The sequence below is a fragment of the Microbacterium capsulatum genome (assembly GCF_030865425.1).
Lineage (GTDB): Bacteria > Actinomycetota > Actinomycetes > Actinomycetales > Microbacteriaceae > Microbacterium > Microbacterium capsulatum.
The window spans coordinates 1-55,458 of sequence record NZ_JAVFCB010000009.1; the positions used below are offsets into that span (position 1 = coordinate 1).

At 70.3% G+C, this 55,458-nt stretch carries 55 protein-coding genes, 5 tRNA genes and 1 pseudogene (1 of these 61 only partly in view); 10 read left to right on the plus strand and 51 right to left on the minus strand.

Features of this window, described 5'->3' with window-relative positions; translation table 11 throughout:
- The 11 genes from gndA to RBR11_RS14640 are packed head-to-tail and all read right to left on the minus strand — an operon-like array spanning position 1 to position 10,000.
- The gene (gene gndA / locus RBR11_RS14590) at positions 1–1,443 is read right to left on the minus strand and encodes an NADP-dependent phosphogluconate dehydrogenase (protein WP_308490103.1); all 1,443 of its coding nucleotides are present in this window, start codon (positions 1,441–1,443) and stop codon (positions 1–3) included.
- Positions 1,440–1,973, minus strand: a complete 534-nt coding sequence (locus RBR11_RS14595; protein WP_308490104.1) for a gluconokinase — start codon at positions 1,971–1,973, stop codon at positions 1,440–1,442. The genes gndA and RBR11_RS14595 overlap by 4 nt, the downstream gene beginning before the upstream one ends.
- Positions 1,970–3,010, minus strand: coding sequence for an L-idonate 5-dehydrogenase (locus RBR11_RS14600; protein ID WP_308490105.1), 1,041 nt, complete (start codon positions 3,008–3,010; stop codon positions 1,970–1,972). The genes RBR11_RS14595 and RBR11_RS14600 overlap by 4 nt, the downstream gene beginning before the upstream one ends.
- The gene (locus RBR11_RS14605; protein WP_308490106.1) at positions 3,011–3,778 is read right to left on the minus strand and encodes a glucose 1-dehydrogenase; all 768 of its coding nucleotides are present in this window, start codon (positions 3,776–3,778) and stop codon (positions 3,011–3,013) included. It abuts the gene before it with no gap.
- Positions 3,779–3,797: 19 nt separating this feature from the next.
- Positions 3,798–4,847, minus strand: coding sequence for a D-2-hydroxyacid dehydrogenase (locus RBR11_RS14610; protein WP_308490107.1), 1,050 nt, complete (start codon positions 4,845–4,847; stop codon positions 3,798–3,800).
- Positions 4,844–6,067 carry an aspartate transaminase gene (locus RBR11_RS14615; protein WP_308490108.1) on the minus strand — a complete coding sequence of 408 codons (1,224 nt, stop codon included), beginning with the start codon at positions 6,065–6,067 and terminating at the stop codon, positions 4,844–4,846. The genes RBR11_RS14610 and RBR11_RS14615 overlap by 4 nt, the downstream gene beginning before the upstream one ends.
- Positions 6,064–6,750 (minus strand): 4-carboxy-4-hydroxy-2-oxoadipate aldolase/oxaloacetate decarboxylase, encoded by a 687-nt coding sequence (locus tag RBR11_RS14620; protein WP_308490109.1) that lies wholly within the window; start codon positions 6,748–6,750, stop codon positions 6,064–6,066. The genes RBR11_RS14615 and RBR11_RS14620 overlap by 4 nt, the downstream gene beginning before the upstream one ends.
- Positions 6,751–6,760: 10 nt before the next feature.
- A complete protein-coding gene (locus RBR11_RS14625; RefSeq protein WP_308490110.1) occupies positions 6,761–7,522 on the minus strand; it encodes an SDR family oxidoreductase in 762 nt (253 codons plus the stop codon).
- Positions 7,519–8,517 (minus strand): 5-oxoprolinase subunit C family protein, encoded by a 999-nt coding sequence (locus tag RBR11_RS14630; RefSeq protein WP_308490111.1) that lies wholly within the window; start codon positions 8,515–8,517, stop codon positions 7,519–7,521. The genes RBR11_RS14625 and RBR11_RS14630 overlap by 4 nt, the downstream gene beginning before the upstream one ends.
- Positions 8,514–9,224: a 5-oxoprolinase subunit B family protein gene (locus tag RBR11_RS14635; protein WP_308490112.1), complete on the minus strand. Its 711-nt coding sequence runs from the start codon at positions 9,222–9,224 to the stop codon at positions 8,514–8,516. The genes RBR11_RS14630 and RBR11_RS14635 overlap by 4 nt, the downstream gene beginning before the upstream one ends.
- A 5-nt stretch (positions 9,225–9,229) precedes the next feature.
- Positions 9,230–10,000: a LamB/YcsF family protein gene (locus RBR11_RS14640; RefSeq protein WP_308490113.1), complete on the minus strand. Its 771-nt coding sequence runs from the start codon at positions 9,998–10,000 to the stop codon at positions 9,230–9,232.
- A 241-nt stretch (positions 10,001–10,241) separates the two neighbouring features.
- Between RBR11_RS14640 and RBR11_RS14645 the strand changes: the two genes are divergently transcribed.
- Entirely contained in the window at positions 10,242–11,255 is a 1,014-nt protein-coding gene (locus tag RBR11_RS14645; RefSeq protein WP_308490114.1) for a LacI family DNA-binding transcriptional regulator, read from the plus strand.
- A 44-nt stretch (positions 11,256–11,299) separates the two neighbouring features.
- On the opposite strand, the gene RBR11_RS14650 is transcribed toward RBR11_RS14645, so the two are convergent.
- Entirely contained in the window at positions 11,300–12,661 is a 1,362-nt protein-coding gene (locus RBR11_RS14650) for an MFS transporter (RefSeq protein ID WP_308490115.1), read from the minus strand.
- Between the two features lie 402 nt (positions 12,662–13,063).
- On the opposite strand from RBR11_RS14650, the pseudogene RBR11_RS18410 reads away from it, so the two are divergent.
- Both RBR11_RS18410 and RBR11_RS18415 read left to right on the plus strand, forming a co-directional pair.
- Positions 13,064–13,272, plus strand: a pseudogene (locus RBR11_RS18410) (hypothetical protein); the annotation flags it as partial.
- 30 nt (positions 13,273–13,302) lie between these two features.
- On the plus strand, positions 13,303–13,530 hold the full coding sequence (locus RBR11_RS18415) for an integrase core domain-containing protein (protein ID WP_373889804.1): 228 nt from the start codon (positions 13,303–13,305) through the stop codon (positions 13,528–13,530).
- A gap of 494 nt (positions 13,531–14,024) precedes the next feature.
- On the opposite strand, the gene RBR11_RS14660 is transcribed toward RBR11_RS18415, so the two are convergent.
- The 5 genes from RBR11_RS14660 to serS form a co-directional block, all read right to left on the minus strand.
- Positions 14,025–14,116: transfer RNA gene (locus RBR11_RS14660), tRNA-Ser, on the minus strand.
- 102 nt (positions 14,117–14,218) lie between these two features.
- Positions 14,219–15,463: an LCP family protein gene (locus RBR11_RS14665; protein WP_308490116.1), complete on the minus strand. Its 1,245-nt coding sequence runs from the start codon at positions 15,461–15,463 to the stop codon at positions 14,219–14,221.
- A gap of 27 nt (positions 15,464–15,490) precedes the next feature.
- Positions 15,491–15,575, minus strand: a tRNA-Ser gene (locus RBR11_RS14670).
- 134 nt (positions 15,576–15,709) lie between these two features.
- A complete protein-coding gene (locus RBR11_RS14675; RefSeq protein ID WP_308490117.1) occupies positions 15,710–16,528 on the minus strand; it encodes an HAD family hydrolase in 819 nt (272 codons plus the stop codon).
- The gene (gene serS / locus RBR11_RS14680) at positions 16,525–17,823 is read right to left on the minus strand and encodes a serine--tRNA ligase (RefSeq protein ID WP_308490118.1); all 1,299 of its coding nucleotides are present in this window, start codon (positions 17,821–17,823) and stop codon (positions 16,525–16,527) included. Before serS ends, RBR11_RS14675 begins: the two co-directional genes overlap by 4 nt.
- 146 nt (positions 17,824–17,969) lie before the next feature.
- Here serS and RBR11_RS14685 point away from each other — a divergent pair, with 146 nt between their 5' ends.
- The gene (locus RBR11_RS14685) at positions 17,970–18,962 is read left to right on the plus strand and encodes a diacylglycerol/lipid kinase family protein (RefSeq protein ID WP_308490119.1); all 993 of its coding nucleotides are present in this window, start codon (positions 17,970–17,972) and stop codon (positions 18,960–18,962) included.
- A 40-nt stretch (positions 18,963–19,002) separates the two neighbouring features.
- Here the strand turns inward: RBR11_RS14685 and RBR11_RS14690 are convergent, their stop codons facing one another.
- The 3 genes from RBR11_RS14690 to RBR11_RS14700 all read right to left on the minus strand — a co-directional run bounded on the left by RBR11_RS14690 (position 19,003) and on the right by RBR11_RS14700 (position 21,635).
- Complete coding sequence (locus RBR11_RS14690) at positions 19,003–19,707, minus strand: hypothetical protein (RefSeq protein WP_308490120.1); 705 nt, start codon at positions 19,705–19,707, stop codon at positions 19,003–19,005.
- 128 nt (positions 19,708–19,835) lie between these two features.
- Positions 19,836–21,296: a cardiolipin synthase gene (gene cls / locus RBR11_RS14695; protein ID WP_308490292.1), complete on the minus strand. Its 1,461-nt coding sequence runs from the start codon at positions 21,294–21,296 to the stop codon at positions 19,836–19,838.
- Between the two features lie 162 nt (positions 21,297–21,458).
- A complete protein-coding gene (locus tag RBR11_RS14700) occupies positions 21,459–21,635 on the minus strand; it encodes a hypothetical protein (protein WP_308490121.1) in 177 nt (58 codons plus the stop codon).
- Positions 21,636–21,784: 149 nt separating this feature from the next.
- Between RBR11_RS14700 and RBR11_RS14705 the strand changes: the two genes are divergently transcribed.
- Positions 21,785–22,990, plus strand: a complete 1,206-nt coding sequence (locus tag RBR11_RS14705) for a DUF4192 family protein (protein WP_308490122.1) — start codon at positions 21,785–21,787, stop codon at positions 22,988–22,990.
- Positions 22,991–23,004: 14 nt separating this feature from the next.
- Here RBR11_RS14705 and RBR11_RS14710 read toward each other — a convergent pair whose 3' ends face one another.
- From RBR11_RS14710 to RBR11_RS14815, 22 genes are all read right to left on the minus strand, one after another.
- A complete protein-coding gene (locus tag RBR11_RS14710; protein ID WP_308490123.1) occupies positions 23,005–23,985 on the minus strand; it encodes a nucleoside hydrolase in 981 nt (326 codons plus the stop codon).
- Complete coding sequence (locus RBR11_RS14715) at positions 23,982–24,656, minus strand: M24 family metallopeptidase (protein ID WP_308490124.1); 675 nt, start codon at positions 24,654–24,656, stop codon at positions 23,982–23,984. Before RBR11_RS14715 ends, RBR11_RS14710 begins: the two co-directional genes overlap by 4 nt.
- Positions 24,653–25,444 carry a glutamine amidotransferase gene (locus RBR11_RS14720; protein ID WP_308490125.1) on the minus strand — a complete coding sequence of 264 codons (792 nt, stop codon included), beginning with the start codon at positions 25,442–25,444 and terminating at the stop codon, positions 24,653–24,655. Before RBR11_RS14720 ends, RBR11_RS14715 begins: the two co-directional genes overlap by 4 nt.
- 3 nt (positions 25,445–25,447) lie before the next feature.
- Positions 25,448–26,191, minus strand: coding sequence for a BtpA/SgcQ family protein (locus RBR11_RS14725; RefSeq protein WP_308490126.1), 744 nt, complete (start codon positions 26,189–26,191; stop codon positions 25,448–25,450).
- A 33-nt stretch (positions 26,192–26,224) separates the two neighbouring features.
- Positions 26,225–27,019 carry an energy-coupling factor ABC transporter ATP-binding protein gene (locus RBR11_RS14730; protein WP_308490127.1) on the minus strand — a complete coding sequence of 265 codons (795 nt, stop codon included), beginning with the start codon at positions 27,017–27,019 and terminating at the stop codon, positions 26,225–26,227.
- The gene (locus RBR11_RS14735) at positions 27,009–27,872 is read right to left on the minus strand and encodes an energy-coupling factor ABC transporter ATP-binding protein (RefSeq protein ID WP_308490128.1); all 864 of its coding nucleotides are present in this window, start codon (positions 27,870–27,872) and stop codon (positions 27,009–27,011) included. The genes RBR11_RS14730 and RBR11_RS14735 overlap by 11 nt, the downstream gene beginning before the upstream one ends.
- Positions 27,863–28,666: an energy-coupling factor transporter transmembrane component T gene (locus tag RBR11_RS14740; protein ID WP_308490129.1), complete on the minus strand. Its 804-nt coding sequence runs from the start codon at positions 28,664–28,666 to the stop codon at positions 27,863–27,865. Before RBR11_RS14740 ends, RBR11_RS14735 begins: the two co-directional genes overlap by 10 nt.
- Before the next feature lies 1 nt (position 28,667).
- Positions 28,668–29,315, minus strand: coding sequence for a hypothetical protein (locus tag RBR11_RS14745; RefSeq protein ID WP_308490130.1), 648 nt, complete (start codon positions 29,313–29,315; stop codon positions 28,668–28,670).
- Positions 29,316–29,369: 54 nt separating this feature from the next.
- The gene (locus tag RBR11_RS14750; RefSeq protein WP_308490131.1) at positions 29,370–30,296 is read right to left on the minus strand and encodes a carbohydrate kinase family protein; all 927 of its coding nucleotides are present in this window, start codon (positions 30,294–30,296) and stop codon (positions 29,370–29,372) included.
- Entirely contained in the window at positions 30,293–31,297 is a 1,005-nt protein-coding gene (locus tag RBR11_RS14755; protein ID WP_308490132.1) for a LacI family DNA-binding transcriptional regulator, read from the minus strand. The genes RBR11_RS14750 and RBR11_RS14755 overlap by 4 nt, the downstream gene beginning before the upstream one ends.
- A 105-nt stretch (positions 31,298–31,402) precedes the next feature.
- Positions 31,403–32,233, minus strand: a complete 831-nt coding sequence (locus RBR11_RS14760) for an HAD family hydrolase (RefSeq protein ID WP_308490133.1) — start codon at positions 32,231–32,233, stop codon at positions 31,403–31,405.
- A 21-nt stretch (positions 32,234–32,254) separates the two neighbouring features.
- The gene (gene lysS, locus RBR11_RS14765) at positions 32,255–33,778 is read right to left on the minus strand and encodes a lysine--tRNA ligase (RefSeq protein ID WP_308490134.1); all 1,524 of its coding nucleotides are present in this window, start codon (positions 33,776–33,778) and stop codon (positions 32,255–32,257) included.
- 228 nt (positions 33,779–34,006) lie between these two features.
- Complete coding sequence (locus RBR11_RS14770) at positions 34,007–34,684, minus strand: DUF2520 domain-containing protein (protein WP_373889806.1); 678 nt, start codon at positions 34,682–34,684, stop codon at positions 34,007–34,009.
- Entirely contained in the window at positions 34,684–36,552 is a 1,869-nt protein-coding gene (locus RBR11_RS14775) for a PH domain-containing protein (protein WP_308490136.1), read from the minus strand. The genes RBR11_RS14770 and RBR11_RS14775 overlap by 1 nt, the downstream gene beginning before the upstream one ends.
- Positions 36,549–37,046, minus strand: a complete 498-nt coding sequence (locus RBR11_RS14780) for a PH domain-containing protein (protein WP_373889807.1) — start codon at positions 37,044–37,046, stop codon at positions 36,549–36,551. Before RBR11_RS14780 ends, RBR11_RS14775 begins: the two co-directional genes overlap by 4 nt.
- Positions 37,047–37,155: 109 nt before the next feature.
- Positions 37,156–37,710 carry a DUF3180 domain-containing protein gene (locus RBR11_RS14785; RefSeq protein ID WP_308490138.1) on the minus strand — a complete coding sequence of 185 codons (555 nt, stop codon included), beginning with the start codon at positions 37,708–37,710 and terminating at the stop codon, positions 37,156–37,158.
- Positions 37,707–38,261 carry a 2-amino-4-hydroxy-6-hydroxymethyldihydropteridine diphosphokinase gene (folK, locus tag RBR11_RS14790; RefSeq protein WP_308490139.1) on the minus strand — a complete coding sequence of 185 codons (555 nt, stop codon included), beginning with the start codon at positions 38,259–38,261 and terminating at the stop codon, positions 37,707–37,709. The genes RBR11_RS14785 and folK overlap by 4 nt, the downstream gene beginning before the upstream one ends.
- Complete coding sequence (gene folB, locus RBR11_RS14795) at positions 38,258–38,632, minus strand: dihydroneopterin aldolase (protein ID WP_308490140.1); 375 nt, start codon at positions 38,630–38,632, stop codon at positions 38,258–38,260. The genes folK and folB overlap by 4 nt, the downstream gene beginning before the upstream one ends.
- Before the next feature lie 73 nt (positions 38,633–38,705).
- A complete protein-coding gene (locus RBR11_RS14800) occupies positions 38,706–39,731 on the minus strand; it encodes a hydroxyacid dehydrogenase (RefSeq protein WP_308490141.1) in 1,026 nt (341 codons plus the stop codon).
- 40 nt (positions 39,732–39,771) lie between these two features.
- Positions 39,772–40,713, minus strand: coding sequence for a carbohydrate ABC transporter permease (locus tag RBR11_RS14805; RefSeq protein ID WP_308490142.1), 942 nt, complete (start codon positions 40,711–40,713; stop codon positions 39,772–39,774).
- On the minus strand, positions 40,710–41,657 hold the full coding sequence (locus tag RBR11_RS14810) for a carbohydrate ABC transporter permease (RefSeq protein WP_308490143.1): 948 nt from the start codon (positions 41,655–41,657) through the stop codon (positions 40,710–40,712). The genes RBR11_RS14805 and RBR11_RS14810 overlap by 4 nt, the downstream gene beginning before the upstream one ends.
- Positions 41,657–43,027 carry an ABC transporter substrate-binding protein gene (locus RBR11_RS14815; RefSeq protein WP_308490144.1) on the minus strand — a complete coding sequence of 457 codons (1,371 nt, stop codon included), beginning with the start codon at positions 43,025–43,027 and terminating at the stop codon, positions 41,657–41,659. Before RBR11_RS14815 ends, RBR11_RS14810 begins: the two co-directional genes overlap by 1 nt.
- Before the next feature lie 190 nt (positions 43,028–43,217).
- Here RBR11_RS14815 and RBR11_RS14820 point away from each other — a divergent pair, with 190 nt between their 5' ends.
- Positions 43,218–44,324 (plus strand): substrate-binding domain-containing protein, encoded by a 1,107-nt coding sequence (locus tag RBR11_RS14820; RefSeq protein ID WP_308490145.1) that lies wholly within the window; start codon positions 43,218–43,220, stop codon positions 44,322–44,324.
- A gap of 18 nt (positions 44,325–44,342) precedes the next feature.
- On the opposite strand, the gene folP is transcribed toward RBR11_RS14820, so the two are convergent.
- The 5 genes from folP to tilS all read right to left on the minus strand — a co-directional run bounded on the left by folP (position 44,343) and on the right by tilS (position 49,487).
- Positions 44,343–45,134 (minus strand): dihydropteroate synthase, encoded by a 792-nt coding sequence (gene folP, locus RBR11_RS14825; protein WP_308490146.1) that lies wholly within the window; start codon positions 45,132–45,134, stop codon positions 44,343–44,345.
- A complete protein-coding gene (gene folE / locus RBR11_RS14830) occupies positions 45,131–45,724 on the minus strand; it encodes a GTP cyclohydrolase I (RefSeq protein ID WP_308490147.1) in 594 nt (197 codons plus the stop codon). Before folE ends, folP begins: the two co-directional genes overlap by 4 nt.
- Positions 45,725–45,726: 2 nt before the next feature.
- Positions 45,727–47,730, minus strand: coding sequence for an ATP-dependent zinc metalloprotease FtsH (gene ftsH / locus RBR11_RS14835; protein ID WP_308490148.1), 2,004 nt, complete (start codon positions 47,728–47,730; stop codon positions 45,727–45,729).
- 158 nt (positions 47,731–47,888) lie between these two features.
- A complete protein-coding gene (hpt, locus tag RBR11_RS14840) occupies positions 47,889–48,440 on the minus strand; it encodes a hypoxanthine phosphoribosyltransferase (protein WP_308490149.1) in 552 nt (183 codons plus the stop codon).
- 51 nt (positions 48,441–48,491) lie between these two features.
- A complete protein-coding gene (gene tilS, locus RBR11_RS14845; protein ID WP_308490150.1) occupies positions 48,492–49,487 on the minus strand; it encodes a tRNA lysidine(34) synthetase TilS in 996 nt (331 codons plus the stop codon).
- 78 nt (positions 49,488–49,565) lie between these two features.
- Between tilS and ppa the strand changes: the two genes are divergently transcribed.
- Positions 49,566–50,057 carry an inorganic diphosphatase gene (gene ppa / locus RBR11_RS14850; RefSeq protein WP_308490151.1) on the plus strand — a complete coding sequence of 164 codons (492 nt, stop codon included), beginning with the start codon at positions 49,566–49,568 and terminating at the stop codon, positions 50,055–50,057.
- 140 nt (positions 50,058–50,197) lie between these two features.
- Here ppa and RBR11_RS14855 read toward each other — a convergent pair whose 3' ends face one another.
- Positions 50,198–51,580, minus strand: coding sequence for a M23 family metallopeptidase (locus RBR11_RS14855; RefSeq protein WP_308490152.1), 1,383 nt, complete (start codon positions 51,578–51,580; stop codon positions 50,198–50,200).
- Between the two features lie 244 nt (positions 51,581–51,824).
- Between RBR11_RS14855 and RBR11_RS14860 the strand changes: the two genes are divergently transcribed.
- The 3 genes from RBR11_RS14860 to RBR11_RS14870 all read left to right on the plus strand — a co-directional run bounded on the left by RBR11_RS14860 (position 51,825) and on the right by RBR11_RS14870 (position 52,151).
- Positions 51,825–51,897, plus strand: a tRNA-Glu gene (locus tag RBR11_RS14860).
- A 27-nt stretch (positions 51,898–51,924) separates the two neighbouring features.
- Positions 51,925–51,998, plus strand: a tRNA-Asp gene (locus RBR11_RS14865).
- An 80-nt stretch (positions 51,999–52,078) separates the two neighbouring features.
- Positions 52,079–52,151, plus strand: a tRNA-Phe gene (locus RBR11_RS14870).
- A gap of 186 nt (positions 52,152–52,337) precedes the next feature.
- On the opposite strand, the gene RBR11_RS14875 is transcribed toward RBR11_RS14870, so the two are convergent.
- The 3 genes from RBR11_RS14875 to RBR11_RS14885 form a co-directional block, all read right to left on the minus strand.
- The gene (locus RBR11_RS14875; RefSeq protein WP_308490153.1) at positions 52,338–52,970 is read right to left on the minus strand and encodes a hypothetical protein; all 633 of its coding nucleotides are present in this window, start codon (positions 52,968–52,970) and stop codon (positions 52,338–52,340) included.
- A 472-nt stretch (positions 52,971–53,442) separates the two neighbouring features.
- On the minus strand, positions 53,443–54,543 hold the full coding sequence (locus tag RBR11_RS14880) for an ABC transporter substrate-binding protein (protein ID WP_308490154.1): 1,101 nt from the start codon (positions 54,541–54,543) through the stop codon (positions 53,443–53,445).
- 68 nt (positions 54,544–54,611) lie between these two features.
- Positions 54,612–55,458 carry the 3' portion of an ABC transporter permease gene (locus tag RBR11_RS14885; protein ID WP_308490155.1) on the minus strand. It continues 80 nt past the right edge of the window, so 847 of the gene's 927 nt are visible here — the last part of the coding sequence; the start codon falls outside the window, past its right edge; its stop codon occupies positions 54,612–54,614.

Below are 55,458 nucleotides of genomic sequence, written 5' to 3' on the forward strand. Positions count from 1 at the left end.
TCAGTGCGTGTCTTCGGCTTCGATCTCGGTGCGGTCGCCGGACCACTGGGTGTGGAAGGTGCCGGGCTTGTCGATGCGCTTGTAGGTGTGCGCGCCGAAGAAGTCGCGCTGGCCCTGCACGAGCGCGGCGGGCAGGCGGTCGGCACGGATCCCGTCGTAGTACGACAGCGAGGACGAGAACGCGGGGGAGGGGATCCCGGCCTGCGCGGCGGCGACGACGACGCGGCGCCACGCGGCCTGGGCGCGGGTGAACGCCTCGGCGAAGTACGGGGCCGTCATCAGCACCGGCAGATCCGGGGTCTCGGCGTAGGCGTCCGCGATCCGGTTCAGGAACTGGGCGCGGATGATGCAGCCGCCGCGCCAGATCTTGCTGATCGCGCCGAGGTCGATGTTCCAGCCGTACTCGGCCGCGCCCGCGCGGATCTCGTCGAAGCCCTGCGAGTACGCGACGATCTTCGACGCGTACAGCGCCAGGCGCACGTCCTCGATGAACGCGGCCTCATCCGCCACGACGAACTCCTCCGCCGGGCCGGGGAGGGACCCGGCGACCGCGCGCTGCTCCGGGTGCGAGCTCAGCGAGCGGGCGAAGGTGGCCTCGGCGATGCCGGAGACCGGCACGCCCAGGGACAGCGCGGTCTGCACGGTCCAGGCGCCGGTGCCCTTGGCGCCGGCCTGGTCCAGGATGACGTCGACGAGGGGCTTGCCGGTGGAAGCGTCGACCTGACGGAGCACCTCGGCGGTGATCTCGATCAGGTACGACTCCAGCTCGCCGCGGTTCCACTCCGCGAAGATCTCCGCGATCTCGGCCGGGCTCTTGCCCGTGCCGCGGCGGATCAGGTCGTACGCCTCGGCGATGAGCTGCATGTCGGCGTACTCGATGCCGTTGTGCACCATCTTCACGAAGTGCCCGGCGCCGTCGTGGCCGACGTGCGTGACGCACGGCTCGCCCTCGGCGATCGCTGCGATGGAGCGCAGGATCGGGCCGAGCGTGACCCAGGACTCGTCGGACCCGCCCGGCATGATCGACGGACCGGTCAGCGCGCCCTCCTCGCCGCCGGAGATCCCCGCGCCGACGAAGTTGATCCCGGTGGAGCGCACCGCCTTCTCGCGGCGGATCGTGTCCGGGAAGAACGCGTTGCCGCCGTCGACGATGATGTCGCCCGGCTCGAACACCTTGACGAGCTCGTCGATCACCGCGTCGGTGCCCGCACCGGCCTTGACCATGATGATCGCCGTGCGCGGCTTCGACAGGCTCGCCGCGAACTCCTCGTACGTCGCCGCGGGGATGAAACCGGCCTCCGGGTGCGCGTCGAGCACGCCCTGCGTCTTCTCGTAGGTGCGGTTGAAGATCGCCACGGTATTGCCCTCGCGGCTCGCGAGGTTGCGGGCGAGATTCGAACCCATGACAGCGAGTCCGACGACTCCGATATTGGCGTGGGTCATGACAGCTCCTTCTCCGCCGCGAGGGCGCGGATCGCGGGCTCGGCGATACCGAGGATCCTTTCGATGCTCTGGTCGGCGTCGGCGGTGAGGCCGTTCTCCTGCGGGGAGAGCGGCTCGAGGGTGGCCAGCTGGGATTCCAGGAGGCTGAGGGGCATGAAATGCGCGGACCGCACCATCATGCGCGCGGCGAGCACGTTCCTCGTCGCCGCCAGGTGGACGAAGACCACGTTCGCGGCGTGGGCGCGGAGGATGTCGCGGTAGGCGGTACGAAGTGCAGAGCAGGCGATCACGAGGCCGGTGCTCTCGCTCTGCGCGAGTTCGCGGCCGACCGTGGCGAGCCAGGGCGCCCGATCGTCGTCGGTCAGGGGGATTCCCCGGGCCATCTTGTCGATGTTTGTGTCGGGGTGGAGGTCATCGGCGTCCTGGAATGGGATGCGCAGCCGGTCGGCCAGTGCCGCGCCGACGGTCGATTTGCCGCATCCGGAGACGCCCATCACGACGACGAGAGGCGCGTGCGCCGGCGCGCTCATCGCACACTCCTGAAGCGGAGGAGGACCTTGCTGGAGACGGTGGGATCCGCAGCGACGGCGAAAGCCTTCTTGGCGGATCGCCACGGTTCGACGTGGCTGATCACGGGTGCCACGTGCAGGGTGCCATCGGCCAGGGCGCGGATGACTTCGTCGATCTCATCGTTGAACCGGAAGCACCCGAGCAGGTCGAGCTCGCGGGCGATCGCGAGCGCGATCTGTACCGGCTGCGGCCCGCTGGGCAGCAGCCCCACCATCGCGACGACACCGCCGCGGGTCGCACCGCGGATCGCAGTATCCAGTCCCCGGTGGCTGCCGGAGGACTCGATCACGACGTCCGCGTCGATCGCCGCGACATCCGCGTCGTCGGGCTGTTTGAGGACGATGTCCGCACCGAGCTCTTTCGCGACCGCGAGGGGCCGGTCGTGCAGGTCGACGGCCGTGACGTGACGAGCCCCACGAGCCTTGAGGACGGCGATCGCGAGCAGTCCGATCGGGCCGCAGCCGACGACCAGGGCGGACTGGCCAGCGACGTCGCCGATGCGGTTGACCGCATGCCAGGCGACGCTGGCGGGTTCGATGAGCGCGGCTTCCTTGAGATCGACCTGGTTGGGCAGCACACGCAGCATCCGGGTCGGCATCGCTACACGCTGCGCGAACGCGCCGTCGCGGTGCGGGAACCGTGCCGCGGAGCCGAGGTAGCCGCCTCCGGAGATGTTCGGCCTGTCCGCGGGGTGGCGGACGTACTCCTTCGCGGGGGTGGCTGGGTGCACGGCCACGTGTGCGCCTTCGGCGGGACCTGTGCCGTCCGGGGCCGCGCGGCGCACGATGCCGACGACCTCGTGGCCGAGCACCATCGGGGCGCGCAGGATCGACTCCCCGGCGGCACCGTGCTGCCAGTAGTGGAGGTCGGATCCGCAGATGCCGCCGTAGACGATGTCGATGACGGCCTCGTTCGGGGCGGGGACGGGCTCGGGGAACTCGTCGATGCGGAGGTCGCCGGCCTTGTGGATCACGACGGCGTGCAGCGGGTTCGACATTCAGACCACCGCCGTCATTCCGCCGTCGACGAAGACGACCTGTCCCGTGACGAACCGAGAAGCGTCCGAGGCGAGCCACACGACAGCGCCGCCGACGTCCTCGGGCTCGCCCCACCGTCCCACCGGCGTGCGTCCGAGGACCCAGGCGTTGAACGTCGGGTCGTCGACGAGCGCCTGTGTCAGCTCGGTGCGGATGTAGCCGGGGGCGACGCCGTTCGCCCGGACGCCGCTGCCCGCCCACTCGGCGGTCATCGCCTTGGTGAGGTTGCGCAGGCCCCCTTTCGCGGCGGTGTACGCGCCGATCGTGGGGCGGGCCAGATCCGTCTGCACCGAGCAGATGTTCACGATCGCCCCGGCACCGCGCGCGATCATTCCCCGGGCGACGGTGCGCCCCACGAGGAACGCGCTCGTCAGATCGGTCCGGATGACCCGGTCCCAATCCTCCACGCTCACGTGCAACATCGGCTCCCGGTGCTGTACGCCCGCATTGTTCACCAGGATGTCGAGGGGTCCTTCGGCCTCGGTCGTCGCCACCCCCTCGATCACCGACTGCTCGTCCGTGACGTCGAACGCGGCCACGCTCACCGCCGCCGACCCGTACTCGTCCGCGAGTCCGGCTGCGGTCGATTCCACGCCCGCGCTGGAACGGCCGTGGACGACGACGTGCGCGCCCGCCTCGAGCAGCGAACGTGCGATGGCGAGGCCGATGCCCCGGCTGGAACCCGTCACCAGGGCGCGACGCCCGGTGAGATCGAAGGGGCTGGTCATGGTCTCTCTTCTCGTCCGATCAGTAGAACTCGACAGTGTCGACGACGTTGCGCAATGGCCGGCCGTCGAGGAATCGGGTGGCGTTCTCGGCGAACAACTCCGCGATGCGGCGGTCCTCTCGCGCATCCAGCGCCGCGGTGTGCGGGCTCACCAGCACCCGTGGATGCGCCCACAGCGGGCTGTCCTCGGGCAGCGGCTCCACCTCGAACACGTCCAGCGCGGCGAATCCGACGACGTCGCGGTTCAGGGCGTCGAGCAGCGCGCTCTCATCGATGACCGTGCCTCGGCCGACGTTCACGACCGTCGCGCCCTGCTTCAGCACGGACAGGAACTCCCGCCCGATCAGGTGATACGTGGCGTCCGTGCCGGGCAGCGTGGTCACGACCGCATCCACGTGCGGGAGTACCTCCGTCGCCGCATCCGGATGGATCGTGCGCGCGACGCCCGGGACCGCTGCCCCACGGCGCGACGTGCCGATGACCGTGACGCCGAGCGCGGACAGCTTCGCCGCCACCATGGCGCCAATCCCGCCCAACCCGAGCACCAGCACGGTCTGGTCGGACACCTGCCCCATCATCCAGCGCCCGCTCCACACCCGCTCCCGCTGCTGCTCCAGCAACCGAGGCAGATGCTTCGCGCCCGCGAACACTCCGAACACGGCGAACTCCGCCAGCGCGTCTCCATGCACACCCGCCGACGTCGTGAACACGACGCGCTCCAGCTCGGCCGCCGTCAGTTGCGCGCCACGCACCTGACCACCACCCCCCGCAGCCATCGTGTGCACCCACCGCAACCGCGGATTCGCGCGCACCACCCGGGCCAGCGCACCCGGATCCACATCCGGGATGCCGTACAGCACGTCCGCGGTAACCAACAGCTCCTCATACGCGGCCTGCTGCTCGGACGTGCGCCGGAACGACGGATCCCCCGAGAAGTCCGCCGGATGCCGCATCGGCGGAAGCAGCGACTGATCCACGGCCAGATCGATCCGCGGCTCGAGGACTGTGAGCAGCTCGCACAGCTCGGGAGCCAGCGGCGCAGCCACCGCCACCCGCAGCCGCCCGGTCATCGGAGGGCTCCGACGGCCTCGGCGATCGCGTCGATCGCCTCGGTGATCGTATCGATGTCGGTCGCGAACGAGATCCGGAAGAACGGCGACTGCCCGTAGGCGGAGCCCTGGATGACGGCGACGCCGACGTGGTCCAGGAGGTACAGCGTCACGTCCTGATCGTTCTCGAGGATACGGTCGTCCGGAGTGCTCCTGCCGATGAGTCCTGCGCAGTCGACGTAGAGGTAGAAGGCGCCGTCGGGAACGAGAGGGGTCACGCCGTCGATGGCTGCGAGGCCGGCCACGGCGGCGTCGCGGCGCGCCCGGTACACGGGAACGGATTCGGCGATGAAGTCCTGCGGTCCCTGCAGCGCTGCGGCGGCGGCCGCCTGGCTGATCGACGACGGGCAGGACGAGGTCTGGGACTGCAGCGTGTTGATCGCACCGATCAGCGCGGAATCGCCCGCCGCGTAGCCGAGGCGCCATCCGGTCATCGCATACGACTTGGAGACGCCCGACACCACGAGCACGCGGTGGCGCAGGTCCGGGGCGACGGCCGCGAGGCTCGGAGCAGGCGAGCCGGTGAACGAGATCTCGCTGTAGATCTCGTCGGAGAGCACGGAGACCCCCGGATGCCGGCGCAGCACGTCAGCCAGCGCCGAGAGCTCCTCGGCGGTGTAGATCGCGCCGCTCGGATTTCCCGGGCTGTTCAGGATCAGCCAGGTCGTGCGGTCTGTGATGGCGGCCTCGAGCTGCTCCGGCGTGAGTTTGTATCCTGACTCCGCGGTGGTCGGGACGATCACGGGAGTGCCCTCGTTCGCGCGCACCATGTCGGGGTAGGAGACCCAGTAGGGAGCCGGGATCAGCACGTCGTCGCCGACGTCCACCGTGGCCATCAGGGCGAGGAAGATGACCTGCTTGCCTCCGCCGCCGACGGTGATCTCGGCGTCCGAGTACTCGATGCCGTGGGTGCGCTGCAGCGAGCCTCGAATCGCCTGTCGCAGCCGCGGGGTGCCGTTCACGGGGGTGTACTTGGTCTCCCCCGCCCGGATCGCGGCGATCGCCGCTTCCTTGATGCGCTCCGGGGTGTCGAAATCCGGCTCCCCGACCGTGAGATCGAGGATGCGACGTCCAGCTGCCTTCAGCTCTCGTACGCGTGCGGCTGCGGCGGTGCTCGGTGACGGCTTGATGCGGCCGAGTCGCGCCGCCGGGCGGAAGGAAGATGCCGGGGTGTCGCTCACGACGCGTCCTCGATGTCGGTGGTCAGACCCTTGGCCTTCAGCACCTCGGTGAGATTGCACAGCTCGATGGTGGTTCCGCCGGCCCAGTACTTCTTGATCAGCTCGGCCTCGTGCGCATCGCGTGCCGCGGAGAGTTCGGCGGCCGCGCTGACCTCCTCCCGCCGCACCACGACCACGCCGTCGGCATCGCCCTTGACGATGTCGCCCGGCCGGATGTACTCGCCGCCGAACACCACCGGCTGGTTGAGCGCCCCCAGCGTCTCCTTCACTGTGCCCTTGATCGAGACGCTCCCGGAGAACACCGGAAGACCGAGCTCGCGCAGCTCCTGCGTGTCGCGGACCCCGGAGTCGGTGACGAGAGCGGCGATCCCCTTCGCCTTGCACGCGTTGCCGAGTACGTCGCCGAACATCCCGGCCTCGGCGAACCCGCCGGCGGCGACGATCAGCACGTCGCCGGGCTGCGCGTAGTGGATCGCTACCTGGAGCATGAGATTGTCGCGCGGCGCACAGACGACCGTGAACGCGGATCCGATGAATGAGGTGTCCCGGTCGATCGGCTTGATGTTCGAGTCGAGCGCGCCGTGACGGCCCTGCGCCTCGTGGATGGTTGCGGCGCTGAACGCGCCGAGACGTGCGATGTCGGACGCGTCGGCCCGCTCGATCCTGGTGGTGACGTGAACCATGAGGTGTCCTTTACTCGGCGTCCTGCGCCCGGCGGTCGAAGGTGAGACCGCCGGGCACCTGGAAGGTGGGCATGAGCTCGATGAGCCCGACGTTGACGTGGACGGGAGCGTCCACGGCGAATGCGATGGCCGCGACGATGTCATCGACCGTGAGCGACTCGTATCCCTCGTAGAACTCGGCCCAGGCGGCGGCGTCCGTCTCCGGGGTGCCGCCGAGATTGCGCGAGAAGATCTCGGTCTCGATGCGCCCGGGGCTGAGCTCCGTGACCCGGACCCGCTTTCCGAGCGCATCGTTGCGCAACTGGCGGGAGAGCTGGTGCACCGCGGCCTTCGTCGCGTGATACGCGGTGTGGCCGAAGAAGTTGTAATGCCCTGCGATCGAGGAGATGTTGAGCACGTGACCTCGATCGCGCAGCACCATTCCCGGGTAGAGGAGGCGGAGGATCTGCATCACCGCGGTGAGGTTCACCTCGATGAGATCGTCCAGATCTTCGGCCGACGAGCTCAGGATGTTCCCCGCGCGACTCACCCCGGCGCTGTTGAGCACGATGTCCGCCTCAACACCTTCGAGCTCGCGGGTGAGGGCTGCCGTGTCGCGCACGTCGAGCGCGTGGGTGATCACGCCCTTCTCCGCGAGCGCCGCGAGGCGCGACTCGTCACGGGCGATGGCGTGAACGGTGAGCCCCTTCTCGAGGAAGAGGTCGATCGCACCACGGCCCACGCCGCTCGTCGCGCCAGTGACGACCGCGACACGGTAGTCGGAGAAAGTCATGAAAGGGTCCTTCCGGTGGTGGCGGTTGAGAGGGCGTCCAGCGCCGTGAACACGGACCGGACCTGAAGTCGGAGAGCGTCGAGCTCGACGCGGTCGGCGCGCGCTCGTGCGGCGGCGTCCGCCGCGGAGACGCGCCGGAAGCGCAGTCGCTGCCCCGGACGCACCTGGGCGAGAGTGTCGAGCGACCGAGAGGTCACGACGGCGAGCACGGGATAGCCCGCGGTCACACCACGGCCGCGATGCAGCACGAGGAGCTCATCCCCCGGCGGCACCTCGACCGCGCCGACGGGCACGCCCCGGGAGAGCACCTCGCCCCTCGCGACGCGCTCGGGCAGCGGCCCGGTCATCCGCAGACCGATGTGATTGCTCGTCGGCGTGACGAGGTACGGCTGCGCGAAAAGGCGATCGGCCGTGCCCGCGAAGTCGTCGATGTCGGGCCCGTCCGTGACGTCGACGACGAAGCCCGCCGGCCGGCGTGGCACATCGAGGCAGTACAGCTCGCAGGTGAAGTGGTCGTTGAAGATCGGCGCGGTCGACCGCCGCACGGCGATCGCCGCGGCGTTCGCGACGCGTCCGCCGAATCCGAGGACGGAGTCGGGAGCGCAGCTTCCGAGGAGGCGCGGCACCTCGAACGACCCGCGGACGGCGAGATAGGCGCGCAGCCCGCCCTGGATATGCCGCAGGGCGACGGTCTGCCCCGCGCGAACGGACACCGGCTGGTTCGACGGACGGGTGACATCGTCCACGGTCAGATCGCCGTCCGCTCCGGCGACGGCGAGGAGTACGTCGACATCGGGGACGAACTCGACGTCAAGGGCCGTGATCTCCAGAAGCGGATCCTCATCGGCGTTCCCGACCAGGATGTTCGCGATACGCGCCGACCGCTGGTCGAGCGCGCCGTTCACCGGCACACCGTAGCGCGGCCCCCGCCGGCGCCCGAGGTCGGTGACCTGGGTGGCGCCGGCTTCGATGAACGTGATCGTTCCGGCGCTCATCGTGCCACCATCCGGGTTCCCCGCAGTGCTTCGTACTCGTCCCGGTCGATCGGACGGAAGCGGATCAGGTCACCGGGTTCGTAAGGCACGAAGGGCTCGGCCTCGAGGTCGAGCACCGTCAGCGGAGTCCTGCCGATCAGCGACCAGCCGCCGGGAGCGGCCGCGGGCGTGATCGTCGCCTGCCGACCCGCGACCGAGACGACCCCCTGGGGCACGTGAGGACGCGGGCTCGCCAGGCGGGGCACTGGATGCGGGAACGGCGGGCCGTCGAGCATGGGTGATCCACCCGGCGCGCCGAGGCAGCGCACGACATAGGTCGGCTCGCTGTGCAGGCGGACGATCTCCGCGGCGCTCAGCCCCTGCGCGCCGGCGACGTCCAGCAGGTCGAGTTCGCCGTCCAGATCGTAGAGCACCGGGACGTCGAAGGTGCGCGGGGCGTCGGTGAGGGGCAGGTCGATGTCCAGCCCCTCGATCACATGAGCGAGGTAGTCGCGGAGGGCGTCGAGTGAGACGTCCGTCGGCTCGATCTCGATCAGCGCCGCGTCGTAGGTCGGTATGACGCATTCGACGCCGGGCACGTGGGACGAGTCGACGAACCGGGCCAGGTGGTGAACGAGCCGCCAGCCGGCTTCGCGGTCGGCCAGGGTGCTCGCCACGCGCAGAGCGGAGTTCCCGCTGGGCGAGATCACGACGGACGCGTTCGACATGCTGATCACTCCAGCCAGTCGGCGAGCGGGGCGATCACGACGCCCGCGGCCTCGAGGCCATCGCGGATCTGCTGCGCGATGGCCAGCGCGCCGGCGGTGTCGCCGTGCACCAGCACGGTGTCGCAGACGACGGGAATCGAAACGCCGTTGCGGCTCTCGATGACGCCATCCACGACCATCCGCACGGTGCGCCGCCGGATCTCCTCAGCGTCATGGATCACGGCGCCGGGCTCGGTCCGGCGCACCAGGGTGCCGTCGTCCTCGTAGGCTCTGTCGGCGATGCCGACGATGCCGACCCGAAGGCCCGCGGCCCTGGCAGCGTCGGCGAGCTTGCCGTCCTGGGCGAGGACGATGAGCTCGGGGTCGAGCCGCCGGGCGGCGGTGGCGACGGCCTCCGCGTAGTCCTCGCGGACGGCGACCAGATTGCCCAGCCGTCCGTGCGGCGCGAGATGGGCGACCTTCGCGCCATGGAAGGCGGCGAGCGCCCGCAGCGCCCCGAACTGGTAGAGCACGTCCGTGCGGACCTCTTCCGCCGTCAGGCCCATGTCTCGGCGGCCGAACCCCTGCAGGTCGGGAAAGGAGGGGTGAGCGCCGATGCCGACGCCGCGCTGCACGCAGGCGCGGACCGTCTCGTCCATGATCTGCGGGTCGCCGGCGTGGAATCCGCAGGCGATGTTCGCGGACGTGAGGATGTCCAGCAATGCGGCGTCGTCGCCCATCCGCCACGGACCGAAGCCTTCGCCGAGATCTGCGACCAGATCGATCTTGCGGGTCATCGTGCAGCTCCTCTCGTCATCGTGATCGCGCTGTCAGGGATCAGGCTAGGACGACCGGCACTCTTCGATGCCATTACGTGCCCATCTCGTGCCAGATCTCCTCGGTATGACCTGATTTTTCAAGGTCAGTATCCGAGACAATGGCAAATTTCATGCCACTTCGATATCCTGGGTACACGCTTCTCCCTGGGGAGGAGCGTGACCCCGCCCGGCAGACACGTCGCCTCAGGAGGCATCCCGCATGGTCGTCCCCGCTCGCCGCGTCCAGCGCAGAGTCACACTCAGCGAGATCGCAGAAGCATGCGGAGTGGCTCCGTCCACCGTGTCCCGCGCATTGTCCAACCCGAACCGCGTGAGCCCCGCGATGTACGAGCGCATCACCAGCAAGGCGCAGGAAATGGGCTACACCTCGGCGCTCCTGCCGGCCGCCGACAACCGGCTCGCCCGAGGGACGATCGCTCTCGTCGTGCCCAATCTCACCAACCCGTTCAACCTCGACGTGATCCGGGGCGCACAGTCTCAGATCCGGGCGGCGAGCTACCTGCACCTCCTCGTGAGCACGGAGGAGTCACTGCCGATGGAGGAGCAGTGGCTTCGCGAGATGTCGCGGACCGTCGACGGCATCGTCGTCTCCTCTCCCCGGATCGATGACGAGGTGCTGCGTGCGGTCGCCCAGGTCGTGCCGACCGTCGTGATCAACCGGGCGGCCCCGGGACTTTCGGGTGTCGTGATCGACACCCCCGCGGGACTGGGACAGGCCGTGCACTATCTGAACTCCCTGGGCCATACCCGCATCGCGTACGTCCGAGGTCCGCACGGATCGTGGACGGACAGAACGCGCTTCGACGCGATCTCCGCCGCCGCGAGCGAGCGGGACATCGAGATCGTCGCTGTCGGTCGGTACCAGCCGACGCTGGCCAACGGCGCAGCCGCCGCCGACGCCGTTGTGCTCACGCACGCCACCGCCTGCATCTTCTTCAACGACGTGCTGGCGATCGGTGCGCTGGACCGCTTCCACCAGCTGGGAGTGTCGATCCCGGACGACCTCAGTGTCGTCGGCTGCGACGACATCTTCGGCTCGTCGTTCTCACACCCGCCGCTCACCACCGTCACTTCTCCCGGCGAGAGCGCCGGCCGCGCGTCCGTCGACATGCTCATCGGCAGGTTCGCAACGCGGGATCGCTCGGACCGCATCGACCACATCTCGGCGCACCTCACCGTCCGGGCGTCGACCGGGCCCCGCAGAGACGGCTGAACCCCGGACCTCGACCGGGGCCCGGGGTTCCGCAGACGACGTCTCTAGACCGTCGTCGGCAACTCGATCGCCGCGGTGACGACCTCCCTCTCGCGCTCGCTCTGCTGCAGCTCATCGATCTCGTCCAGCGTGTACCGGCGCGTCTCCTTCGCCGTCAGCGCCGCGATCGCTGCGATCACCGTGATGGCGAGCGCGAACATCGCCGGGCCGAACCAGTTCTGGAGGTTGCTGCCCGCGAGCGCCGCGGAGATGACAGGAGCGACACCGCCCGCGATCGCGAAGCCGATCTGGGTGCCGACCGTGAGCCCCGAAGCGCGGACGCGGTTCGGGAACATCTCCGCGAAGAATGCGGGCCACGCCGCGTTGACGGTCGAGTAGAAGAACGCCTTGCACAGGATGCCCAGTGCGAAGATCAGCGGCCAGTTGCCCGTCGTGATCGACCACAGGTACGGCATCATCAGGGCCCCCGCTCCGACGGCGCCGATGAGGAACACCGTCTTGCGGCCGATCAGGTCGGAGAGCAGTCCCGCGAGCGGTGTGAACAGGAAGGCGATCATGCTCGTGATGACGCCGACCCACAGGATCGTCGGCTTGTCCAAGTGGTAGCCGGTGGTGGCAAACGCAACCGAGAAGCTGTCGAACACGTAGCTCACGCCGGCGATCAGCGCGCACGCCGCGACCCGGATGATCGCGACCCAGTGGAACCGGAGCGCCTGCGTGAGCGGCGCGATCCGCACCTTGACGGCCTGCGTCTCGAGGAAGACGGGCGGCTCCTGAAGCCGGCGGCGGATGATGTAGGCGGCCACGACGACCACGGCCGAGAGCCAGAACGGCACGCGCCAGGCCCAGCCGAGGAGCTGCTCCTGCGGGAGCGCCGCAAACGGGATGAACACACCCGTCGCGAGCAGACCGCCGGATGCGGAGCCGCTCGTCGTGAAGCTCGTGATGAACCCCCGGCGCTTCTCGGGCGCGTGCTCCAGGCTCATGGTGATCGCGCTGCCCTGTTCGCCGGAGACGCAGAGTCCCTGGATCACGCGGATCACGACCAGCAGGATCGGCGCGAGCGCGCCCACCTGGCTGTACGTCGGCAGGCAGCCGATCAGGAAGGTGCAGCCGCCGATGCCGAACAGCGTCAGCATCATGACGAACTTGCGACCGAACCTGTCGGCGAGCGGCCCGAGGACGAGCGCACCCAGAGGCCGCACCGCGTAACCGACGGCCAGCGTGACCATCGCGAGCAGCGTGCTGATGCCCGGGTTCAGATCCTTCGAGAAGAAGAGCACGTTCAGGACCAGCGCCGACGCCGTGCCGTACACGGCGAAGTCGTAGTACTCCAGCGTGGTGCCGACCCAGGACGCGATCGCCGCTTTCGCGGGCGTCTTGCGGTGAGTCTCAGGTTTGGTCATTTTCGCCTCCGTTGGCGGGGTCTCAAGCAGGACGGTGTCGGATGGGGCTCACCAGGCTCGGGGTATGAAGTCCTGTGCGTGTGCGGGAGAGGACGGGGGATCCGTCTGCTCGAACTGTAGGAATCGACATCTACGAGCGGCAAGCTTCGTGCCACTCCTGTGCCAACAATTCCCGCTTGTCCCGTGCAAAATCTAATGTGAAGGATCCACCGGCGGTTCACCGTGCCATAGATATTGCCAATCTAAGGCGTTTTGCATTCCGTCGTCCGCCGAACACGAGTCGCCAGAGACAAGGGATTTTGAGCCCGCCGCGGCGACGTCATCGGCGCCTCACTCACACACACTTGGGACGTGTGCTTCAAACTCGATCACGGTGCGCGATGCTCGGCCTGCCTGTGAGGGATGAGCCGTGCTGAGCCTGTTGATCCCCGTGTCCGCCTCGCGGATCGCGCAGTGGCCGCCGGACGCGTCCCGCGGGGCGGTGACCACTTCTGCGCGGAACACGAGATCTCACGGAAGACGTTCTACACGATCCGTAACCGGGCCCTCGTCGAGGGCAGGCTGCCGCGCTCGAGCGGCGTACCGGCGGGAAGCCATACAAGCCGACCGCTCAGGGGAAGAACGAGAGATCCCGCCAGACATTGTTCCGCTACCTCGATAAGCAGCCCATCGCCCGCAATCTGCGCGAGCTGCGGGCGCAGGTCGACGCGTGCCACCACATCTACAACACCGAGCGCGGCCATCAGGCGCTACCCGTCCGGATCGCGCCCGTTGCAGGCCTGGCTGGCGACGCCGAAGGCCGAGCCGCCCGGGCGCCGGCCGAACACCCGGAAACCGAACAAGCCGCTCCCGCCAGCGCCGTCGCCTAACGGTCGCGTGCTCAACGGGATCCGGGTCACGACCGTCCACCCGAACGGATCGATCACGGCCCGCGGCGTTCTCTTCACCGTCAGCTACCCGATGCGCGGGAAGGACGTCTATGTCGTCTACGAAGCCGCCGGGATCATGGTCTTCGACAACCACGGCACCCTCATCGTCGAGCACGGCATCCTCGATCAAAAGCCGAAACCAAACCCCAGGCCGATTCATACAACTCCTCGCACGGGAGCCCCGCGATCGCCGGGAGCACGGTCGCCCCGACAGTGCCATCCTGGTTGTAGTACGACTGCGTCGCATACGTGGTGCCACCGAACGCCGGCGCCCCCGCCGGGATACTCACCGTCGATCCGGTCGGCCGGTACCCGTCGCCGTAGCTGACCTCCGCGCGGTTTGCCGACGACATACCCCCGCAGCCGACTGCCGGCGGTGACTGGCGAAGAAGACCGCCGTCGAAAAGAAAAATCCCCGGATAACCGGGGATTTGTGGCGGAGACGGAGGGATTTGAACCCTCGGTCCCCTTGCGAGGACTCCACCTTAGCAGGGTGGTGCACTAGGCCTGACTATGCGACGTCTCCAGATGCCCGGCGAGCCGAACACCAGGGACCATCCTAACGGGTCGGCGGTGGCGGCGCGAACCGGCGGCAGCCCGAGGCGGCCGCCGACACACCCGTCCCGTGTCAGCCCTTGTAGCCGTTGCCGTTCGAGCAGGTCGCCTGCGCGGCGGACTGGCCCTGGATGTTCTTGGGCAGGGCGACCGCGGTGGGCGCGGGGCTCGCTGTCGCGTCCGGAGTCGGCGTGCTCGCCTGAGCCGGCGCACCCGGCGCCGGCGTCGCGGAGACCACCGCGTCGCTGCGCTGCCCGGTGACCTGGATCTCCTCGTTCGCCGAGAGCGCGGCCCAGAGCTTGTCGGCGCTGGCGCGGTCCGGGACGACCTTGTTCGGGTTGTCGGGATCCGTCAGCACCGGGTACGAGACGAAGTTGATGTCGTTGAGCGGAACGCTCTTGATCGCGAGGGCGACCTGCACGAGCAGGGTCGGGCTGGTCAGGCTGGCGCTGGGCGTGATGCTCGACAGGGTCGTGTGCGCGAGCTTGAGCAGCGTGGCCGGGTTGCCGAGCACGTCGCTCGAGACCATCTTGCGGGTCAGCGACGACATGTACACCTGCTGGTTGCTGCCGCGGCCGAGGTCGCTGCCGTCGCCGACGCCGTGACGCGTGCGGAGGAACTGCAGGGCCTCGTAGCCCTTCAGGGTGTGCGTTCCCGGCGCGAGCTTCAGGGCCGTGTCGGGATCGGTGATGCCGTTCGCGACGCAGACGTCGACGCCGCCGATCGCGTTCGTGATGTCGATCACGCCACCCCAGGTCACCTTCGCGGCGAACTGGATGTCGAGGCCGGAGATCTCGTGGACCGTCCGCACGACGCAGTTCAGGCCGCCGGTGTCGAGCGTGACGTTCAGCGGCTGCTTGGTCATCGCGCTGGTCGGGTTGCCGTGCTCGTCGGTGCACGACGGGATCGGGACCATCAGGTCGCGGGGGAACGTGATGACCGTGACGCGGCGGGGGGCGTCGGAGATGTGCAGCAGGATGTTCGTGTCGTTGCGCTCGCCCTCGTTGCCCGGGTCAGAGCAGCGGTCGCCGAACTGCGCCGAGTACTTCGCCTCGCAGGCGTCGCTGCCCACGACGAGCATGTTGACACCGCCCTTGAGCGCCCCGATGTCCGGCGGGACGGACTCCTGCCCGTCCAGTGCGACGGCGTTCGCGGTGAACGTCTGGCTGAGGTCGTACGCAACGTATCCGACGACGGCGATCCCGGCGATGAGCACCACCGACACCGTGACGCCGAGCATCTTCAGCAGCTGGGTCCATGCGGTCGGACGGCGCAGCTGGCCGTGCTCGGCGACCAGGCGCCGGGATCGGGACGTCACGCTCACACCGTGCCTTTCACGAATTTGCGGAGAGTGTGGGATTCGAACCCACGGGACATTGCTGCCCACTGGTTTTCAAGACCAGGTCCTTCGGCCGCTCGGACAACTCTCCTCGGCGCGCACGAGCGCTCCGATCAGGCGTCGAGTCTAGTAGAGAACCCGGATGCGCCCGCGCGGACGCCCCTCCATTCTCCCCGGACACGCCTGGAGAGGTCCTGGACGCCCCGGTTTCCGCCTGATCAGCCGTCAGTTCGGCGCGACAGTGCGCGCGCCGATTAGGCTGTCCAGCACGGTCGCCAGACCACCGTCCTCGACGTCGCCGGTGATCTCCCCCGCGGCCGCCTTGACCTCGTCCGGCGCCTGGCCCATCGCCACGGCGCGCCCGCCGAGCGCTCGCGCCCACGCGAACATGCCGACGTCGTTGCGGCCGTCGCCGGCGACGAGGATCCGCTCCCCGTCCGCCTCCCGCTCGCGGCGCACGCGCTCCAGGGCCGTGCCCTTGTCCACCCCGCGCGGCGCGATGTCGAGCCACGCGGTCCAGCCGATCGCGTAGGAGACCTCGTTGAGCCCCGCCTCCTGGACGAGCCGGTGGAAGTCGGCCTCGTCGTGTCCGGGCGACACGACGACCACGCGCGAGACCTCCTGCGCGCTCAGCCCGTCGAACTCGACCTCGCGGGCGCCCTCGAGCGACCAGCCGGGGACCTCGCCGGTGAACAGCCGCTCGCCGGAGCCGAGCTCGACCATGTACCGCGCGTCGGGCAGCCGGTCGTGCAGCAGCCCGAGCACGTCGGACGGGTCGAACGTCTCGACGTTCCAGCGCTCGTAGCCGTCGGCGGTGCGGCGCAGCGTGACCGCGCCGTTCGAGCACACCACGAACTCGGGTGCGAGGCCGAGCGTCTCGAGGTACCGGCGGGTGCCTGACCAGGTGCGCCCGGTCGCGAGCATGACCTCGTGCCCGGCGTCGCGCACCCGTCCGACGGCCTCGACCACGCCGGGGCTCATCGTCTCGTCCTGCAGCAGGATCGTCCCGTCGACATCGAGACCGATGAGCCAGGGGCGGGTCATGCCTCCGCGCCCTCCGCGGCGACGGGCCTCAGCACGTCGATCCCGCCGAGGTAGGGCCGCAGCACCTCCGGGACGAGGACGGATCCGTCCTCCTGCTGGTGCGTCTCGAGGATCGCGACGATCCAGCGGGTGGTCGCGAGCGTGCCGTTGAGCGTCGCGACGTGCTGGGTCTTCGCCTTGCCGTCCTCGGACCCGGGGCGGTGCCGGATGTCGAGCCGGCGCGCCTGGAAGGTCGTGCAGTTCGAGGTGGAGGTGAGCTCGCGGAACGCGCCCTGCGTGGGCACCCACGCCTCGATGTCGTACTTGCGCGCGGCGCTGGATCCGAGGTCCCCGGCGGCGACGTCGATCACGCGGTAGGACAGGCCGAGAGCGGTGAGCATCTCCTCCTGCAGCGCGACGAGGCGCAGGTGCTCGGCCTCGGCATCCTCGGGGGTCGTGTAGACGAACATCTCCAGCTTGTTGAACTGGTGCACGCGGATGATGCCGCGGGTGTCCTTGCCGTAGGAGCCGGCCTCGCGGCGGTAGCAGGTGGACCAGCCGGCGTAGCGGAGGGCACCGCGTGACAGGTCGAGGATCTCGTCCTTGTGGTAGCCGGCGAGGGCGACCTCGCTCGTGCCGACCAGGTACAGGTCGTCGTCCTTGTCGAGGTGGTAGACCTCGTCGGCGTGCGCGCCGAGGAAGCCGGTGCCCTGCATGATCTCGGGGCGCACGAGCGTCGGCACGATCATCGGCGTGAAGCCGGCATTCAGCGCCTTGTCGAGGGCGAGGTTCATCAGGGCGATCTCGAGACGCGCGCCGACGCCCTTCAGGAAGTAGAACCGCGCACCGGACACCTTCGCGCCGCGCTCCATGTCGATCGCGCCGAGCAGCTCGCCGAGCGCGAGGTGGTCTCGGGGCTCGAAGTCGAACGTCGGGATGTCGCCGACCCGGCGCAGCTCGATGAAGTCCTCCTCGCCGCCTGCGGGCACGCCGTCGATCACGACGTTCTCGATGCGCGAGAGGGCGGCGGTGGCGGCCTCCGCGGCCTCCTTCGAGGCGACCTCGGCCTGCTTCACGCGCTCGGAGAGGTCCTTGACCTGCGCGACGAGTACGGCCTTCTCCTCCTTGGGCGCCGAGGCGACCTTCTTGCCGAAGGCGTTCTGCTCGGCGCGCAGCTCCTCGAAGGCGGCGAGCGCGGCGCGACGGGATCGATCAGCCTCGATCGCCGCGTCCACGGTCTCGGGCGCGTTGCCCCGCGCGGCCTGGGAGGTGCGGACGAGCTCGGGCTCGTCGCGGAGAAGGGCGAGGTCGATCATCCGTCAAGTCTAGTCAGGCGATCCGGGCCGGATTCCCGGGCCGGAGGGGCGCCTGATCGGCGGTCCTCGGGGGAGCCGGATCGGCGGTCCGGCCCGGCCGCGCGGTTCCCGATCCGATCCGAGGCGCACCGGAATAGGCTGTGCCTGTGACCGCCGACGACCGCCCCCGCGCTGCGCTGGTCGTCAACCCGGTCAAGGCGGATGCGCCCCGGCTGGTCGACCTGCTCACGGCTCTGTCCGCCGCGGCGGGCTGGTCGCCTCCGCACATCATCGAGACGTCGGTCGAGGATCCCGGCCAGGAGGCCACCCGCACCGCCCTCGCGGAGGGCGCGGCGGTCGTGCTCGTCGCCGGCGGCGACGGGACCGTGCGCGCCGTGTCGGAGGCGATGGCAGGATCCGGCGTCCCGCTCTCGATCGTGCCGAGCGGCACCGGCAACCTGCTCGCCCGCAACCTGGGCCTCGCGCTCGACGACCCGTCCGCGGCGGTCGCCGCGGCCCTGCACGGCGATCGGCATCCCGTGGACATCGGCTGGGCCGCGCTCACCCGCGCCGACGGCGAGCAGCACGAGCACGGCTTCGTGGTGCTCGCCGGGATCGGGCTGGACGCGCACATGATCGCGAACACCCGCCCCGGCCTGAAGAAGTCGGTCGGCTGGGTCGCCTACGTCGACGGCGCCGCGCGGGCTCTGCCCGGCGCCAAGCCGTTCCGCATCGTCTATGCCGTCGAGGACGAGAGGCTGCACTCGGTCAAGGTGCACAGCATGCTGTTCGCGAACTGCGGCGCACTGCCCGCCGGGATCGCGCTGATCCCGGACGCGTCGATCATCGACGGGCACCTGGACGTGGCCGTGTTCCAGGCCCGCGGACCGTTCGGCTGGCTCGCGGTGTGGCGCACCGTGTGGTGGCAGAACTCGGTGCTGCGCCGCACCAAGGCAGGACGGCGGGCGATCGAGCTCGCCGGATCCAGCCGATCGGTGCGCTTCCTGCGCGGCCGCGACGCCGAGGCCGCCACCACCGAACCCGCCCCGGTCGAGCTGGACGGCGACGAGTTCGGCGAGGCCGTGCGGATCCGCTGCCGCATCGACGCGGGCGCGCTGCTCGTGGCCGTGCCGACCGGGCACGTGATCCGGCCGACCTGACGCCTACGGTCGTGGCGCGGGGGCTTCCGCGACGCCCGGGTCAGCCGATGACCGTGGTGCTGCCGTCGAGGTTGTCGCCGACGAGGTGGAGCGTGTAGCCGGTCGTGCCGGCGGAGGCCTTGACGCCGATCAGGGTGAGCCGCGGCACGACGTCCATCGTGCAGACCTGATCCGTGACCGTCTGGAACGTGACGGTCGCGCCGTCCTTGGCCTCCGTGACGCCCTGCACGACGGGCCGGCACGAGGAGGATCCCCAGGTCAGCAGCACGATCCCGCCGTCCGCGAACCAGCCGGCGCTGGGCTTGCCCGGCACGGACTTGCCGGTGAGCGCGCTGTTCCCGGACAGCGGCACCCGTCCCTGGAACCCGTCGCCCGCGAACGAGAGGATGACGTCCTTGGTCGGATCCACGTGCTTCGGCAGGGCGACGTAGGTCGCGCGCGGCGCGAAGTCGGCCGTGCACGCGGTGTCCGCCGGCGGGCCGGCGAGCGTGACGGTGACGGTCTGCGCGCTCGCCTGCACCTCGGCGGCGACCGGGGTGCAGGCCGTGGAGGAGGAGCCCCAGGTGACGAGGGCGGCGGCGCTGCCGTCGGCGAGCCAGGCGGCGGCCGGATCCGTGTACGGCGCGGCGCTCGGCTCCCCGCTGGGCGCGGGCTCCGAGGCGGGCTCCAGGTCGGCGCACCCGGCGAGCATCGTGACGGCGGCGGCGATCACGGCGGCCGCCAGACCGGTTCGGATCCTCATCATGGCCTCATGCTAGCCACGCCGGGAACCCCGGGCGAGGGATGCCCGGTCACGATCGCGCCGCGAATCCGCACGCTGATCGGCCGGATTGCGGCGTCCCCGATCCGTCGCCGGGCGACGGCGGCGCGGCGCTACTGCAGGGCCGAGGTGAGCCGTGCCAGATTGTCCAGCACGGTCGAGCGCAGGGGCTGCTGCATCCACTCCTCGAGCGTCAGCTCGCGGCTGAGCGAGCGGTAGTGATCCTCGACGGCTCGCATCTGCTGCACGAACTCCTCACCGCGCACGAGCATCGAGACCTCCAGGTTCAGACCGAAGGAGCGCATGTCCATGTTGCTGGAGCCGATGACGGCGATGTCGTCGTCGATCGTGAGGCTCTTCGTGTGCAGGATGTACGGCTTGCGGTACATCCAGATCCGCACCCCGGCCCGCAGCAGGGCCTCGTAGTAGCTGCGCTGCGCGTGGTAGACGACGGCCTGGTCCCCCTCTTCGGAGACGAACAGCTCGACCTGCAGACCGCGATCGCACGCGGTCGAGACCGCGAGAAGCAGCGCCTCGTCCGGCACGAAGTAGGGGCTCACGATCATGATCTTCTGCCGCGCGCCGTAGAGCAGGCCGAGGAAGAGGCGGAGGTTGTTCTCCGCCTCGAATCCGGGCCCCGAGGGCACGATCTGGCAGTCCAGGTCACCGCTGCCGCTCTCGACCGGCGCGAACGCGGCGGAGTCCGGTACCTCGTCCGTCTCGCTGTACCAGTCGGACAGGAAGACGGCGTTCACGCTCGCGACCACCGGGCCGTCCACGCGCACCATAAGGTCGACCCAGTGCAGCCCGCGCTTGATGTTCTTCCGCAGGTTGTAGGTGGAGTCGGTGACATTCTGCGACCCGAGGAACGCGACCTCGCTGTCGATGACGAGGAGCTTGCGGTGGTTGCGCAGATCCGGCCGCTGCGTGCGCCCCTTGAGCGGCTGCACGGGCAGCATCAGGTGCCAGTCGGCGCCCATCGCGTCGAGCCGGGCGATGGTCTTCCGGTACCGCGGCTTCCACCGGTTCGCCCAGTGGTCGAGCAGCACCCGCACGGGCACGCCGCGGGCCGCGACCTCCTCGAGGGCGCGGAAGAAGTTGTCCGTCGAGTCGTCGGACTGCAGGATGTAGAACTCGACGTGCACGTACTCGGTCGCGCCGCGGATCGCGTTGGCCATCGTGTCGAGCGACATCTGGTAGTCGGAGATCAGCTGCGCACCGTTGTCGCCGAAGAGGGGCAGCGCGCCGAGATGCTGGTTCATCCGCACGAGCGACGCGACCCACTCGGGCATGTCCGGGCGCGGTCCGCCGAGGTGCAGATCCTTGGTGACCTCCGCGATCGTCGCGTTGATGAGGTCCTGCTTCCGGCGCCGCGCCCGCGGCAGGCGCGGGTTTCCGATGACCAGGAACAGCAGCACCCCGATGTACGGGATGAAGTAGATCGCGAGCAGCCAGGCGGTGGCGGAGGTCGGGCGCCGGTTGCGCGGCACGACGATGATCGCGATCACGCGGATCGTGATGTCGACCAGCACCGCGAACGCGACGATCCACCAAGGCCACCAGTCGGGCCACATGCGCATGCTCCTGAGCCGGGATCCACCGCCGGTCGGCGGTTGCGTCCACAGTAGCGGGTGCTCCGGACGTCGCCCGGGATCACCGGGCGAGCGGGTCGCCGGGCGGTCGGAGAGCCGGTCCCGACGGATCAGCGGCCGGTCGAGCGCCGGCCTTGCGCGCGGTCAGGACGAGCGCGGCGGCAGTCCGCGCGCGGCGCGCTCCTCGGCCTCGATCTTGGCGTGGGCGCGTCGCTCCGTGCGGTCGAAGCGGATGATCCCGCGGAGCACGAACCAGAACACGACGCAGACGACGATCGTCGGGATGACCGACCATGCGGCCGCGGCCCAGAACTCGTCCATGCTCCGATCCTACCCGGGAGGCTGGTGCGCGGGCTGAGAGAGGTCGGCGGCGAACGTTGGTTCCGCACATCCGCGGAGGACGGATCCGTTCGCCGCGGTTCCGTTCCTGACGCGAAGGGCGGTCCGGCCCGGTCGTCAGGGTGGACCGCATGACAACGATCGTGCATGCCGCGGGCGCCGCCGAGCTGCTCGCCGCCATCCCCGTCCTGACCGGATTCACGCCGCGGAACTCCCTCGTGCTGCTGCCGTTCCGTGCGTCCCGGACCGCCGGAGCGCTGCGCTTCGACCTGCCCGGCCCGCCCGGCGACGACGCTCCGACCCCGTCGGTGGAGGAGTTCGCCGCGACCGCGATCGGGCTCGCCTGCCGCGTCCCGGACACGGATGCGCTCGCGATCGCCGTGTACGCGGACGGCGTCGGGGCGGGAACCGGCTCCGAGCCGCCGGCCGATCATCTGCCACCCGACCCGCTGCTGCCGGCGGATCATTTGCCGGCGGCCGCGCTGCCGGCGGCCGAGCTCGTCGCGGAGCTGGTGCGGCGTGCGGACGCGTGCGGGCTGCGGATCGTCGAGGCCCTGCACATCGGCGCGGACGCGTGGACGGACTACCTCGATCCGTCCGCTCCCCCGCACCCGATCGCCGACGTGCCGGCCGCGCCCGAGGTTCCGGGCTTCGCCGGTCCCGCCCCGGACCAGATCAGCGGCGCGGAATTGCCGGCGCCGGGCCTGTTCGCGGCGGAGAAGGTGGGACGCGCGCTGCTCGCCGTCGAGCGGGTGCTCGGACCGGCCGCCCTGAGCCGGGCCGTCCCGTCGAGCGCCGGGCCGGTGGATCCGCAGGCGCACGGGATCGCCCTCGCGCTGGACGACCTGCCGGCGTTCCTCGACGAGGTGCTCGACGCCCCGGAGGCGCAGTCGCCGTTCGCGACGGCCGCGCTGGTCTGGATCCTGAACCGTCCCGCACTCCGCGACGTGGCGCTCGTGCAGTGGGCGCGGAGCATCGACGAGGGCGACGCGGCGCTCGCCGCCCAGCTCTCCTTCGGCGCGGCCGGGACCGCGGTCCCCGAGAGCATCGGCGAGACGATGATCGGCCGCGGCCCCCGCCCGGACGCCGATCGGCTCGGCGTGGCCCTGACCCTCGTCCGCCGCACGATCGCGCTCGCGCCCCGCGCGGTCCGCGGGGGTCCGCTCGCGGCCGCGGCTTGGCTGGCCTGGGCGACCGGCCGCTCGACGCACGCGGCGCACTACCTCGATCTGCTGGACGAGGTCGACGCCGAGCTGTCGTTCGGGCACCTGCTGCGCGCGATCGTCGACGCCGGCATGCTGCCGGACTGGGCGTTCGGGAAGGCCAGGGCGGCATGAGCCGCGGTGTGCGTTCACGCCAAGGAACGCCTGGACATCTCCTCGAAGGCCCGCAGCATGACGGCGAGCACGGCATCCACGTCCACGTCTCGGACCACCTGCGCGTTCGCCCCCGCAGCCCCGGCCCCCGAGACCCACCGCGGAACGGTCATCCCCCGCGTGTGCTCGCCCCGCAGCTCGATCTCGACCGTGGCGGCGCGGAGTTCCTGCCGCACGTCGCGACCGGCCGCGATCACCGCGGCGAGGGGGTCGTGCAGCGGCGCGACCGCGCGGCCGACCTCGCGCGCGTGGTAGTCGAAGTAGTGACCGAGCGCGTCATCCAGGAAGCGCGAAACCGGACTCTCGCCGGTCATCCGACGGAGTTCGTCCAGGTGCTGCGGCGTCAGCAGGACGCGCTCCGTGATGTCCAGCCCGCACAGCACCGGGACGTGCCCGAGGTCGCGCCCGCGGTACGCGTCCAGGACCATCGCCGCGGCCTCCGGGTCGACGAAGATGTTCCACTCCGCGGTGCCGCCGACGTTGCCGCGGTGCTCGAACGCCCCGCCCATCACGACGAGCCCGCGCAGGAGCTCCGGCAGGCGCGGCTCCAGCCGCAGCGCGAGCGCGATGTTGGTGAGCGGGCCGGTGACCAGGCCGACGATCTCCCCCGGATGCGCCCGCACCGCGTCGATCCACAGCTCGGCCGCGGAGCGCGGATCGAGGGACCGGGACGACGCGGCCAGCCGCGCGTGCCCGAGGCCGCTCTCGCCGTGCACCGCATCCGCCGCGGCGAACGGCTGCACCAGCGGGAGCGCGGCGCCGCGCGCGACGGGGATGTCGGTCGCGCCGAGAAGGTCGAGCACGGCCAGGGTGTTCCGCACGACGTGGTCCACGCCGACATTGCCTGCCGTGCAGGCGATGCCGACGAGGTCGACGTCCTCCTGCGCGAGGAGGTAGACGAGGGCGACCGCATCGTCGATGCCGGTGTCGGCGTCGAGCAGGATCCGCGTCGTCACGAGATGACCGTGCAGCGCGTGGGTCCGAACCAGACGACGTCCTCGCGCTTCACCCCGTACAGGCGGTTGCCGATGAACGGCTCCACCGCCCAGGCTCCGCGCATGACCGTCTCGTTGCTCGCATCGATGTATCCGTCGTCGTACGAGGAGTTCGCCGTGAGGGAATGGCCGATGTTGCTGAGGCGGTCCAGAAGGACGTACGGGGTCCGAGAGAGCTCCTCGGCGAACACCCCGAACCAGTCGCAGGCGCGCATGCCCGGTCGCGCGGCCGCGAGCACGGCCGCGTGGATGCTCTCGATCGTCGCCAGCGCCTCCTTCTGCGCGTGATTCTCCCCGACGAGGAAGCTGCGCGTGCAGTCGCCCCACCAGCCGCCCTCGGTGACGGGGTGGACGTCGATCATCCCCAGATCGAGGTTCCACAGCGCACGATCACTCGGCACGTCGGTCGGGTAGCAGCTGAGGGTGCCCGCGCCGAAGCCGACGGTGGTCGCGGTCCAGACCCCGAGAGCGCCTTCCTCGATGACCATCCGATCGACGATCCGATGCAGCTCGCGCTCGGTCTGGCCCGGGTGCGCGGCCTGCGCCGCACGCTCGGCCACCCGGATCGCGATCCGCTGGGCCTCGACGAGGCCCGCGGGCGGCTCGTCGGAGATCTCCTCGTTCCCGGTCATGCGCGTGCGTCCTCTCCGGCGAGCCAGCCGATCATGCTCTGCCAGATCCGGTCGAAGCCCTCCCACTCGAGGAAGACGGGCGGCAGCCAGTGCGGTCCCATGTCGGTGGCGAAGGCGGCCGTCCGGCCTTCCCCAGCGGAGCCGACGATGAAGAGCGGACGCCCGTCGACGGTCATCAGCACCTCCGATCCCGGTCGGGGCAGCAGCCGCTGGTAGCCGAGGATCGGCGGCAGTTCCGACGGCAGGCCGGCCACCGCCGGGTGTCCGGGCAGGACGCGCGGCGCGATGCCCTGCGGGGTCTCCTCGCGGTCGTCACCGACCTCCATCAGCACCGGCAGCACCTCGGCGAGCGCGGTGTTGCGATAGTTCGCCTTGGCCTCTATCCCCTGGAAGCTGAGGTATCCGCCGACCATGAGCAGGGATCCCCCGCCGCGGACCCACTCCGCGAGCAGCGCGAGCCGATCCGGCATGCTCCGCCCGCGGGAGAACACGCTCGCCGGCAGCAGCAGCGTGTTGGCGCCGATGTCGCTGAGCACCACGACGTCGTATGCCGAGAGCTCCGCGAGGGTCGTCGGGAACCGATCCGCCGCCACGTGGTTCGGCAGGAAGTCGACCGTGTGGCCCGCCGCCTCGAGAGCCCGGATGAACGGCCAGGCGCCCTCCTCGTAGCTGGAGGTGAAGAAGGAGTCGAACCCCTTCGTGTGCACCGAGGTGGTCGACCAGGACTCCCCGGCGAGAAGCACCCTCGTGCCCGCGGGGCTCTGCGGCGCGTCGGCCGTCGTCGCCATCGGTCAGACCCTCGCCGGCAGCGCGCGCAGCGCGGCGATGAAGGCGGCGACGTTCTCCGCCGAGACGTCACCCGTGTCGGCCAGCGTGTCCTTCAACGCGCTCCCGATGATGACGCCGTCGGCCTCGGCGAGCTGATCGGCGACGTTCTGCGGCGTCACGCCGGCCCCGATGATGAGCGGGAACCCGTCGCCGACGACCTCGCGGAACTCCGCCGTCTTCTCCAGCGGGGTGAGCAGTCCGGTCCCCTCGCCGGTGACGACGATCGCGTCGCACCGCTGGACTCCGAGCTCCAGATCCTCTCGGAGCGACCGGCCGGAGAGGTACGGCTGGTACTTGAACCGCACGCCTCCGAAGACGAGCGCGTCGGTCGCCGCGCGCGCCGTCGCGAGCCGCTCGGCGAAGACCGCGTCCTCGTCCGGGGGCAGGTGCCCGGCCACCGAGTCGAGCTGCAGGAAGGCCGCGCCGTACGCCTGCGCGAGCTCGAACGCCCGCCAGTCGTCTTTGAGGATGTTGATGCCGAAGACCGCGTCGGGCCGGGTGTCGCGAAGATGGTCGAGGACGGCGACGACGTCGTCGACGTCGCCGAAGTAGTTCTCCACGATGAACGCGTCCAGCCCGCTTCCGGCGAGCAGATCGATCTCGTGGCGCGCCCGGTCCAGACGGTCGGCGCGGTCCTCGCCCTTCAGGTGCAGCATCGCGAACGCCGGCTTCGCCGACGGGAACGCGGAACGGTAGTCAGTGGTCATCAGATCCTGCCTTCTCATGGGTTTCGGGTCGTATCAGGGGATGACGCGGACGACATCGTCGACCGTGACCGCGTCGTCGGACAGGCCGAGATCCTTCGCGAGCTGCGCGGTCTCCAGGCGCCGGATCCGGGAGCGACGCAGCACGTCGTCGTCGCAGAACACGACGTCACGCGGGCCGTCCGCGATGACACCACCGTCGGCCATCGCCACGACCCGGGAGAACGTGTCGACGACGAAGCGCATGTCGTGGGTGATCGTGACGACCGAGACGCCCTCGGCCTGCAGCCGGTCGAGCATCCGGGTGAGCTGGTCCAGGCCGTTGCTGTCCAGCCCGGCGGTCGGCTCGTCGAGGATCACGTACCGGCAGTCCGAGACCAGGATCGCGGCGATCGCCACGAACTTCCGCACGGCGGTCGGGAGGTCCTTCGGGTTCGTGTCCAGGTGGTCCTGGATCCCCGCGAGGTCGACGGCGCGCGCGATGCGCTCCTCGCGCTTGTGCTCGGGCCATTTCAGGTAGCGGGGCAGGTACTCGATCTCGGAGCGCACATCGGAGGCGAACAGCTGGTCGTCCGGGTTCTGGAAGACGTAGCCGACGACGCGGGCGGTCTCCGCGGTGGTCCGATCGGCGGTGCGGACGCCGTCCACGAGCACCTCGCCCGCCGTCGGCCGGAGCAGGCCGTTCATCATCTTCACCGTGGTCGTCTTGCCGGCGCCGTTCTGTCCGACGATCGCGACCCGTTCGCCGTCCTCGATGCGCAGATCCACCGATCCGACAGCGACGGTCCCGTCCGGGTAGGCGAAGCCCGCCCCGCGCAGCTCAATGGGCACGGCTCACCTCCTCGATCCTCGAAGCCACGGCGTGCGCGGCCTCGTCCCTGGTCATCGGCATGATGCCGATCCCCCGCCCGTCCTCCTGCAGCAGCCCGGCGAGTTCGGCGACCTCCGGCGGACGGACTCCGTACGAGCGAAGCTCTGCGGATCCCAGCACCTCGCGGGTCGGGCCGCTCATCGCCGCACGTCCCCCGTGCATGACCGTCACCGTGTCCGCGTACGCGGCGAGGAGATCGATCTTGTGCTCCACCAGCACGATCGACTTCCCTCGGTCCTTCAGACCGTGGATGATCTCGAACACCTCCTCGGACGACTCGGGATCGAGCTGGGAGGTGGGTTCGTCGATCACGACGACGTCCGCGTCCATGGCGATGATGGAGGCGAAGGCGACCTTCTGCCGCTGTCCGCCCGAGAGCCCGTTCGGGTTCTTGTCCACGAGGCGTTCGATTCCCAGTTGCTCGACGACGCGACGCACCCGCTCGATGATCTCGTCGCGCGGCACTCCGAGGTTCTCCAGCCCGAGCGCGATCTCCTCGAACACGGTCTCGCGGATGCCGCTGATCTGCGTGAACGGGTTGTCGAAGACGCAGCCGATCGCGGTCGACAGTTCCGCGGGATCCCAGTCCTGCAGGTCCTTCCCGAGGATCTGCACCTGACCGGTCAGCTCCCCCTCGTGGAAGTGCGGGATGATGCCGCGCACGAGCGCGCAGAGCGTCGACTTGCCGCTCGCGTTGAGGCCGACGACGCCGTGCACCTTCCCCTCCTCCCATTCGAGGCTGAGGCCGTCCAGCGCCGGGCGCTCTGAGTAGGCGTACGTGAAGCGCACGTCCCGCAGCGTTGCTAGAACCATCCGAGAACACCTCCGATCACTGCGGCGACCGCCGCGAGCACGAGCAGGGTCAGCGCGCCCCACTCCCAGGGCCGGGTCCTGCGCAGCCGGACCAGCGAGGTGTGCGCACCCTCACGGTTGAAGGCCCGCGCATCGAGCGCGATCGCGCGCTCCTCGGTGGCGCTCATGGCAGAGAGGAACACCGGGGCGAGCACGGGGAAGAACGCGCGGACCCGCACGAGCGGGCTCCCCTCGGTCTCGATCCCGCGCGCCTTCTGCGCATCGAGCACCACCCGGGCCGTCGCGCCGAGGTCGGCGATCGACTGGAACGACGCGAGCAGGACGTAGCTGACCCGGGGGCTCACGCCGATGTGCTCGAGCGCGAGCATCAGATGCCGCATCGGGACGAGGGCGAAGAACAGGGTCGCGGCGGCGCAGATCGCCATGACGACGGTGGCGAACCGCAGTCCCGCGTCGATGCCCGCGGTCGTGACCGAGATCGGTCCGAGCGGAACGAGCACGCGTCCGCCACGGGTGAGCAGGGCGCGCAGGACGAACAGGATCAGTCCGACGCCGGCCCACAGTTTGAGGAAGGTCATCAGGTAACTGCGCCCCTTGCCCCCGAGGAAGCCGACGAGGACGAACACCGCACCCGCGGCGAGCGGGATGATCCATCCCGGCGCAGCCACGCCGATCGCGGCCGTCGCGGCGATGCAGCCGAGCAGGATCAGCGGGTTCATGTCGCGGATCGGGTTGCCCAGCGTCGCATCCGCGAGGTACCGCGCGGCAGCGGCGTCGAGTGCGGTGCTCGTCATGTCAGCGCACTCCGGAACCGAGTCGGACGTCCGCGTCGGCCGGCGCCGAGAGGTACACGCGGCCCAGCGGGAGCTTGGTCATGAGACGCTTCGGGATCCCCTTGATGATCGCGTAGACGATCAGCACCGTGGGGACCTTGTCGAGCACGTCCATCGGGATCTGCGCGACGAAGTTCGCGGTGTTCACGTCGAGTCCGAGAGCGGTGAGCATGCCGACGACGATGGCGCCGCCGCCGACCGCGAGGCCGCCGAACACCCAGATGGTGAGGAGCGCGCCGAAGAACCCGCCGATGAACGCGAACGGGATCGCGGTGAGCAGGGCCTTCCACCAGACCTTGAAGAAGCCCCGGCGCCCGAAGAAGCCGGCGAGCAGACCGAACGCGACGTTCAGGACGGCGAAGGCGAACGTCGGCGGCGAGGTGATCGAGTTGATCGCGTTCGACAGCAGGCCGACGACGGCGCCGGGCAGGCCGCCGCAGAGGGCGCCCACGAGGATCGTGCCGATGCTGTCGAGGTAGATCGGCAGCTTGAGCAGCAACGCGATCTGCCCGCCGACGAAGTTGACGGCGACGCCGATCGGGATGAGGAAGATCGTCAGGCGGCCGTAGCCGCGGATGAGTGTCGAGAACCTGCTGCGGGAAGCCATCATCGGCGTCCTTTCTGTCCGGGCCGCCGTCGGGTGCGGCCGTGGGTTCCTCGCGGGCTAGGGGGTCCGCGCGGTGGATCGGCGGAACGCGTCGACCGCGTCCCGGGTGGTGAGGCCTCCCCGCGCCCCGACCGTGCCGACGGCGAGGCTTGCCGCGGCGTTGGCGAACTCGGCGGCTTCGACGAGGTCGCCGCTGAGCGAGTAGGCGTAGAGGAAGGAGCTGGTGAACGTGTCCCCGGCGCCCGTGACGTCGACGACCTCCACGGGGATCCCCGGCACCTCGACGATGCCTCCGGCGTGGTGCAGCTCGCATCCTTCGCTGTCGCGGGTGATGACGATCGCGGTCGCGCCCCCGTCGAGCAGGCGCGAGATGGACTGCCCCTCCTGCTCGAAGCGCGACGCACCGAGGGAGTTCATGAAGAGGATGTCGCAGTGCTCGAGGAGCCCGGATCCCTGGTTCTCCGCGTTGTAGACGTCCAGGTCGAGCACCATCCGGGCGCCGCGACGGCGCAGCGATTCGAGGATCTCCGCCGGCCCCTGCGGCCCTCGCCGGAACGGCTTCACGTCGGTGAGCGTGCTGACGATGAACTCGGCGTCCGCCATGTGCTCGAACGTGGCGGGGACGATCTCGGAGTGCGTGATCCCGAGCGTGGGGATGAGCACGATGTGCTGTTCCCCGTGCAGCAGGATGATGCACTTCGAGTCCGGGACGTCCTCATCGAAGATCACGTGGCCGGTGTCGATGCCCTGCTCGCGCATCTGCCCGAGCAGCCTCTGCGTGAGCGGCCCCGAGTTGAGCTGGGAGATGAACGAGGTCGGCATCCCGAAGTGCGCGTAGATGGATGCGGCGTTGGCGACGCTGCCGCCGAACTGCGCCGGCAGCGTCTGGACGATGACCTTGTCGCCGGCCAGCGGGAAATGCGGTGTCGCGTAGTACTCGTCCTCCGCGACGTCCCCGAAGAACACGGAGTGCCGCGCCGTCACCGCACGGCCTCCGCCGTGGAGGACCGCACGATCAGCGTTACAGGGAGCACCGTGCGCTCCGGCGCGATCGGCTCCTTCGCCTCGACGGCGTCGAGGACCGCCTGCGCGGCCAGTCGGCCGAGGGCGTCGACGTCCTGCCGGACGGTCGTCAGCCGCGGAACGCTGTAGTGCCCCGAGGACATGTCGTCGAAGCCGACGACGGACACCTCGTCGGGCACGCCGATGCCGTGGGAGCGCAGCGCGTCGAGCGCACCGAGCGCCATGAGGTCGTTGTGGGCGAAGACCGCGGTCATGCCGCGCTCGCGCATCTCCGGTAGGTACCGCTCCACCGCGGCACGGCCGCCGTCGGCGGTGTAGTCGCCGCTCGTCGTCACGATCTCCCCGCCCGCCGCGATCCACGGCTGTGCGAAGCCGCGGCTCCGGTTCACGCTCGTGACGGGAAGCGGCGCCCCCTGGATCTCCAGCACGCGCCTATGCCCGAGCGCGAGGAGGTGCTCTGCGACGAGGCGGCCGCCCTCTTCGTTGTCCGAGATGACGGTGCGCAGCTCGACGCCCTCGAGCTCCTCGTCGACCATGACGACCGGGAGCCCGTGCGAGAGCGACGCGCGCGCGGTGATGCCGAGCGAGGCGCCGGAGGCGTACACGATCCCGTCCACGGCGCGGGAGGCGATCATCTCCAGGTAGCGCGCCTCCCTCTCCGCGTCGAAGCCGGTCGTCGCGAGCATCAGGTTGTAGCCGCGCTCGACGGCCTCCCGCTCCACGCTCTTGGCGAGCTCCGCGAAGTACTCGATGGCGATGTCGGGAACGATGATCGCCAGGATGCCGGAGCGCCCGAGGGCCAGGTTCTGGGCGGCGCGGGTGGGGACGTAGTCCAGCTCCGCCATCGCGTTCAGAACCTTGTCCCGCAGCTCGTCGCTGACGCGGCGCTTCCCGCTGAGTGCGTGCGAGACCGTGGTCGGGCTCACCCCCGCGTGCCGGGCGACGTCGGAGATCGACACCATCCGCACTCACCTCCTCGTGTTCTTAGGTTGCAAATCGCTTTGGCAACCGCTTTGGAAGACGATAGGCGAAGACCGGCCCCACCGCAAGACCCGCGGCGGAATCGGTCAGGCGTTCGCCAGCAGCCAGCGCACGACCGCGTCGGTGTCGTGCCCCTCGAGCACGCCGGTGGCGCGCTCCTTGAGCTCCGGCACCGCGTTGCCGACCGCGTAGGCCTCGTCGGCGAACTCGAACAGCGGCACGTCGTTGTGGTTGTCCCCGAACGCGACGATACGCTCGGCGTCCAGCCGCTCCGCGACCCGTCGGGCCCCGTCCGCCTTGGTCGCCGCACCCGAATGGATCTCCAGCCACCACTGGTCCGGGGTGTACGGGTCCGTCGAGACGAACACGGCGCAGTCGCGGGTCGCCTCCGTCAAGGCCGCGGCCAGGGCACGAACGGGATCCTCCCGCCCGATCACGACCGCGTAGTACGCGGAGTCGCGCTCGAGTTCCCGCCAGGACGCGAGCGGCCTCAGTCGCGGATCGCCGAGACGGTGATCGATGAAGAGGCGCACCCCGGCCGACTCGCTGCCGACGCGCCAGCGGATCCGCTCGGCACCGGACTCATAGGTGTGGAACACCGGCTCGAGTTCCGGGTCGGAGGCGGTCGCCGCGCAGATCGCCCGCACGACGGCGTCGTCGAGGAGGGCGACGTCGAAGGGCCGGCCGCTTGTGCCATCGGCGATGATCGTGCCGCCGTACGTCACCACCGGGTGACGCCATCGGATTCCCGCCGTCGCCCGCGACGCCGACCCGAAGGATCGGGCAGTGGCGAAGGTGATCAGCGTCCCCCGCTCGCTCAGTTCGTTGATCCCCTGCACGGTGGCCGCGCTGGCGCGCGCATCCGCCATGAGCAGGGTGAAGTCGAGGTCGGTGACGTAGAGGGTCCGGCTGCTCATGATGCCGAGGGACGCCGGCCGCTACTTGACGAGCGGGAAGAGGATCGTCTCGCGGATGCCGAGACCCGTGATCGCCATGAGCAGGCGGTCGATGCCCATGCCCATGCCACCGGTCGGCGGCATGCCGTGCTCCAGGGCGCGGAGGAACTCGTTGTCGACGCGCATCGCCTCGAGGTCGCCGCCGGCGGCGAGCTTCGCCTGCTCGACGAAGCGCTCGCGCTGGATGACCGGGTCGACGAGTTCGGAGTACCCGGTGGCGAGCTCGAAGCCGCGCACGTACAGGTCCCACTTCTCCACGACACCGGGGATCGAGCGGTGCTCGCGCACGAGCGGGGACGTGTCGACGGGGAAGTCCATGACGAACGTGGGCCGCTCCAGGCCACCCTTGACGAAGTGCTCCCACAGCTCCTCGATGAGCTTGCCGTGGGTGGCGTGCGGCGGGACCTCGACGCCGTTCGCCTCGGCGAAGGCGATGAGCTCGGCGACCGGGTCGGCCGGGGTGAAGGCGCGGCCGGCGGCCTCCGAGAGCGAGTCGTACATCGAGATGCGGGCCCAGTCGCCGCCGAGGTCGTACTCGGTGCCGTCGGCCCAGGTGACCAGGGTGGATCCCGAGACGGCGATCGCGGCGTTCTGGATCAGCTCCTGGGTGAGGTCGGCGATGCCGTTGTAGTCGGTGTACGCCTGGTACGCCTCCAGCATCGCGAACTCGGGGCTGTGCGTGGAGTCGGCGCCCTCGTTGCGGAAGTTGCGGTTGATCTCGTAGACGCGCTCGATGCCGCCGACGACGGCGCGCTTCAGGTAGAGCTCCGGCGCGATGCGCAGGTACAGCTCGGTGTCGAAGGCGTTCGAGTGCGTGATGAACGGGCGGGCGGACGCGCCGCCGTGCTGCACCTGCAGCATGGGCGTCTCGACCTCGAGGAAGTCGTGGGAGGTGAACGTCGCGCGCAGGCTCGCGTTCACCGCGGCACGGGCGCGCACCGTGGTGCGGGCCTGGTCGCGCACGATGAGGTCGAGGAAGCGGCTGCGCACGCGGCTCTCCTCGCTGAGCTCGCCGTAGGCGTTCGGCAGCGGCAGGATCGCCTTCGACGCGATCCGCCAGTCGTCGGCCATGATCGACAGCTCGCCGCGGCGGCTCGAGATGACCTCGCCGTGCACGAACACGTGGTCGCCGAGGTCGACGAGCTCCTTCCACTGCGCGAGCGAGGAGTCGCCCACGTTCGCGAGGGAGATCATCGCCTGGATCCGGGATCCGTCGCCGGCCTGGAGGCTCGCGAAGCAGAGCTTGCCGGTGTTGCGGCTGAACACGACGCGGCCGGCGACGCCGACCTGCACGCCGGTCTCGGCGCCCGCCTCGAGATCGCCGTACTCGGCGCGCAGCTGCGGGATCGTGTGCGTCACGGGGACCGTGACCGGGAACGCGCCGCCGGCGGCGTCCGCGCGCTCGGCGATCAGCCGCTCGCGCTTCGCCAGACGCACGGCCTTCTGCTCGAAGACGTCCTCGGCGAACTCGGCGGATTCGGTGGTCTGCGCAGGCGCGTCAGTCATGGGTGGGGCTCCTCGGGAAAGTCGCCGCCCAGTCTACCGGCGTGCTCCTTCACGCCCGCCGGGCGCGGGGCCGTGCCCGTCTGACCGCGAGACCGAACCTGCGTCCCGAGACCGCCGAAATCCTCTGCGGTCTCGCGACACCGTTTCGGTCTCGCGGACAGGACGGCGGCAGGACGTCGGACGGGACGGCGGCGGGACGGCGGACGGGGGCGGCCGCGGGGGCCGGGTTCAGTCGGTCCCGGCCTCGCGCAGCGCGCGGTCGAACGTCGACGAGACGAGGGCGGAGAGGTATCCGCCGGGGTTCTCCACCCCGATCCTGCGGAGGATCCCCGTCGCCTGGCCGACGATCGAGCGCGCGAACTCCGACGCGGTCGCGATCGCCTCGGCGTACGCGGGGCGGTCCGCCTCGTCGATCACGACGGGCTCGCAGCCGAGCTCGACGGCGAGGGCCTGCGCGATCGGCAGCACCATGGGCGGCGCGGTCACCCCGGCGTACGCGGCCTGCAGCTGGCGCAGGTCGAGCGTCGTGCCGGTGAACGAGATCGCCGGATGCACGGCGAGCGGTATCGCGCCGGCCGCCGCCGCGGGGGCGAGCACCGCCGTACCGTACGCCGGATCCGTGTGCAGCACGAGCTGACCGGGCTGCCACGCGCCGACCTCGGCGAGCCCGGCGACGAGGCCGGGCAGCTCGTCGTGCGGCACGGCGAGAACGACGAGCTGGCTCTCGGCGACGAGCTCCGGCGCCTGCACGGTGCGCACCCCGGGCAGCACGGCGGCGACCCGATCCGGATCCGATCCGGGCGTGATCCCGGTGAGCAGGTGCCCGGCGCCGGCGAGCGCGGCCCCGATCACCGGGCCGACGTGTCCGGCTCCGACGATCCCGACCCCCATCCGCCCCGCGCGCATCACGGGACCACCGATCCGGGGTGCGCCGAATCGCGGGATGTCACGGAACCGTCGGGCGCCGCGGAACCGTCGGCCGCCGCGGAACCGTCGGGCGCCGCGGAACCACCGGTCCGCGCGGGATCACCGGGATCCGCGAGACCCGCGGGATCCACGGCCCCGCCGATCCCGGACGGCAGGTCGTGCCCAGGCGGCGCGGCGACCGCCGGCGTCTCGCGCCCCTCCGCCCAGCGGTGCGCCCTGTCCTCGGCCGCGGCGCGGGCGGCCGACGGGGCCAGCGTGTCCAGCATCGCGAGCATCGTCGCGCTCTCGATCCCCGACACGTCGCCGCGGACCGGACCGACCGCGGAGTGGGCACGGGCCTTCGCCACGCGCTGCGCCCGGTCGATCGGCCCCTGATGCAGCGAGAAGCCCTGCAGCCGCGCGAGCGGGAACACCGCGAGCTGGCGCCAGATCCGCCCCCGCCGGATGAGCAGCGCGAAGTCGGTCAGCGCGATGCCGTGCCGCCGCCAGGACAGCGGCCGGCGCCATCCCGCGCGGGGCGGGATGGTCGCATAGGGGTCGCCGTCCTGCGGACCGAGCACGCCCTGCTCCCAGATCAGCGGCACGACCTCGGCGGGGGCGTCCGGCAGGATCAGCCCGAGCACGCGCTCCACGTCGGCGCGCGCCCCCACCGGCAGCACGATGTTGAACTGCTGCGTCTGGTTGGACTGCTGCCGCGCGGCGTTGCGTCCGCTCATCCGGTTGATCCGCACGGTCCACCAGCCGAACGGCCGCCAGAGCAGCGGCTGGCTCACCTCGACCGCGAAGATGCGGCCGGGCGGGATCGTCTCGGTCACCGTCGTGAACAGGCCGAACGTGATCCGCACGCCGTCCGGGGTCGGCGCGATCGAGTAGCGCAGGGCGCGCGCGATCCGCCCCCACGTCACCGCGAGCGCGCCGAACAGCATCGGGATGCCGATCACGAGCGCGATGCCGAGCACGGCGAGCCCCGCGCCGGGGCGTCCCTCGGCGAGCATCGCGGGCACGATGACGGCCATCGCGACGCCGAAGACCGCGGCGAGGAACGCCACCCAGACGAGACCGGACAGCAGGTGCGACCCGACCAGGCGCCCGGTCGGGATCCGCAGCACGTGCTCGGGGGCGACGTCGTCGAGGTCCACGCCGGTGATCAGCCCCGTCACCCCGGCGTTCATCGAGTCCGCGAGCTGCGCGCGCATCGTGCGCGCAACGGTCGGATCCGCGCTGCCCCTGGTGGCCTCGCGGGCCTGCCGCGCGCCCGAGGCGAGCCGCAGGATGTCGGCCCTGACCGACTCCGCCTTCGCCGTGGAGAGGTACTCCATCGGGACGTTCGCGTCGTTGCCGGCGCCGTCCACCTCGAGCTTGGCGAGGCCGATGATCCGCGCCGGGAACGGGCGGGTGAGGTTCACGCCCTGCACCCGGTCCAGCGGCGCGCGCCGGTGCGAGCGGAAGATCACGCCCTTGCGCACTTCGACGTGCGCCTCGGTGATCCGGAAGTCGTGGAAGCGCCACATCAGCCAGAAGATGCCGATGAGCAGCAGCAGCACGACCACGATGCCGAGCAGCACGATCAGCACGAGGTTGTTGCGCAGGACCCAGTCGACCGGATCCCCCGAGAGCTGCGGCACGCGCGCCGGCGTGAAAAGCGAGACCAGCCAGTACACGAGCCGTTCGCGCAGGTTCGCGAACAGGTAGCCGATCACGATGACCAGCACCAGCCCGCCCTTGAACAGCGGCGTGAGCGGGTGCATCCGGTGCCACCCGCCGTCGGCGAGCGAGTGCGCGGCGGATCCGGGAGCGCCGACGTCCGGCAGCCCCCGCGCGTTGCCCTCCTGTCGCGGGGTGCTCACAGGCCGGTCCGGCGCATCTCGGCGACGTCGATGAGGGTGTCCCGCAGGGCCTCGGCCGCCTCCTCGGTCATCCCGGGGATCTCCACCCCGGTCGTCGCGGCGGCGGTGACGAGCTTGAGCTTCGCGATCCCGAAGGCGCGATCGACCGGGCCGCGGGTGATGTCGACGAGCTGCATGCGTCCGTACGGCACCGCGATCATGCGCTGCCACAGGATCCCGCGGCGGAACACGATGTCGTCGGCGCGCAGCATGTACCCGATCGCACGCGCCTGCCGGGGCAGGATCGCGAGCTCGAAGAGAAGGACGGCGGCGATCGCGCCGGTCGGGATCCACGGCCATTCCTGCGGCGTCAGCGTCGAGGCGACGTACCCGATGACGAAGAGCACGATGAGCCAGAACACCCGCATGAGGACTTCGGCGACCACGAACTTCGGCGAGATCCGGTGCCACGTCCCGTCGAGCGCGAGGGCGCCGGCCGAGGACGGCGCGCGCAGGCCGGGGTAGGTGCCGTCGTCGAGTACGGGCGCGGCGGTCGGGGCCGCGTGCTGCGGCGTCGGCGGAGCGCCGAACCCGGCCGACGGGGCGCCCGGGGCGCGTGCCGGCTCAGTGCCCGGTGTCCGCGACGGCTCGGGGGTGTTCGTCATCGTCGCCCTCCAGGCGCGGCCCGCCGTGCGGACCATCGGGATCGTGCGGCCCGTTGCCGGGCAGCATGCAGAAGCTCTCGGCCACCAGCGCCGCGATCGTCAAGACGAGCGCGGCGACGACGGTGGCGACGACGGCCGTGATCGAGCCTATCGGCGGCTGGATCGGCCGGGACAGCAGGTACGCGCCGAGCCCCGCGCCGAACCCGACGATCACGGCGCCGAGCAGGCTCGAGGCGCGTGCCAGCATCGCGATCCGGAACGCGCGGAACGGATCCACCCGCCGCCGGTGCGCCGCCGTCCGCATCTCCGGCTTCGCCGACTGGCGCACGCTGCGCCGAATCGGCCAGGCGAAGGCGAGCACGGCGATCGCGAGCAGCACGAGCAGGATCGGCAGGGCGATCGCGGGCGTGAAGGTCGCACGTCCCGCGGTGGTGAGCCCGTGATCGAGCAGGAAGCCGACCGCCCCGCCGGCGAGCGCCAGCACGAGCAGCACGATCGGGGATGTGCGTTTCATGCGTCGCCCTCCAGCGCGGCGAGGAGGTCGGCGACGCGTCCGCGCCCCGGCAGCACGGCGTCGGGGTCGACGTCGAGCCACGGCGCCAGCACGAACGTGCGCTCGTGCGCGCGGGGGTGCGGCAGCAGCAGGTGCTCGTCGTCGCTGCGGACATCGCCGTACGCGATGAGGTCGAGGTCGAGGGTGCGGTCGCCCCAGCGCTCAGCGCGGATCCGGCCGTGCTCCTCCTCGATCGCGTGCAGCATGCCGAGCAGCACCTGCGGCGCGAGCCGGGTCGTGACGACGGCGACGGCGTTCGCGAACTCGGGGGCATCCGGATCCGGCCCGTCCAGGCGCAGGGCGACGGTCGTGACGGTGCGGGACACTCGGACGTCGTCGACGAGAGGAAGCCGGCGGATCGCGGCGACCGCCTCGGCGATGGTCGCGGCGGTGTCGCCGAGGTTGGAGCCGAGGGCGACGACGGCCTGGACCGGCTCGTCCTCGGGGCGCGGGTCGAGCGTGGGCAGGCGCCTGCCGCGCGGCACCGGCGGCAGCGGATGGATCGGGCTCATGCGCGTCCTCTCCCTCGGGTCACGGTGACCGACACGTCCGCGAAGGTCAGCGGGATCGGCGCGTGCGGCTTGTGCACGGTGACCTCGACGACGTGGATGCGCTCGTCCTCGAGCACCGCGTCGGCGATCCGGGTCGCGAGCGTCTCGATCAGGTTGACCGGCTCGCCCGCGACGATCGCGGCGACCCGTTCGGCGAGCTCGCCGTAATGCACGGTGTCGGCCACGTCGTCGCTGGCCGCCGCAGCGCGCAGCGACAGGTGCAGCCGCAGATCGACGAGGAACTCCTGCCCGTCGACGCGCTCGTGCTCGTACACGCCGTGCCGCCCGAACACGGTCAGCCCGGTCAGTGTGATGCCGTCGGCGAAGTCCATGCCACTAGCGTACGGCGGGCCGGGGACTCCGCCTCCGGTCCGCCGCACGGCCGTTCGTCGCACCCGGCCCGCGCTACGCGATCCGGCCCAGCTCGGCGCTGGTGACCTGCCCCTCCAACGGCAGCCCGACGGAGAGGCGCTCGATCTGCCGCACCGAGAAGTCGCCGAAGCACTGCAGCTCCGACCCGAGCGCGCCCGCCACATGCGGCGTGATCAGCACGTTCGGCAGTGCGAAGAGCGGATGCTCGCGCGGCAGCGGCTCCGGATCGGTCACGTCGAGGACCGCGTCGATCCGTCCTGAGGCGCAGTGCCGGGTGAGCGCCTCGGTGTCGACGAGGGATCCGCGCGACGTGTTGATCAGCACCGCGCCGTCGCGCATCGCGCTCAGCATCCGGTCGTCGATGAGGTGGTGCGTCTCCGGCAGTTCGGGGGCGTGCAGGCTGACCACGTCCGCCTCGCGCATCATCGTCATCAGATCCGCCGGCTCCACCGGGTACCCCGGCAGCAGGGCGCGGATCCGTGCGTCGTCGAGCGTGGGGTCGCTCACCAGCAGGCGGAACCCGTGCCGGGCCAGCATCGGCAGCAGGGCGCGGCCGACGCGCGAGGCGCCGATGATCCCGACCGTGCGCGCGGTGTTGCCCATCCGCGGATCCGTGACGTCGGATCCGAAGACCCCCTGCGCGTAGTCGTGGCTCTTGCGGAACACCCTTTTGCCGGCGAACAGCACGGCCGCGAGGGTGTAGTCGGCGACGGGCAGCGCGTTGACCTCGGCGGCCGAGGTCACGGCGACTCCGCGGTCCCACACCTCGGGGCCGAGATGGTGCTTGACCGAGCCCGCCGCGTGCACGACCGCGCGCAGCCGCGGCATCAGCGCCAGCGCCCGGGCGTCGAGGAGAGGCGCGCCCCAGCTCGTCAGGAGCACCTGCACGCGCGAGAGCCGGGCGTCGTCCGCCGAGAACCCGCTCAGCACGGTCGACCAGTCGACGTCCGCCACGGCGTCCAGCCGGGCGCGGAGCGCGTCGGGGAAGATCGCGCCGACGAGCGGTTCGGGCATCGCGACGAGGACGTCGAGGCGTTCGGTGGACGGTGCGTCGCTCATCTCGTGCAACCCCTCGACGGTCGGGAGTGGATGGTTCACTCTATTTCACGCTCCCGGCGGTCAGTCCGGCCTTCCAGTACCGCTGAAGCGAGATGAAGATCACGATGAGCGGGATGATCGACAGGAGCGAACCGAGCATCACCATCGGCAGCAGCTCCGGCCCGTTGGAGGCCAGCGAGCTGTTCAGCTCGTACATGCCGAGGCTCACCGGGAACAGCTGCATGTTCGTCAGCATCACGAGCGAGAGGAAGAAGCCGTTCCAGATCCCGGAGAACTGGAACAGCAGGATCGTCACGTAGCCGGGCCCGATCATCGGCAGCGCGAGCCGGCGGAACAGCGCGAACTCGCTCGCGCCGTCGATCCGGCCCGCCTCGATGACCTCGCCGGGGACGTAGCCGGCCGAGAAGATCCGGGCCAGGTACACGCCGAACGGGTTGACCAGCGACGGGATGAGCACGCCCCAGTAGGTGTTCACCAGATGCACGTTCGATGCGAGCAGGTACAGCGGGAGCGTCGTCGCCGCCGAGGGCACGAGCACGCCCACGAGCACGAGGAGGAACAGCTTCTCCTTGCCGCGGAACTCGTACTTGTCGAACGCGTATCCGGCGGCGACGCAGATCAGCGCGCCGACGGCGGCGCCCACCCCGGCGTAGAGGATCGAGTTCGCGAACCAGCGGAAGTAGATGCCGCCGTGATAGCTCACGAGCAGATGGATGTTGTTGGCGAGGTCGAATCCCTTGAAGCTCAGGACGTCGCCGACCTGGATCGCGCCGGAGTTCTTCGTCGCGGCGAAGACCGTCCAGATGAACGGGAAGAACGTGTAGCAGGCCACGAGCACGAGGGCGCCGTTGACCGCGGTGCGCGACATCGCGCGCGGGCGGGCCCCGGGGGTGCGCCCCGGCCGCCGCGGCGAGCGGGCTCCGCGAGGCAGCACGACGCTCTCGGTCGTCGGCACGGCGGTCTCGACGGTTTCGACGGTCATCGGTCGACTCCTGGTTTCGCGTAGCGGGTGAGCGCGAAGGAGAGCCCTCCCGCGATCACCGCGAGGATGATGGATCCTGCCGCGGCGAGACCGTAGTTCGTCTTGGTGAACGCCTCGGTGTAGACGTAGAGGTTCGGCGTCCAGGTCTGGGTGACGTTGGTCGAGCCTCCGGTGGCGAGCAGGAGCGGTTCGGCGAAGAGCTGCATCGCCCCGATCGCCGCGAACAGCGCGGTGAGGCCGACCGAGGATCCGATCAGCGGCAGCTTGATGCTCCATGCGGTGCGGAGCTCTCCGGCGCCGTCGATGGTCGCCGCCTCCAGCACGTCGCGCGAGATGGCCTGCAGGCTCGCGTAGTAGATGACGATGTTGTAGCCGAGCGCCTCCCACAGCGTGATGTTCACGACGGTGGGATACGTCCACTCCGCGCCGAACAGGTTCACGTGGATGTCGACCCCGGCGAGCATCTTGACGATCGGGCTGATCTGCGGCGTGTAGAGGTACAGCCAGATGAGGGCGGCGATCACGCCCGGAACGAGGTGCGGGATGAACAGGCCGAGCTGGAACGCCCGCTTGGCGCGGGCGTAGACCGAGTCCAGCAGCAGGGCGATGACGATGCCGCCGACGAGTACGACGGGGACGGCGATCACCGCGTAGACGAGGGTGTGCAGGTATCCGGCCCAGTAGATGGGATCGGACATGACCTGCACGTAGTTGTCGAAGCCGGCGAACACCGTCTGCGGTCCGCTGCCGCCGAAGCCGAGGCCCGAGGACTTCTCCTGGAACAGGCTGAGCCCGAACGCGTAGAACACCGGCAGGATCGTGACCAGCAGGAACAGCACGAAGAACGGCGCCATCAGCAGCAGCGCCGCCCTGGTGCGCTGCCGCGCCGCGGCGGACGACCGGGAGGCCGTCCGCCGCGGCGCTTTCTCAGCGAGAGAGGTCACTATCCGGCCTTCGCGCTCAGGCCCATGGACTTCATCTCATCCATGGCGTCCTTCTGGCCGGCCTGGAGCACCTGCAGGACCGTCGCGTTCGCGCCGAGCCCCTGGGCGGCGTTCGCCATGGCGACGTTCGTGCCGGTCATGGTCGGACCCCAGGTCCACGGCTTCAGGCCCTTTGCCACGGCCGGGAACACCTCGTACGGGTTCTGACTCGGGTAGTAGGTCGACGTGAAGTTGCTCTTGGCGACCGATGCCGCGTTCGAGTTGCTCAGGAACGCGCTCGACCCGCCGCCCTGGACGCGCGGCTGGATGGCGGCAGTCTGGCTGGTCATCCACTGCGCGAACTCGACGTCGGCGGCGATGTTCTTCGACGACTTGGCGATCGCATACGAGGATCCGCCGAGCATGCCGCTGGCCGGCTTGCCGTCGAACGACGGCATCGGGGCCGCCGCCCACAAGCCGCTCTGATCGGGCAGGGTGCCGGGGATGTAGGCGGCCTGCCACGACGCGCTGAGCTGCGTGATGATCTTGCCGCTGGCGAGGTCGGCGTTGTAGCCCTGGGCCGCCCCCGACACCTTGTCGACGAGACCGTCGTCGATCATGCCCTGCCAGTACGACGCCACCTTCTTGGACGCGCTGTCGGTGAAGTTCACCTTCCAGGTGTCGCCCGAGGTGCTGAACCACTGGGCGCCGGCCTGCCAGGAGAACGCCGCGAGCGCCGCACCGGAGTCGACGGTGTAGTTCGTCAGGTACGTGTCGGGAGCCGCCGCCTTGAGCTTCTGCGCGGTGGCACGGTACTCGTCCCACGTCTTCGGCACGCTGAGGCCGTACTTCTTGAACAGGTCGGTGCGGTAGTACATGACCTGCACGCCGAGGTCGTACGGCACCGCCCAGGTCTTGCCGCCGAGCGTGGTGAGATCCCAGGCCTGGGGCACGTACTTCGCCTTGAGCTTCGGGTCGATGTAGCCGCTGATGTCGGCCACCTGGCCCGCGGCGACGAAGCCGGGCAGGTTCGGGTACTCCGCGTTGAACACGTCGGGGCCGTTGCCGGCCTTGAACGCGTCGGAGATCTTGGCGTAGCCGCCGGCGGATCCGCTCGGGATCTGCTCGAACGTGACGTGGATGCGGGGGTGGGCGGCGTTGAACGCGTCCACGGCCTGCTGGCTGGCCTTGGTCCACGACCAGTAGGTGATGTTGTAGGTCTGGTTCGGGTCGACGGTGGGGACGGCGGTCGCGCTGGGCGCGGCGGCGGAGGGACCCGAGCTGCACGCGGCGAGCACGCCGAGGACGGCGACCGAGGCGGCAGCGCCGGCGAGCCGCACGAGGCGACCGCGGCCGCGGCGGCCGGTGTCGGAACGGAAGGTGGGGATCACAGACGCACTCCTTTGTGTGGGCGGACCTCGGACTGATTCCAGGGACAGGGGGAGCCTAAGCGGCTCGTTCGATCATTCGCAACATTTTTCCGATATTTCCCTTCACATGATCATTTGGGAGTGAATATGATCATTTCTCGAGGCGGGCCGTCCCGGTACGCTGACATCGCGAACGAAGGAGATGCACGGCATGCGGGAACCCATCGGCCGTCGCCAGGACGAGCTCCTGGCGTTCGTTCGCGAGCACGGCACCGTGCGGGTGACAGACCTCGCGGATGAGCTCGGCATCTCGGCCGTCACGGTGCGCAGGGACGTCGAGCGCCTCGCCGAGTCCGGGCACCTCAAGCGCAGCCACGGGCGGGTGTCCTGGCCGGTCGCCCCGGAGCCGCGCGAGCCGTCCGCGAGCGGCCCGGTCATCGGGATGCTCGTGCCGACCGTCACGTACTACTTCAGCGAGATCGTCGCCGCGGCGCGCGAGGTCGTCGAATCCGAGAACGGCCGGCTCATCGTCAGCGTGTCCGACTACCGCACCGAGGAGGAGCCGGAGCACGTGGCGTCGATGGTCGCCGCCGGTGCCGACGGCCTGCTCCTCTGCCCGACGCCTCCGGACGACGACGCCCGGACGCCCGGCCACGAGTCGTGGATCTCGGAGCTGTCGACCCCGGTCGTCCTCGTGGAGCGGCACGGCGCGCTGGGCACCCCTCTCGACGCCCTGGACCGGGTCTGCACCGACCACGCCCGCGGCGCCTACCAGGCGGTGAGCCACCTCGCCTCGCTCGGACACCGCCGCATCGCGTTCGCCGCGCAGCCGACGCCGACCCGCCCCCAGCTGTACCGGGGCTACACCGCGGCGCAGCAGGCGCTCGGCCTGGACGGCGCCGACCTGGTGTACTCCAAGCCGCCGGACCACTCGGTGTCGGCGCAGCAGCGGGAGAAGGACCGGCCGTACGACTTCGACGCCCTGGTCACCGAGGTGCTGGCAGGGCGCGTGACCGCGGCGCTCGTGCACACCGACGTCGACGCCGTGATGCTCACGCAGCGCCTCATCCGGCACGGGCTCCGGGTTCCCGAGGACTTCTCGATCATCGCCTACGACGACGTGATGGCCGCCCTCTCGGACGTGCCGCTCAGCGCCGCCGCCCCGCCCAAGTACGCCGTGGGCGCGCTGGCGGCCCGCACGCTGCTCGAGCGGATCGCCGACCCGGACCAGCCGATCCGGCACACCGATCTGCTGCCGGAGCTGCGGCTCCGCTCCTCCGTGGCGCCGCCCCGGGAGCAGACCGGCGGCGGCGCGTAGTCGCCGCGCAGGATCCGCTCAGCGGTCCCAGGCGTCGAGCACGGCGAGGGCGTCGCGGGTCGACGCGACATCATGCACGCGCACGGCCCAGGCCCCCGCACGGGCGGCGAGCGCGCTGGTGACGGCGGTCACCAGGTCCTTGCGACGCTCGTCCGCGTCGGGGCCGAGCAGGTCGGCGAGGAACCGCTTGCGCGACGTGCCCACGAGCACCCGCGGGCCGAGGGAGACGATGTCGGCGAGATCGTGCAGCAGCGTCCAGTTCTGCGCGGCGGTCTTCGCGAAGCCGATCCCCGGATCCACGATGATGCGGGCGGGGGCGATCCCGGCGGCGGCCGCGGCGGCGATCCGCTCGCGCAGCTCCCCGGCGACCTCGCGTCCGACGCGGACGTACTCGGCGCGCGCGTACATGTCCGCGGAGGGCCCGCGCCAGTGCCCGAGGGCGATGTCGGCGCCGGATTCGGCGACGGCCGCGAGCATCTCCGGATCCGCGAGCCCGCCGGAGACGTCGTTCACGATCCGCGCGCCGGCGCGCACGGCGGCGGCGGCGGTCGCGGCGTTCAGGGTGTCCACGCTGACCGGGATCCCCTCGGCGGCGAGCCGCTCGATGACCGGCAGCACGCGGCGCTGCTCCTCGGCCACGGGCACCCGCTCGGCGCCGGGCCGGGTGGACTCCCCGCCGATGTCGAGCACCGCGGCCCCGTCGGCGCGCAGCCGCAGGCCGTGCGCGACCGCGGCGTCGACGTCGGCGTAGCGCCCGCCGTCGCTGAACGAGTCGGGCGTGGCGTTGACGATCCCCCAGATCGAGGTCATGCGGGGGACCCCTGGCCGATGAGCGCGATGAGCTCGGCGCGCGCGACCGGATCGGTGTACGCACCGCGCGCGGCGATCGTGAGCGTGGACGCCTCGGTCTGCCGGCCGCCCCGCATCGTGACGCAGCCGTGCACGGCGTCCAGCACCACGAGCACGCCCTGCGCGTCGAGGTGGGAGGCGATCGTGTCGGCGATCTGCTCGCCGAGCCGCTCCTGCACCTGCGGGCGGGAGGCGAGGATCTCGACCACCCTGACCAGCGCGCCGAGCCCGACGACCTGCTCCCCCGGCAGGTACGCGATGTGCGCGTGCCCGGAGAACGGCAGCAGGTGGTGCTCGCACACCGAGCGGAAGCGGATCCCGCGCAGCACGACGGCGCCGGACGGCAGCGTGTCGGGCGCGGGGCCGTGCGAGACGCTGATCGTGCGGGCGAGCGGCGCCCCGGGGTCCTCGCCGACGCCGGCGAACAGCTCGGTGTACAGATCGGCCATGCGGGCCGGGGTCTGCTTCAGACCGGGACGCTCCGGGTCCTCGCCGATCGCGAGCAGCAGCTCACGGGTGAGCGCGGCGACGCGCTGGGTGTCGACGACCACGGTCAGGCCGTCGCGGGGCGCGGCTTCCCGCCGCCCGCCGCACCCGGGCGGGGAGCCGAGGCGGGCGGGGCCGCCTCATTCGCCGCGGTGCCGAGCTCGACGTCGCGCTGCGGCATCTCGATCGGGGGCAGCAGCGACACGGGGCGGTCCTCGCTGGACAGCCACTGCGGGCGCTCCGGGAGCTTGCGCACGTCCGTGAAGATCTCGGCGATCTGGTTGTGGTCGAGCGTCTCCTTCTCGAGCAGCTCGCGGGCGAGCTGGTCGAGGATGTCGCGGTTGGCGCTGAGCACCTCGTACGCCTCGTTGTGCGCCTGCTCGATGAGCGCGCGCACCTGCGTGTCCACCCGCTCGGCGATGGTCTCGGAGTACTCGCGTCCGCGGCCGATGTCGCGGCCCGCGAAGGGCTCGCCGCCCTCGGCGCCGAGCTTCACCGGGCCGAGCTCGGTCGTCATGCCGTACTCCAGCACCATCCTGCGGGCGATCGACGTCGCCTTCTCGATGTCGTTCGAGGCACCCGTCGTGGGGTCGTGGAACACGATCTCCTCGGCGACGCGGCCGCCCATCGCGTAGGTGAGCTGGTCCTGCAGCTCGTTGCGGGTGACCGAGTACTTGTCGTCCAGCGGCAGCACCATCGTGTAGCCGAGCGCCTTGCCGCGGGGCAGGATCGTGATCTTGGTGACCGGATCCGTGTAGTTCATCGCCGCCGCCGCGAGAGCGTGACCGCCCTCGTGGTACGCCGTGATGAGCTTCTCCTTGTCCTTCATCACGCGGGTGCGGCGCTGCGGGCCGGCGATGACGCGGTCGATCGCCTCGTCGAGGGCACGGTTGTCGATGAGCTGCGCGTTCGAGCGCGCGGTGAGCAGCGCCGCCTCGTTGAGCACGTTGGCCAGGTCGGCGCCGGTGAAGCCCGGGGTCTTCCGGGCGACGACCTCGAGGTCGACGCCGTTCGCGAGCGGCTTGCCCTTCGCGTGCACCTCGAGGATGTGCTGCCGGCCCTTGAGATCGGGCGCGTCCACGCCGATCTGGCGGTCGAAGCGGCCGGGGCGCAGCAGTGCGGGGTCGAGGATGTCGGGACGGTTGGTCGCGGCGATCACGATGACGTTCGCGTTGGGGTCGAAGCCGTCCATCTCGACGAGCATCTGGTTCAGGGTCTGCTCGCGCTCGTCGTTGCCGCCGCCGAGGCCCGCGCCGCGGTGCCGGCCGACGGCGTCGATCTCGTCGATGAAGATGATCGCGGGGGCGTTCTCCTTGGCCTGCGTGAACAGGTCGCGCACGCGCGAGGCGCCGACGCCGACGAACATCTCGACGAAGTCGGATCCCGAGATCGAGTAGAACGGGGCGCCCGCCTCGCCGGCGACGGCGCGGGCGAGCAGGGTCTTGCCGGTTCCGGGAGGGCCGTACAGCAGCACGCCCTTCGGGATCCGCGCGCCGATGGCCTGGAACTTTGCCGGATCCTGCAGGAACTCCTTGATCTCCTGGAGCTCCTCGATCGCCTCGTCGGCGCCCGCGACGTCGACGAACGTGACGGTCGGGTTCTCCTTGTTCACGAGCTTCGCCCGGGACTTGCCGAACTGCATGATCTTGCTGTTGCCGCCCTGGGCGCTCGAGAGCAGCCACCAGAACAGCACGCCGAGCAGGAGCATCGGGATCAGGATGGAGAGGAAGCCGTCGAACCAGCTCGCCTTCGGCACGGCGTCGTTGTAGCCGTCCTTCGGCTTCGCGTCGTCGATCGCGGTGACGACCTCGGACGCGCGGGCCTGGACGTAGTAGAACTGCACGGTGCTCGAGCCCTTGAAGGGCGTCGAGAGAGTCAGGTCCACGCGCTGATCGCCGTCGGTGTTGACCACCTTGGTGACCGTGTCGCCCTTCAGCAGCTCCAGACCCTGCTGGGTGGAGATCTGCGAAGAGGATCCCAGGTTGCTGATCAGCATGAAGCCGCCGATCAGAAGCAGACCGATCAGCACCACATACGTGAGCGGATTACGCGTGACCTTCTTGACATCCATGATCCGTTCAGCGTAGCGCGACAGCGCTTGGCTGCTCCTGGGGATTCGCCCACGGCGTACCGTGAACGCCCGGGTTTCGTCTCGGTCGCTGCGCGTCCTCGCTCACCCTTGACCCGTCACGCATCAACGACCGCTTCGCGGCACGGCTCCGCGCCGCGTCAAGCGTAGACGTGCGGGGCGAGCACGGCGACGTCGCGCAGGTTGCGGTAGCGCTCGGCGTAGTCGAGGCCGTAGCCCACGACGAACTCGGTGGGGATGTCGAAGCCGACGTACCTGCAGTCGATGTGCACCTTGGCCGCTTCGGGCTTGCGCAGCAGCGCCAGCACCTCGATCGACTCGGCACCGCGGGACTCGAAGTTCTCCAGCAGCCAGCTCAGGGTCAGGCCGGAGTCGATGATGTCCTCGACGATCAGCACGTGCTTGCCGTGCAGGTCGGTGTCGAGGTCCTTGCGGATCTGCACGACACCGCTCGAGCGGGTGCTCGCCCCGTAGCTCGATACCGCCATCCAGTCCATCGGCACCGGGAACGGCAGCGCCCGGGCGAAGTCGGCCATGACCATCACCGCACCCTTGAGCACACCGACGAGGAGCAGGTCCTTGCCGGCGTAGTCGACGGCGACCTGCGCGGCGATCTCGTCGAGCTTGGCGCGGATCTCCTCCTCGGTGACGAGGATCTGGGAGAGGTCTTCCTGGACGTCGGCAGCGCGCATGGGTCGAGTTTATGCGACCGGATGCCCCTGTCCCGGGGAGGCCGCCCGCGCTCAGCGGGCGGCGAACACGATCCGTCCGCCCCTCCGGGCGGCCGTGCATCCAGGCAGGTCGATCGGCCCCTGCCCGGCCCAGTCGGTCACGAGCCGGGCGACCTCCACCGTCTGCCTCCGGGTCAGGCCGACGCCGAACTCGCTCTGCACGACGAGCCGGATGATCCGGTTGCGCAGGGCGGCGGGATTGGCAGCGAGCGCGGCGGCGCTCACGGAGATCCCGGCCTCGGCGTGCTCGACGATGTCCTCGATGGTCTCGTGGATCATCTCGTCGAACGCCTCGGCGTCCTCGCGGAGCTGCTCGGCGGTGCGGGCCAGGGCCTCGGCGATGCCCGGTCCGAGCTCCGCCTCGAGCACCGGCAGCACCCGCTCCCGGGCACGCACGCGCAGGTAGCGCGGGTCGGCGTTGTGCGGGTCGTCCCACGGCTCGAGCCCTTCGGCGGCGCAGGCGGCGCGGGTCGTCGTGCGGCGCACGCCGAGCAGCGGGCGGATCCAGCGCACGCCGTCGTCGTCGGTGCGGACGGGCGCCATCCCCTGCAGACTGCCGGCGCCGGATCCGCGGGCCAGGCCCAGCAGCACGGTCTCGGCCTGGTCGTCGAGCGTGTGCCCGAGCAGCACCGGGGCGTCCTCCCGCTGGGCGATCCCGCGCAGTGCGGCGTACCGGGCGGCGCGGGCGTCGGCCTCGGGGCCGTCCGTCGTCGCGGACACGGTGACCGCCTGCACCAGGGCGCCGATCCCCAGCCCGAGCGCCTTCTTCGAGGCCTCTGCCGCGATCCGATCGGATCCGTCCTGCAGACGATGGTCCACCGTGACGCTGAACGCCCTGATGCCGGCGGCGCGTGCCTCGAAGGCGGTCGCGGCGGCCAGGGCGAGCGAGTCCGCCCCGCCGGAGAGTGCCACGATGACCGTGGCGGGCCGGTCCGGCAGCGCGGCGAGCGCAGTGCGCACCGCGAGCCTGACCTCGGCGACGGCGGGATTCAGAGGAGCGTCGGGCATGCCCTCACGCTAGTCGCCCGGGCTTCCCCCGCTAGGCTTGTCGCCGGTATCCTTCCCGTCTTCTCAAGGAGCACAGGCATGAGCGCACACGACGCCGTCATCGAGATCCCGCGCGGCAGCCGCGTCAAGTACGAGGTCGACCACGAGACCGGGCGGGTGCACCTCGACCGTGTGCTCTACACGACGTTCGGCTACCCGGCCGACTACGGCTACTTCGACGACACGCTCGGCGAGGACGGCGACCCGCTGGACGTGCTCGTGCTCCTCGACCACGCCATCTACCCCGGCGTCGTCGTGAACGTCCGCCCGGTCGCGGTCCTGAAGATGAGCGACGAGGCGGGCGGCGACGACAAGCTCGTGGCCGTGCTGTCGAAGGACCCGCGCTGGTCGCACATCCAGGACGTCGACGACCTGGCCGAGTACACCAAGAAGGAGATCTCGCACTTCTTCGAGCACTACAAGGACCTCGAGCCCGGCAAGTGGGTCAAGGTCGACCAGTGGGGCGACGCCGCCGAGGCGCAGCGGATCCTGGACGAGGCCGTCCAGCGCTTCGCGAACGAGGGCCACTGACCCGTCGGTCGCCGGCCTTCCCGGGTCGCCGAACCTCCCCGGTCGCTGAGCCTCCCCGGTCGCTGAGCCTGTCGAAGCGACGAGAAAGACCCCCGGATCCCGCGTGAGCGGGCCGGGGGTCTTCTCGTGGAACGAGCGGGTCAGGACATGTCGACGCCGCGGTTCTCCATGAAGATGATCGGGTTGATGGCGCCCTGGCTGCCCTGGTACACCTCGAAGTGCAGGTGGCAGCCGAAGGATCCGCCGGTGTTGCCCGAATAGGCGATCACCTGGCCGGCGCTGACCCAGTCTCCCCAGGAGACGTTGAACCCGCCGGGCTCGATGTGGGCGTAGCCCGTGCCGATGCCGCCGCCGTTGTCGAGGCGGATGTAGTTCCCGTAGCCGCCGTTGTAGCCGGCGTAGGTGACGACGCCGTCGTGGGCCGCGTAGATCGGGGACCCGCAGCGGCCGTCGGCGAGGTCGACGCCGTAGTGGAAGCTCGAGGAGCAGCCGTTGGCGTTGCAGTCGGGGACGCGCGGTCCGTAACCGGAGGACTGCCAGCCGCCGTACGGACGCACCCAGCCGTTGCCGGGGCCCGAGCCGCCACCGCCACCACCGCCGCCTCCGCCGCCCGAAGCCGCTGCGGCGGCCGCGGCCTGGCGAGCGGCTTCTGCTGCGGCGGCCGCCGCGGCAGCCGCAGCGGCGCGGGCCGCCTCACCGGCCTGGTAGCCGGCGACGGTCTTCGCGGTCGTGTCCTGCAGCGCGGCGAGCTGCGCCTGCAGCTGGCCCAGGTGGGTCTGCTCATCGGCGAGCGCGGCGTCGGCGGCCTTCGAGGCGGCCTGCGCCTTCTGCAGCTTGTCCTGGGCGACCTTGTCGAGCCGGTCCCGCTCGGTGCGAGCAACCACGGCCTGGTCGCTCACGGCCTTCGCCGTGTTCTTCTCGACCAGCGCCTTGTCGTACACGGCCTGGGTGCCCGCCAGCAGCCGGTCCATCTGGCCGAGGCGCTGCAGGAGCTGATCCGCGTTGCTCTTGGATCCCGAGAAGAACAGCTGCATCGACGTGTTGTCGCCGCCGGTGCGGGAGAGCTGCGCGGCCACCTGCCCCGCCCGGTTGGCGGAGTCGTCCGCGGTCTTCTTCTGCGTGTCGGCCTGCGCCTGCAGGTCGGTCGCGCGCTGGGCGGCGGCGAAGAGCGCCTGCTGCGCGGCGAAGTATTCGTTGCCGGCCTGCTCGGCGGCAGCCTTGGCGTCGGCGGAGCGCTGGGTGAGGCCGGAGATGAGCCCCTGGACCCGGGTGGTCTCGGCGCCGGCGGCGGCCTCGTTGGCCTTGGCCGCCTGCACGTCGTCCCAGGAGGGGTAGTCGTCGGCGAGGGCGGCGGGGGCGGCGCCGATGAGGCCGACGACGAGCGCGCCGACCGCGGCGACGCTGAGCGCACCGAGACGGAGTCCGCGCCCGTGCGCGAAGGTCATCCTCCGCCCGCGGGCACGACGAAGGACCGACGTCCGGCGGCGGCCGCGCTCGACGTCATCGATGTTCGGATCGTTCACACGGCTCCCTTTCGCCGGTTTCACTCAAGTCACACTAACAACATCAGCCACGCAGGCAAACCCCCGGATCCGCATCGGAACGGGGATTCCTTCTCGTGGTGGAGCGGTCTGACAGGCCGCTGGGATGCCGCCATCCTCCCCCGGACACGCCCGGGATCCCGCCCGACGCGCCCTCGATTGGCTTTTTGCTTCGCGGATCCTTTATGCTTGAGCGTCGGCAAGGGAACCCCCGAGGTTCGCCTCCGGCCCCATCGTTTAGCGGCCTAGGACGCCGCCCTTTCACGGCGGTAGCACGGGTTCGAATCCCGTTGGGGTCACTCTTACCGATACAATTTCATAGTTCTGGCCCTGTAGCGCAGTTGGTTAGCGTGCCGCCCTGTCACGGCGGAGGTCGCGGGTTCAAGTCCCGTCAGGGTCGCTCCGAGCGACAGGCCCTTTCCTTGGAGAGGGCCTTTCGTCTAGGACACTGGTCAGAAGCTTCCACCTTCCGACCAGTGCGGCTCTGTAGCTCAGTTGGTAGAGCGTTCGACTGAAAATCGAAAGGTCACCGGATCGATGCCGGTCGGAGCCACAAGGGTGATCGTTACAATCACCCCAGGAACCCTCGCGTAGCTTCTACATCGCGGGGGTTTCGTCCTTTCCGCACCGCCGTGCGGATGATGACGTAGCCGATCCAGAGCGAGAGCGCGGTCAGGGCAACGCACCGGCCCAGGCCGACGAGGAAGGCGCCGACGCCGAGCGCCGCGTCGCGTCACGGTCACAACCCCTCGAGCCACGCGTCGATCACCTCGAACGGCACTGGGTGCAGATCGAACGCGTCGACGCCGACATGGAACTGGTGCCCGTCGGGGCCGTGGTCATGAGCGTGGATGTGGCCGTGGATCAGCGGCAGCCCGCGGTCGACGGGGCGGTGTCCGACCAGACGACCCTCGGGCTGCGTGTCTCCCCGGTAGGGATAGTGCGATGCGAGCAGGATCCGGCCGCGACGGGTTCCGTGCAGCAGCTCCGGCAGGACGGTCCACCCGGCCTCCTCGTACATCGGCCGGAACCGCTCGATCGCGCGCTGCGTCTGCGTGGCGGCCGACACCCGGTCGTGGTTGCCGGGCACGAGCAGCCGGCGGCCGTTCAGGGCCGTTGTGCGGGCGATGCTCTCGGCGATCGGGCCGAGGGCGAGGTCGCCGAGATGCAGAACCGTCGCGTCGGGCGGGACGGTCTCGTTCCACCGTCGGATGAGCTCCGCGTCCATCTCGTCGACGGTGTCGAACGGACGCCGTGCGAGTTCGCTGATGCGGACGTGCCCGAAATGCGAGTCGGAGGTGACGAAGTCGACCTCGTCGAAGTCGAAACCGACCTCGACGTCGGCGTCATCGGGTCCGGGATCGGCGGTCATGCCCCACGCTAACCCGGATCGCGCACGTTCCGGCTCAGCCGACCGGATCCGGCTCCCGGTGCTCGACGGTCCACTGCGTCAGCCGCGGTGGACCCCGGCATGGATCCATGCCGCCGGTTGCATGCGCCGGGAAAGGTGAAGGCCCTCGGTCATCGCTTGGGGACGGATGATCGAGGGCCTTTCCGTCCTTGACAGCAGACGACGATGCGCTGGGGACGCTAAATGTCAATGCCACTGGGGATGGCAAGCCTGCTCGTACTACAAGGACTTGCGGTAATGATATCCCAGAATATCCCTGCGGTGTTGCAAATCCTGTCCAGAATATCGGGATCGCCCACCCGCAGGCAAACGGGCGGCGCCCCGTGCCGGAGTGATCGGGAACGACGGAGAGGCCGGGCGCCCCCTTCTGGGGAGCGCCCGGCCTTTCGTCCCTTCGCGGTCAGGGACCGGGTTGCGGTGACTCGGGGACGGGTCAGCCGTCCGAGCCGGCCGCGGTCGTCGTCACCTTCGTGCCGGCGTCCTTGTTGGCCTTCTGCGCGTAGTCGTTCGTGAACGTCTTGGAGAGGTCGACCTTCGAGGTGTCCAGGCCCAGCTGCTTCTCCATGTCGAGGATCGTCTTCGGCCCGCCTGCAGGCATGATGCCGTCGGGCAGGAACTGGCCCTTGTCGGTGGTGAGACCGGCGACGTACTGGTCCTTCGTGATCGTCTTGTTGTTCACGTAGTCGGCGGGCAGCTTGTCGGCGATGTCGGCGGCGGAGTGCTCGTTGATCCAGTGCATCGTCGCAACGAGCGCGTTGACGACCCGCTGCGTGGCGTCCTTGTGGGCGTTCACCCACTCCGAGCGACCGAGCAGACCAGCGGCCGGCCAGGCGCCGCCGAGGGCCTTCTTCGCGCCTTCGGTGGTGGCGAGGTCGACCGTGGTGCTGGCGACGTTCTGGGTGGTCAGCGCGGTCACGGTCGGCTGCGTGGTCATCGCGCAGTCGGCGGTCCCCTGCTGCAGAGCGGCGATCGCGGTCGCACCGGCGTGCACGGCGACGGTGTGGTAGTCGGTCGGCTTGAGGCCGGCCTGGTGAGCGATGAACTGGGTGAGCTTGTCGGTGCCCGACCCGAGGTCGGTGACGCCCATGTTCTTGCCCTTGATGTCGGCGGCCGACTTCACGCCGCTCTTGTCGGTGCACATGAGGCGCTCGCCCGGCGCGCCGGACAGCTGCACGACGTCGATGACCTCCTTGCCCTTCGGCTGCAGCTCGATCGCGTGGTTGTACCAGGCGCCGGCGAAGTCGACCTGGCCGGAGATCATGGCGTCCTCGGCGCCGACGCCGCCGTCCTGCTCGGTGGAGAGCTCGACGTTCACGCCGAACTTCTTGTAGAAACCGAGCTGGTCGGCCAGCTTGTACGGGAGGTAGATCTGCTTGTCGATGCCGCCGACCATGATCTTCACGGTCTCCGGCGTGCCGTTGCTCGCCCCGGCGGTGCTGGAACCGCCGGTGGCGGTCGCTCCGCCGCTGCAGCCTGCGAGGCCGAGCGCCAGTGCTCCGGCCGCCGCGACGGCGACGATGCCGCGCTTGTTCATGTGGGTTTCCTTTCGTTGCGCCGATCGGGTCGGCGTTCCTGGTGAGGGTGTGGTGCGGGAGGGGAAGGTCAGATCGAGGACGCCTCGGACCGGGTCGGCGGGCGCCACTTCAGCACCTGCTTCTCGAGCAGCGAGATCAGGTACTCGGCGACGAGCGTGAACACGGCGATGATGACCATGCAGGCGAACACGGTGTCGGCGTCGAAGGATCCCTGCGCCTGGCTGATGATGAGGCCGATGCCCTGCTGGGCGCCGAGCACCTCGGCGACGAGAGCGCCGATAATCGCGAAGCCGAACGCGGTGTGCAGGCTCGCGATGATCCAGGTCATCGCGGACGGGATCGTCACGTGACGGGCGACCTGCAAGGGCGAGGCGCCGAGGACCCGCACGTTCGAGATCAGGTTCTGGTCCACCTCGCGCACGCCCTGGAAGGCGTTGAAGAACACGGCGAAGAACACCAGCACGGCGGCGAGGAGCACCTTGGCGGGCATCCCGAGGCCGAACGCGACGATGAAGATCGAGCCGAGCACGATGCGCGGGATCGCATTGACGATCTTGATGTACGGGCCGCACACCTCGGCGAGGTAGCGGTTGCTGCCCAGCAGGATGCCGATGACGCCGCCGGCGAGCGTGCCGACGAGGAAGCCGAGCAGAGCCTCCTGCACGGTGACCCAGAGGTTGGCCCAGATGGATCCGAACGCGGTGCCCTCGGTGAACAGGTGCACGAGGCTGTCCCAGACGCCGGTGGGCTGGCCGAAGAAGAACTTGTCGACGATCTTCAGCTCGGTGAACAGCTGCCAGCCGCCGATGACGACGACGGCGAGGCCGACCCGGCCGATCCACACCCAGGCGGTGCGGCGCCGGCGCGCGCGTCGTCCTGCGGCCTGGAGCTCCACCTCCGACTCGGGGCGGAAG

Coding starts and splice junctions, on each gene's coding strand:
- gndA (WP_308490103.1), bottom strand. CDS start 1,443: ATGACCCACGCCAATATCGGAGTCGTCGGACTCGCTGTCATGGGTTCG.
- RBR11_RS14595 (WP_308490104.1), bottom strand. CDS start 1,973: ATGAGCGCGCCGGCGCACGCGCCTCTCGTCGTCGTGATGGGCGTCTCC.
- RBR11_RS14600 (WP_308490105.1), bottom strand. CDS start 3,010: ATGTCGAACCCGCTGCACGCCGTCGTGATCCACAAGGCCGGCGACCTC.
- RBR11_RS14605 (WP_308490106.1), bottom strand. CDS start 3,778: ATGACCAGCCCCTTCGATCTCACCGGGCGTCGCGCCCTGGTGACGGGT.
- RBR11_RS14610 (WP_308490107.1), bottom strand. CDS start 4,847: ATGACCGGGCGGCTGCGGGTGGCGGTGGCTGCGCCGCTGGCTCCCGAG.
- RBR11_RS14620 (WP_308490109.1), bottom strand. CDS start 6,750: ATGGTTCACGTCACCACCAGGATCGAGCGGGCCGACGCGTCCGACATC.
- RBR11_RS14625 (WP_308490110.1), bottom strand. CDS start 7,522: ATGACTTTCTCCGACTACCGTGTCGCGGTCGTCACTGGCGCGACGAGC.
- RBR11_RS14630 (WP_308490111.1), bottom strand. CDS start 8,517: ATGAGCGCCGGAACGATCACGTTCATCGAAGCCGGCGCCACCCAGGTC.
- RBR11_RS14635 (WP_308490112.1), bottom strand. CDS start 9,224: ATGTCGAACGCGTCCGTCGTGATCTCGCCCAGCGGGAACTCCGCTCTG.
- RBR11_RS14640 (WP_308490113.1), bottom strand. CDS start 10,000: ATGACCCGCAAGATCGATCTGGTCGCAGATCTCGGCGAAGGCTTCGGT.
- RBR11_RS14645 (WP_308490114.1), top strand. CDS start 10,242: ATGGTCGTCCCCGCTCGCCGCGTCCAGCGCAGAGTCACACTCAGCGAG.
- RBR11_RS14650 (WP_308490115.1), bottom strand. CDS start 12,661: ATGACCAAACCTGAGACTCACCGCAAGACGCCCGCGAAAGCGGCGATC.
- RBR11_RS14675 (WP_308490117.1), bottom strand. CDS start 16,528: ATGACCCGCCCCTGGCTCATCGGTCTCGATGTCGACGGGACGATCCTG.
- serS (WP_308490118.1), bottom strand. CDS start 17,823: ATGATCGACCTCGCCCTTCTCCGCGACGAGCCCGAGCTCGTCCGCACC.
- RBR11_RS14690 (WP_308490120.1), bottom strand. CDS start 19,707: ATGATGAGGATCCGAACCGGTCTGGCGGCCGCCGTGATCGCCGCCGCC.
- cls (WP_308490292.1), bottom strand. CDS start 21,296: ATGTGGCCCGACTGGTGGCCTTGGTGGATCGTCGCGTTCGCGGTGCTG.
- RBR11_RS14700 (WP_308490121.1), bottom strand. CDS start 21,635: ATGGACGAGTTCTGGGCCGCGGCCGCATGGTCGGTCATCCCGACGATC.
- RBR11_RS14705 (WP_308490122.1), top strand. CDS start 21,785: ATGACAACGATCGTGCATGCCGCGGGCGCCGCCGAGCTGCTCGCCGCC.
- RBR11_RS14715 (WP_308490124.1), bottom strand. CDS start 24,656: ATGACCGGGAACGAGGAGATCTCCGACGAGCCGCCCGCGGGCCTCGTC.
- RBR11_RS14720 (WP_308490125.1), bottom strand. CDS start 25,444: ATGGCGACGACGGCCGACGCGCCGCAGAGCCCCGCGGGCACGAGGGTG.
- RBR11_RS14725 (WP_308490126.1), bottom strand. CDS start 26,191: ATGACCACTGACTACCGTTCCGCGTTCCCGTCGGCGAAGCCGGCGTTC.
- RBR11_RS14735 (WP_308490128.1), bottom strand. CDS start 27,872: ATGGTTCTAGCAACGCTGCGGGACGTGCGCTTCACGTACGCCTACTCA.
- RBR11_RS14740 (WP_308490129.1), bottom strand. CDS start 28,666: ATGACGAGCACCGCACTCGACGCCGCTGCCGCGCGGTACCTCGCGGAT.
- RBR11_RS14745 (WP_308490130.1), bottom strand. CDS start 29,315: ATGATGGCTTCCCGCAGCAGGTTCTCGACACTCATCCGCGGCTACGGC.
- RBR11_RS14755 (WP_308490132.1), bottom strand. CDS start 31,297: ATGGTGTCGATCTCCGACGTCGCCCGGCACGCGGGGGTGAGCCCGACC.
- RBR11_RS14760 (WP_308490133.1), bottom strand. CDS start 32,233: ATGAGCAGCCGGACCCTCTACGTCACCGACCTCGACTTCACCCTGCTC.
- lysS (WP_308490134.1), bottom strand. CDS start 33,778: ATGACTGACGCGCCTGCGCAGACCACCGAATCCGCCGAGTTCGCCGAG.
- RBR11_RS14770 (WP_373889806.1), bottom strand. CDS start 34,684: ATGCGCGCGGGGCGGATGGGGGTCGGGATCGTCGGAGCCGGACACGTC.
- RBR11_RS14785 (WP_308490138.1), bottom strand. CDS start 37,710: ATGAAACGCACATCCCCGATCGTGCTGCTCGTGCTGGCGCTCGCCGGC.
- folK (WP_308490139.1), bottom strand. CDS start 38,261: ATGAGCCCGATCCATCCGCTGCCGCCGGTGCCGCGCGGCAGGCGCCTG.
- folB (WP_308490140.1), bottom strand. CDS start 38,632: ATGGACTTCGCCGACGGCATCACACTGACCGGGCTGACCGTGTTCGGG.
- RBR11_RS14800 (WP_308490141.1), bottom strand. CDS start 39,731: ATGAGCGACGCACCGTCCACCGAACGCCTCGACGTCCTCGTCGCGATG.
- RBR11_RS14805 (WP_308490142.1), bottom strand. CDS start 40,713: ATGACCGTCGAAACCGTCGAGACCGCCGTGCCGACGACCGAGAGCGTC.
- RBR11_RS14820 (WP_308490145.1), top strand. CDS start 43,218: ATGCGGGAACCCATCGGCCGTCGCCAGGACGAGCTCCTGGCGTTCGTT.
- folP (WP_308490146.1), bottom strand. CDS start 45,134: ATGACCTCGATCTGGGGGATCGTCAACGCCACGCCCGACTCGTTCAGC.
- ftsH (WP_308490148.1), bottom strand. CDS start 47,730: ATGGATGTCAAGAAGGTCACGCGTAATCCGCTCACGTATGTGGTGCTG.
- hpt (WP_308490149.1), bottom strand. CDS start 48,440: ATGCGCGCTGCCGACGTCCAGGAAGACCTCTCCCAGATCCTCGTCACC.
- tilS (WP_308490150.1), bottom strand. CDS start 49,487: ATGCCCGACGCTCCTCTGAATCCCGCCGTCGCCGAGGTCAGGCTCGCG.
- ppa (WP_308490151.1), top strand. CDS start 49,566: ATGAGCGCACACGACGCCGTCATCGAGATCCCGCGCGGCAGCCGCGTC.
- RBR11_RS14875 (WP_308490153.1), bottom strand. CDS start 52,970: ATGACCGCCGATCCCGGACCCGATGACGCCGACGTCGAGGTCGGTTTC.
- RBR11_RS14880 (WP_308490154.1), bottom strand. CDS start 54,543: ATGAACAAGCGCGGCATCGTCGCCGTCGCGGCGGCCGGAGCACTGGCG.